The following is a 50,025-nucleotide window of genomic DNA, read 5'->3' as shown; positions in this document are numbered from 1 at the left end:
CCCCGCCCGCGACAACCACCCCACCACCGGCCACATCGACCTCCTCGCCGTCCACCCCCACCACCGCAACCGCGGCATCGGCCGCGCCCTCCTCGCCGAAGCCGAGCGCCGCCTCATAGCCGCCGGCGCCACCCGCCTCCGCATCCGCGGCAACCCGCCGAACCACGCCTGGCCCGGCATCGACATCCGCTACACCCCGGCCCTCTGCCTGGCCACGTCGGCCGGCTACGAACGCCTGCTCGACAGCAACAACATGCTCGTCGACCTCGCCGCCGCCACCCGCGAGAACCTCCTCGCCACCGACGCCGACGAGCGCCGCCTGGCCTCCCTCTCCCCCGCCATCGACATCCGCCGCGCCGACTCCGCCGACGAAGAAGCCCTCCGCACCTGGATCAAGCACGAGTTCGGCGGCTCCTGGGCCGACGAGTGCTCCATGGCCCTGCGCAACGACCCTCCGACGCTGCACGTCGCCGTCCGCGACGGCGCCTTCCTCGGCTTCGCCGCCCACAGCGTCCAGCGCGTCCCCGTCTTCGGCCCCATGGGCACCGACGAAGCAGCGCGCGGCCTGGGTATCGGCGCGGTCTTGCTGCGCCGCTGCCTCGCCGACCAGCGCGACGCCGGCGTGACGACCGCCGAGATCGGCTGGGTGGGACCGGTGCGGTTCTACTCGCGCGCGGTCGGAGCGCGGCTGGGCCGCGTCTTCTGGACGTTCGAGAAGACGGTCGCCCCGTGACCCGCTCCGGCCTCGAACGGTTGATCAACGCATCATCCCCCACCCCCACCCCCTTCGCCGGCGAGCGCCTCGGCCTCCTGACCCACCCAGCCGCCATCACCTCCGACGGCCGCCACGCCGCCCACGCACTCCTCGACGCCAAAGCCGACCTCCAGGCCCTGTTCGGCCCAGAACACGGCGTACTCGGCACAGCTCAAGCCGGCTCCTCCGAAGCCGCCCGCACCGACTCAAGCAGCGCCGACTCAAGCGCCGCCTCAAACACCGACTCAAGCACCGGCCTCCCCGTCTACGACACCTATCAGCACACCGTCGACCACCTCTCCGGAATGCTGGCCGAATCACGGATCGACGTCCTGGCCGTCGACCTCCAGAACACCGGCGCACGCTTCTTCACCTACGAGTCCAGCCTCCACGACGCCCTCGCCGCCGCGGCACTGGTCGGCGTCCGAGTCTGCGTCCTCGACCGCCCGAACCCGATCGGCGGCCAGGTCATATCAGGACCCATACTCGACGAGACCTTCGCCTCCTTCGTGGGCCGGGCCCCGATCCCGGTCCGCCACGGCATGACGATGGGCGAACTCGCCGGCTTCTTCGCCGCGCGCCTCGGCGTCCCGGCGCCCGAGGTCATACCGCTGGCAGGCTGGGACCCCGCGCGCATGTTCGACGCGACCGGCCTGCCCTGGGTACCTCCGTCGCCGAACCTGCCGACCGCCGCCTCCACCCTGCTCTATCCGGGCACCTGCTTCCTGGAAGGCACCAACGTCTCCGTCGGACGCGGCACGACGACCCCCTTCGAGCTGATCGGCGCGCCGTGGCTGGACCGGTCCTTCGCCGAGCGGCTCCGCGCGGCGAACCTGCCCGGCGTCGTGGTCCGCGAGGCCTACGCGACGCCCGCCTTCGACCTCTACGCCGGCGAACAGATCTGCGGCGCGCAGGTGCACGTCACCGACCCGGACGCGCATGATCCGCTCGCTCTCGGGGCAACGGTGTTGTGCGCCTTGAGGGACGGGTGGCCGGAGCGGCTCGCGTTCCGTGAGCGCCACTTCGACCTCTTGTCCGGTACCGACCGGTTCCGAACGGACCTGCTCCGGGGTGCGACGGCGCGGGAGATTCTCGCCGGATGGCAGAGGCCGGCCCGCCGGTTCGCCGCCGAACGAGCGCCGTTTCTGCTGTATCCGCGCGATGGAGGGGTCTGATGAGGGGTCCGATGAGGGGTCCGATGTCCGAGCTCGATGTCCTGATCGCCCAGGTGCTCCAGCCCGGTTTCCCGGGCACCGAGGCCCCCGACTGGATCCGGCGGCGCCTGGCCGCGGGGCTCGGCTCGGTGATCCTGTTCGCGCCGAACATCGGGACCCCGGACCAGGTCCGGGCGCTGACCGACGCGCTGCGGGCGGAGAACCCGGACGTGTGCGTGGCGATCGACGAGGAGGCCGGCGACGTCACGCGGCTGGACCACGCCACCGGATCGACCTTTCCGGGGAACCTCGCGCTGGGGACGCTCGACGACGTGGAGCTCACCGAAGCCGTGGCCTGCGCGATCGGAGCCCGCGTACGGGCGGTCGGCATCGACCTGAACTACGCACCGGTGGCCGACGTCAACAACGAGCCGCGCAACCCGGTAATCGGCGCCCGCTCGTTCGGCGCGGACCCGGCGCTGGTGGCGCGGCACGTCGCGGCATCCGTGCGCGGTCTGCACGCAGCCGGCGTAGCAGCCTGCGCGAAGCACTTCCCCGGCCACGGCGACACGATCATCGACTCCCACCACGGCCTGCCCACGGTCAACGCCTCCCGCACAGACCTGGACCGCATCATGCTGCCACCCTTCCGCGCCGCCATCGACGCGGGCGCGCGAGCCATGATGATCGCCCACATCCTGCTGCCCACGCTGGACGCCGAGCACCCGGCATCGGTGAGCCCGGCAGTGATCGACGGCCTGCTGCGCAACGAACTCGGCTTCGACGGCCTCGCGGTCAGCGACGGCATCGCGATGGCCGCGGTCAAGGCCCGCTACGGCCTGGCGGGCGCGACGGTCCGGGCCCTGGCGGCGGGCATCGACCTGGTGTGTGTCGACAAAGACAGCACCGACGACGACATGGCGGAGCTGACGTCCGCGATCACGGCCGCGCTGCGGGACGGGACGTTGCCGGAGGCGCGGTTGGTGGAGGCTGCGGGGCGGGTGGCGGAGTTCGCGGCTTGGCTCAAGACAGGACTGACATGCACCAGCTCCAACAACTCCAGCAAGCCAACCAGCTCCACCAGCCCAACAAGCATTAACTCCAACAGCTTCAACAGGCCGACCAGCTCGGACAGCTCCGCCAAGCCGACCAGCTTCACCAGCTCGGGCAGTCCGAACAGCTCGACCGGCTCGGGCAGCTCTGCAAGTCCAGGCAGCTCAGGCAGCTCAGGCAGCTCAGGCAGCTCAGGCAGCTCAGGCAGCTCCGAAACAGGTGCCTCAACAGACGAGGCACAAACCTCCAGCGCAATAGCCAGCGCAAAGTCAGTCAGCATCCCCACCCCCATCAACGGCCTGGCCGTCGCCCGCCGCGCGATCAGCGTCCTGCGAGCCGAGCCCACCGCGCTCCCCCTCACCCAGCCGCCGCATGTCGTCGAGGCCGACCTCCCTCGCAGTTTCGCGGACCGACTCGGGGAGCTGTTGCCGGGCACCACTCGGGCGTCGTTGACTGAGGTCGCGGTGGCGGCGGATGTGCCGGCGGGGCGGCCGTTGGTGGTTGTGGTGCGGGGGATCCAGCGGCGGCCGGAGGATGTCGAGCAGGTGGTGGCGCTGGTCAAGGAGCGGCCGGACGCGGTTGTCGTCGAGCTCGGGGTGCCGAGTGTGGATCCGGGTGGTGCGGCGTGGGTCGTGTCGCACGGGGCGTCGCTGGTCTGTGTCAAGGCTGCTGCCGAGGTGATCGCCGGGAAGAAGTTCCCCAGCTGACACAGCGCGCCACAACCACCACACCCGCGCTCCCGCCCGCACCCGCCCGCACTCCCGCCCCGCCCCAACTCCCGCCCCGCACCCACACCCCCCCGCCCCCGCCCCCGCCGAACCCATCGCCGGGGGCACAATCATGCCCCCACCAGCAATCACAATAACTCTTTGCAAACACTCCTTGCGCAAGATATCTTGCGAAGCATGGTCGAGAAACAGTCCGGCGCCCGCACCGACCCCAAAGCGCTCCGCGCCCTCGCCCACCCACTCCGCTGGAAGCTGATCGACATCATCGGCCGCGAGGAGACCGCCACCGCCACGCGCTGCGCCGAGCTGACCGGCGAGAGCGTCGCGAACTGCTCCTATCACCTCAACACCCTGGCGAAGTACGGCTACATCGAAGCCGTCGAGGGCGGCGCGGGCCGGGAACGGCCGTGGCGTATGACCAGCTACGACCAGACGCTCTCCGGCGACAGCCACGGCCTGGCCGGCCAGCTCGCCGCCGAGGCCGCGACCGACGTGTTCCTCGACCACGAGCTGGAGCGGGCCAAGGAGTGGACGCGGCGGCGCAGCCGCGAACCCGAGCAGTGGCGGCAGGGCGCCACCATCAAGGGCACCACGTTCGCCGCGACGGCTGAGGAGTTCGCCGAGCTCACGCGCGAACTCAGCGAGGTCGCTGACCGCTTCCGAAGCCGGGTCACCGACCGCGGCAGCATCCCCGACGGCGCGCGCGAAGTCCGCGTCTTCATCGCCGCCACCGTCACGCCAGAACAGCCGCCGAAACAACCCCCAGAACGCAAGCAGCAGGAGGCATCACCATGAGCACGATCAACGTCCTCGAATTCCTGCACACCCTGAACCGCGCCGAGACCGCGTCGGCCGCCAAGAACTGGACCGAGGCCGCGCGGCTCTGGGAACAGGTAATCGCCCAAAACCCCCTCAGCGGCCGCCACTGGGACGCCCTCGCGCAAGCCAGAACCGGCTCCGGCGACCACCGCGGCGCCCTCGACGCCCACACCCGATCCGCCGAACTGGGCGTCTGGACCGACAACGACGCCGTCCACCCCGCCGAGATCGCCTATCAGATCGCCCTCTGCCACGTCCGCCTCGGCGAACACCCCGAAGCACTGACAGCCCTCGCCCGAGCGAAGGACCTCGGACTGCGCGACCGCTCGCGGATCCGCGACAACGAGGACCTGGCACCGCTCCGCAACGACCCCGCCTTTCAGAAAATATGCGGCACCGTTGAGCCGCCCCCCGCCCCCGCCGACCGCGACAAAAACTGGTGCGCCGACCTGCGATTCCTCCTCGAAGAAGCCACCCGCCACAGCCCCATCTGGCACAAGTGCGCCGAACCGTTCACCACCGCCATCGACAACCTGGCCCACGCCGTCAGCACCCTGACCGACGTCCAAATCGTCGCCGGCATCCAACGCGCCCTCGCCCTGCTCAAGGACGGCCACGCCCGGATCGACCTCACCACCGGCCCGGAGCCGGGCGACCGCACCCTCCCGATCGCCTTCGCCGACTTCCCCGAAGGCTTCGTCGTCACCGCCGCCGCGCCAGGCCACGAACACCTGCTCGGCGCCCGCGTCACCGCGTTCGACGGCCGTCCGATCGCAGAGCTCGCCGACGCGATCGAGCCGCTCGTCTGCCGCGACAACGACTACTTCCTCAAGGCCGACGTGCCGCGCTGGCTGCGGCGGATCCCGATCCTGCACGCGATCGGCCTCGTCGACCGCCCCGACGCCGTCACGCTCACTGTCGAGCTTTTCGACAAGACGACCACCAGCACCAGCACTACAACCACCACAACCACCGACCTCGACCTCGACATCGACCTCGACATCGACCTCGACATCGACCTGAAGACCCTCCCCAGCCCCTCCCCCCGACCGCACGCCTGGCCCTCGCACCCCGAGGGCTGGACCTCGCTGCCCGAGGCCCTCGACGCACCCCTCCCGCTCTCCTACCGCGACTTCAAGCGCTTCTACTGGTTCGAACACCTCCCCGAACACCGCATGATCTACCTCCAGTTCAACTCGATCCAGGATGCCGAAGCCCCGGGCGAGAGCATCGCCGAGTTCAGCGAGCGCCTGGTCGCCGCCATCGCCGCGCACGACGCCGACCGCCTGGTCGTCGACCTGCGCTGGAACGGCGGCGGCGACACGTTCCTGACCGAGCGGCTGGTGCAGCGGATCATCGGCTGCGACCGGGTCAACCGCCCGGGTCACCTGTTCGTCATCACCGGCCGCGACACGTTCTCCGCCGCGCAGAACACCGCGACGCTGCTCGGCCGGCACGCCGACACGGTGTTCGTCGGCGAGCCGTCGGGCTCCCGGCCGAACTTCGTCGGCGAGACGATCCCGTTCCGGCTGCCGCACAGCGGGCTGCGGGTCAACATCTCGGACCTGGCGTGGCAGACCTCGTACCCCTTCGACCACCGGATCTGGATCCCGCCGCTGCTCCCCACGCCGCCGACGCTCGCGGACTACCGCGCCAACCGGGATCCGGCGCTGGAAGCGGTGCTGGCGTGGACGGACGAGATGGACGCTCTGGCCGGCAAGCTGCGCTGAGCCCCGGACCGCCCACAGCACCACGCCGACCGTTCGTCGCAGCACATCAACCGATGGTCCAGTCCGCGCCGCATCGCCGTGTCCACTTCTCGGCGTGCTTCCTACGTTGGACGGGACGCGTCCGGTAAGGACCGGCCGCGTCCGTCACCAAGGGAAGGGACGCACCCACCATGAGTGAGACCCCGAACATCACTCCGGCCCCGGCTCCGGCTCCCGCTCCGGCTCCGCTCTCGGGCGGCATCGCCGACCCCGCCCCGCTGGGACTGGCGGGCTTCGCCATGACCACCTTCATCCTCAGCTTCTTCAACGCGAACCTCATCGCGGAGAAGGGCAGCGGGGACGTCATCCTCGGCCTGGCCCTCTTCTACGGCGGCATCGCGCAGTTCCTGGCCGGTATGTGGGAGTACCGGCGCGGCAACACCTTCGGCGCGACCGCCTTCAGCTCCTTCGGCGCCTTCTGGCTGAGCTACTGGGGCATCGTGCACTTCGGCGCCGGCGGCGACGCCCACAAGACGCTGGGTCTGTATCTGTTCGCCTGGTTCATCTTCACCGGCTACATGACCTTGGCCGCGCTGCGGACCAACGGCGCCGTGCTGGCCGTGTTCGTACTGCTGACCGTCACCTTCCTCTTCCTGGCCATCGGCGCGTGGCAGAACGCCGCCACACCGCCGGCCCTGTTCACTCGCCTCGCCGGATGGGTCGGCATCGCGACGGCGCTGGCCGCCTGGTACGCCTCGTTCGCCTCGGTGGTGAACGAGACCCACAAGAAGCAGTGGTTCCCGACCTGGCCGCGGTGAGGGCCCGGGACTGACGATGTCTGAGACCCACGGAACCGAGAACACTGACACGGACGACACCGACGCTCACAACATCGACGCCGACGCCGACGCCAACGCCAACGCCAACGCCAACGCCAACGCCAACGCCGAAACCGAAACCGACAACACCGAGACCCTCTCAAACCTGCTCCGCGAGAACCGCCGCTTCCCGCCACCGCCGGAGCTGGCCGACCAAGCCAACGTCACCGAATCGGCCTACGCCACGGCCGACGCCGACCGGGAGGCGTTCTGGGCCGCCCAAGCCGCACGCCTGCACTGGGACCAGCCCTGGACACAGATCCTGGACTGGTCGGACAAGCCCTTCGCGAGGTGGTTCGTCGGCGGCACGCTGAACGCCGCCCACAACTGCGTGGACCGGCACGTCGAGGCCGGCAACGGCGACCGCGTGGCGATCCACTTCGAGGGCGAGCCCGGCGATTCCCGCTCGCTGACCTACGCCGAGCTCAAGACCGAGGTATGCAAGGCCGCGAACGCCCTGACCTCGCTCGGGATCGCCGCCGGGGACCGGGTGGCGATCTACATGCCGATGATCCCGGAGACCGCGGTCGCGATGCTCGCCTGCGCACGCATCGGCGCGGTGCACTCGGTCTGCTTCGCCGCCTTCTCCCCCGAAGCGCTGCGCGGCCGCATCGAGGACGCCGGCGCGCGCCTGCTGATCACCGCCGACGGCTACCACCGCCGCGGGTCGGTGGTGAATCTGAAGGCCAACGCCGACGAGGCGGCCGGGGCGTCGCCGAGCATTGAGAAGGTGCTCGTGGTGCGGCGCACCGGGCACGAGGTGGCGTGGGACGACGCGCGCGACGTGTGGTGGCACGACCTGGTGGACTCCCAGTCCGGGGAGCACACGGCAGTCGGCCTCGACGCGGAGCATCCGCTGTTCATCCTCTACACCTCGGGCACCACCGGGAAGCCGAAGGGCATCCTGCACACCACCGGCGGCTATCTCACTCAGGCTTCTTACACCCACCACGCGGTGTTCGACCTGAAGCCGGAGACCGACGTCTACTGGTGCACCGCCGACGTCGGCTGGGTCACCGGCCACTCCTACATCGTCTACGGCCCGCTCTCCAACGGCGCCACCGAAGTCATGTACGAGGGCACCCCGGACACCCCGCACCAGGGCCGCTTCTGGGAGATCGTCCAGAAGTACAAGGTCACCCTCCTCTACACCGCTCCCACTGCCATTCGAACCTTTATGAAGTGGGGTTCGGCGCTCCCGGCGAAGTTCGACCTGTCCTCGCTGCGGCTGCTGGGGTCGGTCGGCGAGCCGATCAACCCCGAGGCGTGGATCTGGTACCGGGAGAACATCGGCGGGGGCCGGACGCCCGTCGTGGACACGTGGTGGCAGACCGAGACCGGCGCGATCATGATCTCGCCGCTGCCCGGCGTCACCGAGGCCAAGCCGGGGTCGGCGATGCGTCCGCTGCCGGGCATCTCGGCGACGGTCGTCGACAAGGGCGGGACGCCGGTGCCAAACGGCGGCGGCGGATATCTGGTGCTCGACAAGCCGTGGCCGTCGATGCTGCGGGGGATCTGGGGCGATCCGAAGCGGTTCGTCGACACCTACTGGTCCCGGTTCGCCGAACAGGGCTACTACTTCGCCGGCGACGGCGCCAAGAAGGACGAGGACGGCGACCTGTGGCTGCTCGGCCGCGTCGACGACATCATGCTCGTCTCCGGCCACAACATCTCCACCACCGAAGTCGAGTCCGCGCTGGTATCGCATCCGTCGGTCGCCGAGGCGGCGGTCGTCGGGGCGAAGGACGAGACCACCGGACAGCGGATCGTCGCGTTCGTCATCCTGCGCGGCGGGAACGAGGAGCACGCCGAGCTGGAGGAAACGCTGCGGGAGCACGTCACCAAGGCGATCGGGCCGATCGCGAAGCCGCGCCAGATCATCGTGGTGCCGGAGCTGCCGAAGACCCGGTCGGGCAAGATCATGCGACGGTTGCTGCGGGACGTCGCCGAGGACCGGGCGATCGGGGACACCACGACGCTGGCGGACTCGGCGGTGATGGAGCTGATCTCGGCGAAGTTGCCGCACGCCGAGGAGGAGTAGACGTAGTAGATGCAGTACATGCAGTACATGCAGTAGACGTAGTAGATGCAGTAGACGCGCGGCGGCTCAGCTCAGCCTTCTGCTGTGCGGCGGGCCGCCGACGTCGCCGCGTACTGCGCCGGCGGCAGACCGAAAGCGGCGGTGAAGTCGCGAGTCAGGTGGGCCTGATCGGCGTAACCGAGGTCGGCGGCGAGAACGGACCAGTCAACAGTCTCCTGGTGCGCGACTCGTTCGCCGGCCTCGTAAATGCGGTAGCGGCGCAGGAACCACTTCGGGCCGATGCCGATGTGCTCGGTGAACGCCCGTTGCAGCGTGCGCATACCGACTCCCGCGGCGAGCGCGAGATCCTCCACCCGGGTCAGCGTCCGGTCGCGCACGGCCAGCTCGGCCCACTCGGTCGTGGTCTCGCACGGCTGCCGCTCAGCCGGAATCCGCTCGGTCAGCGCGGCGTCGACGACGGCGGCGAGCCGCTCCCCGGACACGGCCGGGTCGGCGACCAGCGGCACCAGCAGCGGTTCGAGGTCGGCCAGCGCCGGCACCCGGGACAGGGGGACGTCCTGGTCGGTGAGCGCGGTGAGCGGGCCGTCCAGGAAGGGCGCGAAGGCGGCGGGGCGGAACATGACGCCCAGGGCGCGTCCGCTCCCCTTCATCTCGACGGCGAAGCGTCCGGTGTCGACGCCGGAGACGACGGCGCCGTGCGGCTCGAAGACGACGTTGACCACCGGATGGAGCAGCACTTGCTGTTCGTGGCGGACGCCGGGCGGCAGGTTCCAGGTGGACAGCCAGTAGCGATCGACGAAGCGGGCCACGGTGCTGGTGGCCGGATAGCGGTCGAGCTGGAAAACAGTGTGCGCGGCAGCCGGATACAGGATGCCGCGGCTGTCGTCCTGTACCGGTTTCACCTCGGAGGATGCGACGACCGGGGCGTTCGGGCCGACCTGCGACGCTGCCATGGGCCCCACACTAGTGCGGCGCACTGACGCGTTTCTTCAAGACCGGTTTCGGTGACCGTGGGTAGCGTCGTCGGCATGAACAAGATCCACGAACAGTTGACGTCGGCCGCCGACGAGGCCGCCCGGGTGGTGGCCGGCACGCGGCCGGAGCAGTTCGGCGACAAGACGCCGTGCACGCAATGGGACGTCAAGGAGTTGCTGAACCACCTGGTGCTGTGGACGTCGTACTCCTTCGAGCGCCGCGCCCGCAGCGAGCAGGTCGACGCGGACCTGATGGAGCGCGACTTCGCCTCCGAGCCGGACTACGCGGCCCGCTACCGCGACCAGCTGGACCGCGCGCTGGCCGCATGGGCCCCGGACGAGGTGTGGTCGAGCACGATCGACACCGGCTCCGGCCAGACCCCGGCCCCGCAGATCGCGGAGATGATCCTGATGGAGCTGGTACTCCACTCCTGGGACCTGGCCACCGCGACCGGCCAGGACTACACCTGCCGCGACGACGTCGCAGCAACGGTCGCCAAAGCAGTCGCCGACGCCGCCGAGATGTACCGCGAGTACGACGGCTTCGCGGCGGAGGTAGAGCTCGACGCCGACGCCTCGGCGTTCGACCGGGCGCTGGCCGTCTCGGGACGGCAGCCGGCGGGGCGGTAGGCGGCGGCAGCGGATTGGCCGGCCGGGGATCCGGTCGGCCGACGGCGTGTTGTTGGCCGGGAGGTCGGCGACACGGCTAGCGTCACACGAGCGCGCGTCACGCGGCCCCGCCACGCGACGGCCCGCCCCCGCAGGGGCTCACTTCACACAGCCACGAACATTCATTCGCCCCGCTACGCCCACCCCCTACCGCCGGATCCGCTCAGCCGCCCGCTCCAGCTCCGCCAGCACCGTGCGCACCGCGTGCCGCGCCGCCTGCTCCGGTCGGTAGAGCACGTCGATATGGCGGCGCGCGCGGACTCCCGCCAGCGGCCGCAGCACTACGTCCGGGTGCGGTCGTGTCGTCCAGCGTGGGAGCAGTGCGATGCCGCCGCCGGCGGCGACGATCTCGGCGACGACGGTGAACTCGTTGACTCGGTGTACCCGTTCGGGGCTGCGGCCGGCGGCGGTGGCGATGGCTTCGAACAGGGCGAAGACCGGGAAGCCGTCGTGGACGGTAACCCACGGTTCGCCCGCGACGTCGTCGGGTCGGAGCCGGGCCTTGGCGGTCAGGGGGTGGCCGGTCGGCAGCGCGATGTCCAGGGGCTCGTGCAGCAGTGGCGTGACCGCGACGGTGCGGGGCCACGGGGGCGCGTGGTCGAAGCGGTGTGCCAGGACGAGGTCGTAGGCGCGGGTCAGCTTCGGGAAGTGCTCCTGGGCGACGTCCTCGTCCGCGACCGACAGGCGGGGTGCACCGGGGCCGGTCAAGGCGCGCAGCAGCGCTGGGAAGAACATCAGGCCGGCGCTGTGGAACGCGGCCAGCGTCACCGTTCCCGTGGGCTCGGCCAGGAACTCCTCGACCGTCTGCCGGGCCCGGGCGAGCGCCGCCTCGACCTCGACCGCGGCGTCGGCGAGCGCCTGCCCGGCGGGGGTGAGCACGAGGCGGCGGCCCGAGCGCTCGGTCAGCGGCACCGCGGCCGCGCGTTGCAGGAGCCTGAGTTGCTGGGAAATCGCCGAGGGGGTGACCAGCAGCGCCTCGGCGACGGCCGACACGCTGCCCAGCTCGCCGAGTTCGCGCAGGATGCGCAGCTGGCGTTCGTCCATGGGCAACAGTGTAGGGATACTTCATGATTGGTTGAGAAGCTGGTGCTCGACTACATCATTGGTGACGGCCCACGATGGGCGCATGCCTGGATCAAACCGCCCCGACCGCCCCGACCGCCGCACCGACCTCGCGCTGCTCCTCGTCGCGTTCGTCTGGGGCTCCAGCTACCTCGCGGCGAAGTCGGCGGCCGTGGCGGTGACCGTGCTGGGCGTGCTGCTGGCCCGGTACGCGCTCTCCGCCCTGTCCGGGTCGGCGGTCCTGGCCGTGCGGCGGCAGCTCCGCCCGACACGGACCGAACTGCGCATCGGCGGCGTGCTCGGCGTGACCCAGGCCTCCGTCCTGATCATCGAGACCTACGGCGTCGCCCACACCTCGGCCGCCAACGCGGGCCTCATCATCAGCCTGACGATCGTCCTCACGCCGCTGCTCGACCGCGGCCGGGGGACGCTGCCGGCGCCCTACTTCGCGGCCTCCGGCGTATGCGTGCTCGCGGTCGGGCTGCTGATGAGCGGCAGCGGCGGGTTCCACGCGCCCAGCTCCGGCGACCTGCTGATGCTCGCGGCGGCTGTGGTCCGGACCGGGCACGTGGCCCTGGTCGGCCGGCTGACCACGACACGCGACATCAGGCCCCTGAATCTGACCGTCGTGCAGACGTACGTCGGGACCGCGCTGTTCGTGATCCCGGCGGCCTACGCGGTGCCGAAGCTGGCGCGCGCCGGCGGCACGGCGTGGGCCGAGCTGGCCTACCTGGCGCTGTTCTGCAGCGTGTTCGCGTTCCTGGCGCAGACGTGGGCCGTGCGGCGCAGCTCGACCAGCCGCGCCAGCCTGCTGCTGGGGACCGAGCCGGTGTGGGCGGTCGTGGCGGGCGTGGCGCTCGGCGGGGAGCGGTTGACCCTCGTCACGGTGTTCGGCGCGGTGCTGATGCTCGGCGGCACGTACTGGGGTCAGGCAATCGAGCGCGGCCACCGGGCACGCTACGACGCCCGGCAGCCGACTGTGGCCGAACCCGGCTATCGCATCGCCGCCAACGCGTCCGCGGGGATCTCCACGGGGTGATCCATGACCGGACTCAGGCACTCCTGCGGGCTGCACGCGGCGTAGCTCACGACCACTTGGGCGGGCCCGTGCTCGTCGAGGGCCACCGGCAGCACAGTGGTGACCGCGCCGTCCGGATACACCGGGAACTTCACGCCGGTGCCCCGCAGCGGCAGCATCCGCACCGGCGCCTCGGCGACCAGCGGGCCGCGGCTGCGCAGGGCGCCCGCGACCTCGACGCGGGTGGGGCTGCCCCGGCCGTCGATGCCGTGGGCGGGCAGGCCGACGCTGTAGAGGTGGAAGCCGGGACGCTGCGGGGTGAAGGTGGTCAGCAGGCGGCCGCCGTCCTCGGAGAGCCGCATCGCGACGTTGACGCCCTGGTCGGAGAACGTCACCGGCTGGGTGCGGTGGTGCATGGTGAGGGCCAGGCCCAGGGCGGTGAGCACGGGGATGCCGGACAGCGCGGCGATCGTCAGGACCGTCGAGGGCTTCATCGCGGGGCCCACTGCTTCAGCCAGGAGGACAGGCCGGCCTCGGTGAACGCGGGGCGGCCGGTGCGGGAGGAGTCGGCGCGGACCGTGCCGTCCGGGTTCAGCACGACCAGCGTCGGCATGCCGGAGCTGGCGGAGCCGCCCGAACCGCCGGAAAGACCCGAGAGCCCGTACTGGGAGGCAATCGCCCCTGCCCCGCCCGGGTCGATCCGGACCACGTGGTAGGACTGCGCGAGCACGGCCTGGGCCTTGGGCGAGTGCATGGCCTGGTCCAGCGCGCGGCAGTCGGCGCAACCGTCCCCGGCGATCTCCAGCAGCACCTCCTTGCCGTCCATGCGCGACGCGACCACGGCGTCCATGATCTGCGCGAGGGACGAGTCCGAGGAGCCGGAGCCGGTGTTCTGCGGCGGGGCCGGGGCGGGCGACGCCGGAGCCGGGGCGGCCTGTCCCTTGCCCGGCGAGCCGCGTCTCGGCAAGGCAGACCGGCCGCCTGCCTGGTGGTCGGGAAGCGAAGTGGTGCCGCTGGGGACCGCGGCGCCGGAGGCCGGAGCAACAGTCGTGCCGGTCAGACCGAGGCCCTCCAACCCGCCATCAGGATTGGGACGGGCGGCGGGAAGCTGCTTGCCGGCGGCAGTATCGGCGGCGGCGTCAGCGGCGCTGCCGGCCGCGGGATGGGCCCCCGGGACGTTGGCGGCGACGGCAAGCGGCGGGATCTGGTCGCCCCGTGCCGGCTGATTCTTCTTACCCTGCTTGCTGTTCTGGCCGTCCTGGCCCTGGCCGTTCTTGACGTTCTGACCGTTCTCGCCGGCCGCCGTGCCCAGCGGGTGGGCCGCCCCGGCGGGTTCCCGCGCCCGGTCCGGGCTCGAACACCCGGCGAGACCGACGGCGGTGGAGGCCACGGCGACCATTGACACGCACTTGCGCACTACTGCTCCCGGTTCGATAGCGGATGCCCGGAATCTAGCCAACGCCACGCGGGAAACCACTGAACCGCCCGTGTCGCGACGCCGAATTCACCCCCGGAGTGGGCGGCGCGCTAGCGTGGCGCGGACAGATCACTGAACGAGAGGGGTGGCTCGCATGGCTCAGGACGAGGAGCCCACGGCCGAGGCGCTGTTCCGCATGTTCGACGAGGACGGCGACGGCCAGATCACCGCCGCCGGGATCGGCGCGGCGCTCGGCGAGCTCGGCGAACAGGTCGACGAGGCCGAGGCGGCCGCGCGGATCCAGGGCGGCGACGCCGACGGCGACGGCCGCATCAGCCTGGACGAGTTCAAGCTGATGGTGCAGGGGCAGGGCTGACGCCGGAAGGCCGGGCCGACACCGGAAGGCCGGGCCGACACCGCAGAACCGCGCTGACGCCGGAGAGCCGTGCCGGCGCCGCAGAACCGCGCTGACGCAGGAGGGCCGGGCCGACGCCGTAGAACCGCGCTGACGTCGGAGGGCCGGGCCGACCGAGCCGGCCCCACGAGCGTCCGCCCCCCGAACAGGGCAGACTTGCTCCATGCCCGAACTGCCCGAAGTCGAAGCCCTCGCGGCCTTCCTCGACGGCCACCTGTCCGGCCACGCCGTCGCGGCGGCGACACCCGTGGCCGTCCAGGCCCTGAAGACCTACGACCCGCCGCTGTCGGCGCTGGTCGGCGCCGAGGTCACCGGGGTCGGGCGGCACGGCAAGTTCCTCGACTTCAGCGTCGGGGACGTGCACCTGGTCATCCACCTGGCGCGCGCCGGCTGGATCCGGTGGCGCGAGGAGCTGCCCGCCGAGCCGCCGCGGCCCGGCAAGGGGCCGCTGGCGCTGCGGGTGCGGATGGCGGAGCCGGAGGGGTCCGGGTTCGACGTCACCGAGGCCGGGACCAAGAAGGGGCTCGCGGTCTACGTCGTGCGGGATCCGGCGGAGGTGCCGGGGATCGCGCGGCTGGGCATCGACCCCTTCTCGGAGGAGTTCACCGTCGAGGAGCTGACGCGGCTGCTGGCGGGCGAGCGGCGGCAGATCAAGGGCGTGCTGCGCGATCAGAGCGTGCTGGCGGGCATCGGCAACGCCTACTCCGACGAGATCCTGCACGCCGCGCGGATGTCGCCGTTCAAGCTGGCGGCGAAGCTGACGCCGGCCGAGGTGGCGGCGCTGCACCAGGTCACGCTCGACACGTTGGGCGACGCGGTCGAGCGCTCGCGCGGGCTGCCGATGAAGGAGCTGAAGTCGGAGAAGAAGTCCGGGCTGCGGGTGCACGGCCGCACCGGGCAGGCGTGTCCGGTGTGCGGGGACACCGTCCGGGAGGTGTCGTTCGCCGACTCCTCGCTCCAGTACTGCCCGACCTGTCAGACCGGCGGCAAGCCGTTGGCCGACCGGCGGATGTCGAAGCTGCTGAAGTAAGGGCGGCTGAAGCAGGAGCTGCCGAAGCACGAGCGGCCGGTACGCGAGAACCGCCCGACGGCGCGCGGCCGCCAGGCGGTTCGGTTATTCCGTCAGTCCGTCATTCCGTCACCGCTCACCCCGCCGCGATCAGCTCCAGCGTGTCGATCACGCGGTTGGAGAAGCCCCACTCGTTGTCGTACCAGGCGACCACCTTGATGTGCCGTCCGTCGACGCGGGTCAGGGCCGAGTCGAAGATCGCCGAGGCGAGGTTGCCGACGATGTCGGACGACACCAGCGGGTCCTCGGAGTACTCCAGGACGCCGGCGAGCGGGCCCTCGGCGGCGGCCTGGTACGCGGCCAGCACGTCGTCGCGGGTCACGTCGCGGGCGACCGTGGTGTTGAGCTCGACGATCGAGCCGACCGGCACCGGCACCCGGATCGAGTCGCCGGACAGGCGGCCTTCGAGGTTCGGCAGCACCAGGCCGATCGCCTTGGCCGCGCCGGTGGTGGTCGGCACGACGTTGACCGCGGCGGCCCGGGCCCGGCGGGGGTCGCGGTGCGGGCCGTCCTGGAGGTTCTGCTCCTGGGTGTAGGCGTGCACCGTGGTCATGAAACCGTGCTCGATACCGGCCAGCCCGTCGAGCACCGAGGCGAGCGGGGCCAGCGCGTTGGTCGTGCACGAGGCGTTCGAGATGATCGTGTGCGCGGCCGGGTCGTACGCCGCGGTGTTGACGCCGTAGGCGATGGTGACGTCGGCGCCGTCCGAGGGCGCGCCGACCAGGACCTTCCGGGCCCCGGCGTCGAGGTGGGCGCTCGCGGCCTTGGCGGCGGTGAAGCGGCCGGTGGCCTCCAGCGCGATGTCGACGCCGAGCTCGGCCCACGGCAGCCGGGCCGGCTCCCGCTCGGCCAGCACCTTGATCCGGCGGCCGTCGACGACGAGCGTGTCGTCCTCGACGGCGACCGGGCGGCCGAGCCGGCCCGCGGTGGTGTCGTACGCGAGCAGCCGGGCCAGCGCGGCCGGCTCGGTGAGATCGTTGACCGCGACGATCTCGAGGTCGCTGTCCCGCTCCAGCAGGGCGCGCAGCACGTTGCGGCCGATGCGGCCGAATCCGTTGATGGCAATGCGAGTCATGTCCTGTGTCCCTTCGTCTCTCGTCTCCCCACTAGCGTCGCGTGCGGGAGCCGGACGCGGCCGTGGCACGAGCGCCATGGTTCGCAAGGATCCCGCCAATCGCGGGAGGCGGAAACCGGACGGACGCGCGGCCCGGGCGCTACTCGCCCTGGGTGAAGGTGCGGCGGTACTCGCTGGGGGTGGTGCCCAGGATGCGCTGGAAATGCGCCCGCAAATTCGAGCCGGTGCCCAGCCCGACGTCGTTCGCGATCTGCTCGATGCCCCGCTGGGACCGTTCCAGCAGCTCCCGGGCCAGGTCGATGCGGGCCCGCATGATCCACTGCATCGGCGTGTGCCCGGTCTCCGCGGCGAAGCCCCGGGAGAAGGTGCGCTCCGACACGGCCGCGTGCCGGGCCAGCGTCTCCAGGCTGAGCGGCTCGTGCAGGCGGTGCAGCGCCCACTCGCGGGTCGCGGCGAACCGCTCGCCGAGCGGCTCGGGCACGCTGCGCGGCACGTACTGGGCCTGGCCGCCGCTGCGGTAGGGGGCCGCGACCAGGCGCCGGGCGGCATGGTTGGACGCCGCCACGCCGAGGTCGCCGCGCAGGATGTGCAGACACAGGTCCAGGCCCGAGGCGGCGCCCGCCGATGTCAGCACCCTGCCTTCGTCGACGAACAGGACGTTCTCGTCGACCCGGATCCGCGGGAACTTCTGGGCCAGCGCGCGGGTGTAGTGCCAGTGCGTCGTGGCGCGCCTGCCGTCGAGCAGCCCGGTGGCGGCCAGGGCGAAGGCGCCGGTGGAGATCGCGGCGAGCCTGGCGTCCCGGCGATGCGCGGCGAGCAACGCCTCGACGACGGCCGCCGGCGGATCGTCGCGGTCGGGGAACCGGTAGCCGGGGATGAAGACGATGTCGGCCCACTCCAGCGCGCCGAGGCCGTCGGCGACGTGGTACGCGAGGCCGTCGCCGCCGGTCACCAGCCCGGCCGCCGCGCCGCACACCCGGACCTCGTAGGGCATGCTCGCCCGGGTGGTGAACACTTGAGCGGGGATCCCGACGTCAAGGGGCTTCGCGCCCTCCAGCACCAGCACGGCGACGCGACGCAGGCGCTCGGGCAGGCGACGGCGCGGGCCGCCAGGGGAAGTCATGGGCGCGCTTCCGGCACGCGCAGCCCCGCTTCCCGCTCCGAGGCCCACAGCACCGCCTCCAGCAGGCCCGGGAACGCCTCGTCGAACTCCTCGCGGCGCAGACTGTTCATGCGCGACGTGCCCGCGTAGTACTGCTGGATCAGCCCGGCCTCCCGCAGCACCCGGAAGTGGTGGGTCGCGGTGGACTTGCTGACCGCCAGGTCGAAGCCGCCGCACGCGATGTCCGACGGCCCCACCGACAGCTGCTCGACGATGCTGCGGCGCGCCGGCTCGATGAGCGCCTCCAGGACCTGCTGGAGCGGGACGTCTCGGGGGTCGGGATGCGCGGGGACGCGGTCGTTCGGGGCCATGCATCCATAGTACGACGGCCATCAAAGTTTGACCACGATCGTACTTCTGTGCTCCCCTGGAGGAGCAGAAGATCGCCGCGACTCGAAGGATACTGCGATGACCCGAACCGTGCTGTTCCACGAACTCGGCGGCCCCGAGGTGATGCGCCTGGCAGACCTCGAAGTCGGCGATCCCGGCCCCGGCGAGGTGCGGATCCGGGTGGACGCCATCGGCCTGAACCGCGCCGAGGTCCTGTTCCGCTCGGGCTTCTACATCTACCCGGTGCGCGCCTTCCCCGCGCGGCTGGGCAACGAGGCCTCGGGACTGGTCGAGGCGGTCGGGCCCGGTGTCAGCAGCCTGCGGGTCGGCCAGCCCATCAGCACTCTGCCGGCCTTCTCCCAGAACGACTACGGCGTCTATGCCGACCGCGCCATCGTCCCCGCCTCGGCCGTGGTCCCCCGGCCCGACAACCTGGACCCGGTACGCGGCTCGGCGGTGTGGATGCCGTATCTCACCGCCTACGGCGCACTCGTCGAAACCACGGGTCTGCGACCCGGCGACACCATCCTGCTGAACGCCGCCTCCAGCAGCAGCGGACTGGCCATCATCGATGTCGCCAACCGGATCGGCGCCATACCGATCGCGCTGACCCGCACCGCCGCCAAGCGCGACTTCCTGCTGAAGCACGGCGCCGCCGAGGTCGTGGTCACCGACACCGAGGACGTCGCGGCGCGCGTACTGGACGCCACCGACGGACGCGGCGTCGACCTGGTCATGGACGCCGTCGCCGGACCCGGCATCACCGCACTGTCCCGCCTGGTCGCACCCGGCGGCACGCTCGTCGTCTACGGCGGCCTGAGCGGCGAGCCGACCCCCTACCCGGGCCTCGACCTGGGCCTGCCGGCGCTGAACATCCGCTCCTACACGATGCTGGAGATCACCGGCGACCCCGAGCGTCTACGTCGCGCGGTCGCGTTCATCGGCTCCGGACTCCGGGCTGGCGCCTTCGAACCCGTGGTGGACCGGGTCTTCGCCCTGGAGGACATCGTCGCGGCGCACCGCCACCTGGAATCCAACGCGCAGGTCGGCAAGATCGTGGTCACGACCGGCGGCGCGCCGTGAGGTAGGCGGCGCGCAGGTGGATGGCCCGGTCGAGCTCGGCCAGCGTCCGGTCGAAGAACTCGCGCCGGTAGGCGGCGTCGGTGAGCGCCGTGATCGCGAAATACAGAGCACTGAGACCGGCCAGGAGCACCGCCGAGTGCAGCAGCTCGCTGCTGACGCCGGGCACGCGCACGCCCAGCAGGCGCGCGTCCGGCACCGGGTGCTTGAACCACTCCGTCAGCACCTCCGGACGGATCGCGATGGCGCCGAACACCACGTAGAAGAAGAAGACCATCCAACTCAGCAGACTGACTTGAATGGTCTGGCTCAGCAGCAGATACACGAACATGTTGCGGCGCTGGGCCGGCCCCAGCACCGGATCCGCGTCCAACTCGGCCCCGGTCAGCGCGAACTCCGCCAAGGGCGTCGCGGCACAGCTGGCCCGAATCCGCTCCGGCGCGCACGCCTTGGGCAACGTCCCGAACTCCTCAGGCAGCCGGGCAATGAGAAACGCCTGGATCAGCAGCACGAAGAAGGCCGCCGTCACCCACAGCCAGCCGGAGTCCAACGCGGCCGCCACCTGCCAGAAGTCGGCAGTGAAAAAGATGACCATGCCGAACAGCGCCAGCAACGGCAACGCCCGGACCGCCAGATGCCCCATCTCCCGCGCCTCGGCGATCACCCGGCGCACCGTCCAGAAACCGAGCATCAGCCCCAGCCGCGACAACTCCAGCACAGCGGCGAAGGGACGCAGCACCCGGGGCAGCCCGACGTCAAAGCGATCCTCGACGAAATGCGGCATACCGGCCCGAACGAACCACCGCTCGGTAGCGGCCAGCGCATCAGCCCGACCGGAATCATCACACCCTGAGAGAGACATCAGAACAAGACTATTGCGACGTACCGACATCCCCCCGGGAAAGCCCCCGGCCAGCACGGTTTGGAGCGCCCACCCCCGGAAAATTGAAGTCCATGGGGACCCACAACGCCGTGCCGCCGAAGCCCACCCGGGACTCCGCCACCCACCAGGCGGTCCGCCCATGACCGACCGGGTCAAGGTATGGGTGATCCGCACCGAGACCGCCACCACCACGGCGGAACGCTACCTGGACCTGCTCGACGACACCGAGCGCCTGCACGCCGCCGACTTCCTCCGCGAACGCGACCGCCTCCGCTACTTAGTGGCCCACGGCGCCCGCCGCCTGATCCTCGCCCACGAACTCACCACCACCCCCGAATCCCTCACCTTCACCGCCGACCCCAACGGCAAACCAGAACTCTCCGACGGCCCCCGCACCTCCCTGGCCCACGACGGCAACCTCGCCCTCCTGGCCATAACCCCCCGCCGCACCGTCGGCGTGGACGTCCGCCAACTGGCCGAAGGCCTGAACCCCGTCGACATGTCCGAAACCTACTTCCTCCCCTTCGAAGCCCGCTACGTAGCAGGCGGCCACGACCTCCTGGAACAAACCGACCGCTACGCCCGCCTCTGGACCCGCAAAGAAGCCGCCGCAAAAGTAGCCGGCGGCGTCGGCTGGGCCAACACCCGCGCCGCCGTCCTCCAACGCGACCTGGTCGCCTGCGTAGAACCAGCAGCCCCCCACCGCCACCGCGTAGCCCCAGTGGAAGTCCCAGCCGGCTACCGCGCAGCAGTAGCACTGTTCGGCGAGGCCCCCTTCAGAGTCGACGTGACAGACTTCGAGGACAGCTAGCCCAGGCCCAGATCAGGCGCACCCAGGCCCCTGATACCAACACCCGCACCCAAAACAGCCCGCCCCAAGGCCAAAGCCGCACACCCCGAACCACGCGCCCAAGCCCCGACCGGCCGCCGACAATACCGCCTGCCCAGAATCTCGACGCCTCGACCGACGGCCACACTCCCCACTCGGCCACCACAGAGACTCGCACCAGCGGACGCGCCCCCACCCAGCACCACCCGAGACCCACACCGGCAGCCGCACTCGACCATGCGACCATGCCCGAGACTCGAACCGGCGGCCGCACTCCACTCGACCACCATCGAGACGCGAACCGGCGCCCGGTCCACCCACCCGGCAACATCCGAGACTCGAACCGGCGGCGGCACCCCCAAACCGCCCATCCCAAACCATCGAGGCTCGAACCGGCGGCCGCACTCCCAAACCGGCCCTCCCGGAACCATCGAGATCCGAACCGGCGGCCGCACTCCCCCTCCCCCACCTTGGCCGCCGAGATTGTCAGTCCCCTGCCTGGGTTTTCGGTTCGTTCCCCTCGCTCACGTCGGCAGCCCTACGGGTACAGCGCCGCCGCCCGGGTGTCAAGTTCATGCACGCCTAACTGCAAAACATGGTCTCAAAGGTGAGGGCATGGACTTTACACCCGGGCGGCGGCGCTGTACCCGTAGGGCTGCCGACGTGAGCGAGGGGAACGAACCCCCACCTCACAAACCGCCAGCGCAGGGACTAGCAGCTACCCCCCTATGGAGCCGGCGCCAGTTCCCCGAGGGATCCGAGGCCCCCGCCGGAGGCGCCTGCTTTACCCAGCTTTTGACTGGCTTTTGACTTTCCCCCACCCCACCCCACCCCACCTAAAGGTTCCCTTGCAAGCAAACCTTTAGAAAGCTACCTTTAGAAACATGCCCACCTCAGCCCACGAACATGAAGACCCAGACGTCCTCCGCCTAACAGACCCCAAAGCAATCCGCGCCTACACCCACCACACCCGCATGGCCCTGGTCGGCCTCCTCCGCACCGAAGGCCCCCTCACCGCCACCCGCGCCGCCGAACTCACCGGCGAATCAGTAGCCAGTTGCAGCTACCACCTACGAATGCTCGCCAAGTACGGCATCGTCGAAGAAGTCCCAGGCCCAGGGCGTCAAAAGCCATGGCGAGCCACCACCCAATTCACCGACGTCCCTCGCGGACTGGAACCCGCGGCCGCCGCCGCCGCGACCGACCTGCGCGTGTATCTGGCAGGCCAATACTTCGAGCACCTGGCGCGTGCCCTACGCACCACAGACCGGCTGTCTCCCGAGTGGCAGGACGCCGAGCAGTTCGGCGACCTCCTCCTCTATCTGACCCCTGACGAACTCACCGGTCTCTACGACGCCTTCGACAAGCTGGTCCAGCCCTTCTACACACGCAACGTCGCGCCGGAGACCCGGCCTGAGGGCGCCGAACTGGTGCACTTGCTGCGGATCGCGTTCCGAAAGGACCACGCGGCCGAAGGGCTCACCGCCCCAGACTCGCCATCACCATCACCATCACCGACCCACCCCACCGAACCCCAACACGGCAGTGCCTCATGAGCGCCGCCACCACCTCCAAAACCACCAAAGCCACCAAAGACTCGGCCGAAAACCCCACAACCAGTCTTCCCGACCACCCTCACCACCCCAAAAAGCTCCACCACCCCAAAAAGCTCCACCGCAGCAAAAAACTCCACCTCCCCAAAAAATCCCACCTCCACATCCACATCCACATCCGCCTCCCCCACCCCCACCCCCCAACCCCCCAAAACCCCACCTTCCGCCGCTTCTGGCTAGGCCACACCATCTCCCTCACCGGCGACGAAATCCACCGCATAGCCCTCCCCCTGACCGCCATCCTCCTCTTCACCGCCACCCCCACCACCATGGCCTGGCTCACCGCCGCCCCGATGATCCCCGCCCTCCTCCTCTCCATCCCCATCGGCATCTGGACCGACCGCCGCCCCAGCCGCCGCAAAATCATGCTCATCGCGGACCTCGGCCGCTTCGCCGCCGTGGCCTCCATCCCCCTCGCCTACGCCCTCGGCGTCCTCACCCTCGCCCAGCTCCTCATCACCTCCCTCCTCATCGGCGTCCTCCAAGTCTTCTTCTCCGTCGCCGACAACACCCTCTTCGCCGCCATGGTCCCGCCCAAGGACCTCGTCGAAGCCTCGGCGTGGAACAACGGCAGCCGCGCCTTCGCTTATTGCAGCGGTCCCAGCCTCGGCGGGCTCCTGGTCCAGCTCTGCCGAGCCCCCTTCGCCCTCGTCGCCGACGCCCTCAGCTATCTGGCCTCGGCCCTCGCCCTCAGCCGCATCTCCCCCGTCGAGCCGGCCCCTGAACGACCTCAAAAAGGAGCCGCCGGCTATCTCAGTGGCCTCACCTGGGTCCTCCGCACCCCCGGCATCCGCGCGCTCCTCGGCGCGGTCGCGGTCCTCAACTTCTTCGACTTCATCTTCCAAGCCCTCTTCGTCCTCTACGCCGTCACCTACCTCCACATCTCTCCCGGCCTCCTCGGCCTCGTCCTCGGCGCCGGCGCCGTCGGCGGGCTGGTCGGCGCGACGCTGACCAGCCGCGTCGTCGCGCGGATCGGTATCGGCACCTCGATCGTCGTCGGCTGCGTAGCGTTCGCCGCGCCCCACGCGCTCGTCCCGCTCGCCGCCGGGCCCAAGGGCGTCATAGTGCTGATGCTGTTCGCCACCGAGTTCCTCACCGGCATGGCGATCATGGTCCTCGACACCTCGGCCGGCGCCTACGTCACCGCCGTCATGCCCGACACGCTCCGCTCGCGCATCTCCGGCGTCCTCCAGACCGTCAACTACGGCATCCGACCGATCGGCGCGCTCACCGGCGGCTGGTTGGCCTCAGCCGTCTCAGTCCGCAGCTCCCTGTGGATCTCGACGATCGGCTCCACGCTCGCGGTCCTGTGCATACTCCCCTCGCCCATCCGCAAACTGCGAGAGCTACCGACCTGACGACCCCGACCGCCCATCCGGGTCCTCAGCATCCGCGTTCTTCCTCGCAGCCCCCGCCCCATTCCCCAGCCCCGCCCCGTTCCCCACCCTCACCTGCGGCGGCCGCACCCCGAACCCGGCCCCCACCCGCGCATCCACAAAAGACTCGATCAACGCCGTATGCACCGGCCCGTTCGAAGCCACCAGATCCGCATCCCCCGGATGCCACTCCAACCCCGCATACGTCGTCGCCTTCCCCCCGGCCTCCCGCACGAACAACACCCCGGCCGCCCAATCCCACGGCCCGCACCGCTGCTCCCAATAGCAATCCAGCCGCCCGGCCGCGACCCACGCCAGATCGATCGCCGCGCTCCCGGTCCGCCGCACATCCCTCGACCGCCGCAGCACCGACGAGAACTCCGCCAAGTTGTCGTCCGGATCGAACGCCCTGGTCGGCGGGAACCCCGTCGCCAGCACCGCCCGGTCCAGCCGCCGCACCGGCGAGGCGCGCAGCCGCCGGTGCCCCTCGTACGCGCCGCGCCCGGCCTCGGCCCAGTAGATCCGCCGACGCGCCACGTCCGCCACCACCCCCAGCGCCAGCCGCTGACCGTCCCAGAAGGCCAGCGAACAGGCGCAGTGCGGGATCCCGCGCACGAAGTTGGTCGCGCCGTCCACCGGATCGATGAACCACGTAGGCCGCGACAGGTCCATCTCCTCCAGGCCGCCGTCCTCCTCCCCCACCACCGCGTGGTCGGAGTGGGTGGCCTTGAGCCAGGAGCGCACCAGCTGCTCCACCCGCGGATCGATACCGGCCACCAAATCGGCACCGGCAGCCGACCTCGCACCCGGACCAGCCCCCACACCCGCCCCCTCGCCCGAATCCGCTCCCGCCCCCGAATCAGAACCCAAATCAGAATCCGAATCAGCCGCGAACGGCCGAAGCCGCAGCCGACGAGGTTGCGCAGAGCGCCGAATCAACGTGGCGGCCTCCCGAGCGACGCGGATCGCGCCAAGGGTCATCGGCCGAGGCAATGGCAGGGGCATGACAGGTCCTTCGATCAGCTGTGTTCGTCGAGCGCTTCAGCCGGCGGTGGCGGATCGGTCCCGGGTCCATCGAGCGGTCCGTCGAGCGGTCCCTCAAGCGATCCGCCAAGCGATCCGCCAAACGATCCATCGAGCGATCCATCAAAAGGCCGGCGCGCCGCCCGCACCTCCGACGCGGATTCGTCAGCGGCATCGGGAGTCTCCCGTGCGGACCGCTCCGGCGCGGTCGCTTCCGGGTCGGGTTCCGCTTCGAGTCCTGCCTTCTGCCCGGACGCCACGCGGTCAACCGTCGCAGACCCCGGATTCCTCACCTCCCCCTCCCCCACGTCGATCCCCGGCACCCGCTCCAACTCGTGCCCGAGCGCCTCCAGCTCCGCCCCGCCGGACATCAACCGCACCAACTCCTCCCGCGTGACCTCCTCCTTCGCGTAGTCCCCCAACAGCCGCCCCCGGTGCAGCACCACGAACCGGTCCCCGACCGGATACGCGTGATGCGGGTTGTGAGTGATGAACACCACCCCCAACCCCCGCTCCCGCGCCTGCGCCACCCGCCGCAGCACCACCCCGGCCTGCTTCACGCCCAGTGCCGACGTCGGCTCGTCGAGAATCAGCACCCTGGCTCCGAAGTGCACCGCCCGGGCGATCGCCACCGACTGCCGCTCCCCGCCGGAGAGCGTGCCGACCGGCTGGTCCGGGTCGCGTATCGCGATGCCCATCGCGGCCAGCCCGGCCCGCGTCCGCTCCCGCGCCTCGGCCACGTCGAAGCGCCGCCACGGCCCCCAGCCCCGGGTCGGCTCCGACCCCAGGAAGAAGTTCCGCCAGACCGCCATCAGCGGCACCATCGCCAGGTCCTGGAACACCGTGGCGATTCCGGCGGCGCGGGCCTCGCGCGGGCTGTGGAACCGCACCTGCGCACCGTCCACCCGTACCTGTCCGGCGTCCGGTGGGAACACGCCGGACAGGATCTTGATGAGCGTGGACTTGCCGGCGCCGTTGTCCCCGAGCACGCACGTCACCTGCCCGGCGCGCACCGACAAGGAGACGCCGTGCAGCGCCTGCACGCTCCCGAAATACTTCCCGACCGACTCCGCCTCCAAAAGCGGCGCCCGCTCATTCATCCGCGCGCCCTCATCGCTCGCCGGTAAGTCAGAGTATTGACGGCCACCGCCAGGAACAGGATCACGCCGAGGAACGTGAAGTTCCACGAACTGTCCCAGCCGGAATAGATCACGCCCTGGAACGCCATCCCGATGATGCAGGCCCCCAGCGCCGCCCCGAGCACCGAACCGTGCCCGCCGGTCAGCAGGCAGCCGCCGACCACCGCGGCGATGATGTAGTAGAACTCGTATCCGACGCCCTGCTCCGAGACGGCCGTGCGAGTCTGCGAGAAGGAGATCACGCCGACCAGCGCCGCGGCCGTCGACGTCCCCATGAACAGCAGGATCTTCGTCCGCGCCACCGGCACACCGATCTTGCGCGCCGCGTCGGCATCGCCGCCGACCGCGAACACCCAGTTGCCGAAGCGGGTCCGGGCCAGCAGCCACCCGCCCGCCACCGTCACGCCGACGAACCACAAGATCGCGGTCTGATACCCCTGCCGCAACGCATCGCTGTGCGCGAACGAGCCGCCGAACACGTCCCGGGCGCTGTCCAGCCCGGGATGGCTGGTGCCGCTGAGCCCGATCGAGGTGCTGCCGTGGTTCACCTTCAGCACACCGCCGACGCTCAGCCCGCGGAACACGAAGTACGTGGCCAGCGTGACGATGAAGCTCGGCAGCCCCGACCGCGTCACCACCAGCCCGTTGACCAGCCCGACGAGCGCCCCGAAGACGAACGTCGCCACGACCGCGGCCCACGCGTTCCAGTGCTCGGTGCCGACCAGCAGCGCCATGATGATGGCCGAGAAACCCGTCATCCCGCCGGTCGACAGGTCGAACTCGCCGCCGATCATCAGCAGCCCGACCGGAACCGCCATGATGCCGAAGAACGCGGCCTGCTGGGCCCAGGCCTGGAACCCGGTCTGGGTCAGCCACAGGTGGTTCGGGGTGCTGTCGGTGACGGTGAAGACCACGAACACCGCGACCGCCCCGACCAGCGCGCCCAGCGCCGGCCGTCGCAGAGCCCTGACCAGCCAGGCCGCGGCGCCGGTGGGCGCCCGGTCCGCCGGATCCGCCCGGTCCTCCAGGTCCGCCCGGTCCGCCCGGTCCGTCAAGTCAGTCAGCTCCGCCATCAGTCATCCCCGGCGGCGATCGCCGCCGCCACCGACTTGACGTTGCCGCTGTCCACCAGCTTCGGCCCGCTGGCCACGGTCGTGCCGCCACCGACCGCGTTGCCCTCGTGCTTGTTGTAGACGTAGAGGAACTGCACCGGCAGGTAGCCCTGGAGGTACTGCTGCTGGTCCACCGCGAAGTCCATCGTCGGCGGCGAGGCCTGGAGGTCGTTCTGCACGTCCTGCGACAGGTCAAAGGTGGCGATCTTCACGGTCGCCGGCTTGGTCACCACCAGCGCCTGCCCGATCGCGTTGTTCAGCGTCATCACGGCGTTGACCCCGGGATGCGACTGGAGGTAGGCGCTCACCTGCCCGATCGCCTGCTGCGGGTTGGACGCGGCGTTCGGGGTGGACAGGATCAGCTCGGTGCACGCCGGACCGGCCGCCGGGGCGTCGCCGGTGCCGCACTTGGCGCCGACGCCCAGGCCCTGGGCGATGCCGTCGCAGCGGTCGAGCAGGTTCTGGCCGGCCTGGTGGACCACGCACAGCACGTTCGACGCGTTCTCCTTGGCGAACCGCGCCCCGGCCTGCTTACCGGCCAGCTGTTCGGGCTGCCCGACGCAGGTGATGGCCTTGGCGGCGGCGATGTCGGCGTCGTCGCACCCGGCGTTCACCAGCACCACCGGGATCCCGGCGTCGGCGGCCGCGGCCAGCGTCGCGTTCATCACCGACGGCGCGTGGTCGGAGACGATGATGCCGTTCACCTTGGCGTTGATCGCGTCCTGGATCTGCGCGTTCTCCGCGCTGTCGTCCGGCTCGGCCTGGCCCTGCTGCTGCGAGCCGTAGGTCTCGGAGAGCTTGCAGCCGGTGTCCTTCGCGGCGTCCTTGGCGCCTTTGTAGACGACGCTCCAGAAGTTGCCGTTGTCGCCATGGGTGATCAGGGCGAAGGTGTAGGGGCAGGAACCCCCGGCCGAGTCCTTGGGATGCGAGCCCGACGACGAGCAGCCGGCCAGCAGGAGCGCCACCGCCAGCAGCGCCGTGAGCAGCCGGTCCGCTGAATAGCGCGATCTCCGCGCCATACGTTCTATACGTTCCATACGTGCCTCCTCCACATCCGTAACCGTTGTGGTGTTACAAGTACGGGCGTTGAACCTTCTTCGCGTCTTCATACGCGGCTCGCGCAGCGTTCGTTGATTCGAGCCCTGATATCTTCGCGACCGGCACGTCCCACCACGCGCCGCCATCGGGCGCACCGGCCAGCGGATCGGTCTCGACGTGCACGACGGTGATCCGGTCGGCGGCCTTGGCCCGGGCCAGGGCGTCTTCGAGTTCTTCGACGTCCCGGGCGCGCTCCACCCGCGCGCCCAGGCTCGCGGCGTTCGCAGCGAGGTCCACCGGGAGCGGACCGCCGGTCAGCCGGCCGGCGGGCGTCCGATACCGGTAGGCGGTGCCGAAGCGCTGCGAGCCGAGCGACTCCGACAGCCGACCGATCGAGGCGAAGCCGCCATTGTCGACGAGCACCACGATCAGCTTCACATGCTCGGCGACCGCGGTCACGATCTCCTGCGCCAGCATCAGATACGAGCCGTCGCCGACCAGGACGTAGACCTCGCGCTCGGGCGCGGCCAGCTTCACGCCGAGGCCGCCGGCGATCTCGTAGCCCATGCAGGAGTAGCCGTATTCGACGTGGTAGGTCTTCGGGTCCCCGCTGGAACGCCAAAGCCGATGCAGATCGCCGGGCATCGACCCGGCGGCGCAGACCACGACGTCGGCCGGCCCGGCGGCATCGTTCACCGCCGCTATCACCTCGATCTGCGAGGGCAGCGGGGCGTTGCCGAAGCGGTAGGCCTCCGCGACGCGGCGCCGCCAGCCGTCGCGGGCGGCGGCGACCTCGGCGCGGTGGTCGTCCTTCGCGGACCAGCCGGACAGCGCGGAAGTGAGCTCCTCCAACGCCGTCCGGGCGTCGGCGACCACTGATATACCCGCGTGCTTCACGGCGTCGAAGGCCGCGATGTTGATGTTGACGAACCGGACGTCCGGATCGGCGAAGACAGTGTGCGAGGCGGTTGTGAAGTCGGTCCAACGAGTGCCGACGCCGATGACGACGTCGGCCCGCGCGGCGATGCTATTCGCCGCCGAGGTGCCAGTGGCGCCGATCGCACCCAGGGACAGAGGGTGGTCGTGGGGCAGAACGCCTTTACCGGCCTGGGTCTCGGCGACCGGGACACCAGTGGCCTCCGCGAAGTCCCGCAAGGCATCAGTGGCCTGCGAATAGACGACTCCGCCGCCAGCGACGATCAGCGGCCGCTCGGCCTGCCCGATCGCCGCAACGGCGCGCATCAGGGCACTGCTGTCGGCGCGGGGCCGGGGAACGTGCCAGACCCGGTGCTGGAACAAGGCTTCCGGCCAGTCCCACGCCTCGGCCTGCACGTCCTGCGGCAGTGCGAGCGTCACCGCACCCGTGTCGGCGGGATCGGTCAGGACGCGCATGGCGGCCAGCAGCGCCGCCGGCAGCTGCTCGGGACGGTTCACCCGGTCGAAGTAGCGGCTGACCGGGCGCAGGGTGTCGTTGACGGAGACGTCGTGGCTGCGCGGATCTTCGAGCTCTTGCAGGACCGGGTTCGCGGGCCGGGTGGCGAAGACGTCGCCGGGCAGCAGCAGCACCGGGAGGCGGTTCACGGTCGCCAGCGCGGCGCCGGTGACGAGGTTGGTGGCGCCGGGGCCGACGGAGGTGGTGCAGGCGTAGGTGGACAGGCGGTCGCGCATGCGGGCGAACCCGGCCGCGGTGTGGACCATCGCCTGCTCGTTGCGGGCCTGGCGGTAGGGCAGCAGCGCCGGGTCGTCGAGTTCGAGGCCGAGCAGCGCCTCGCCGATCCCGGCGACGTTGCCGTGGCCGAAGATGCCGAGGACGCCCTCGACGAGGCGGTGTTCGACGCCGTCGCGCTCGGTGTGCTGCACGGCGAGGAAGCGGACGAGCGCCTGGGCGACAGTGAGGCGGCGGGTGGCGCCGAAGGTTCCGACTCCGGAGGCTTTGGCAGCACCCGGGGTTCCGGCTTCGGAGGCTCCGGCTTCGGAGGCTCCGGCTCCGGCAGCGCCCGGGGTTCCGCCAGTCGCGGTCATACGCCGCCCCCGGGCTTGACCAGCGCGGTGGCGATGTCGACGGCGGCGGCCACGTCACCGTCCGGCGGGTAAAGCAGGGCCCTGCCGACGACCAGCCCGTAGACGCCCTCCAGCGCGAGCGCCTTCTCCCAGGCCGCGAACGTCTCCTCCGGCGCGCCGTCGGGGTCGCCGCCGAGCAGCAGCACCGGAAGGGTGGTGGCGGTCAGCACGCGTTCCATGTCCTCCACCACCGGGAGCTTGAGCCAGGTGTACGCACTGGTGGTGCCCAGGCCGGCGGCTATCGCGCAGGCGCGGATCACCGCCGGCGGCGACAGGTCGTTGCGCAGACGGCCGTTGACGCGGTGGGCCATGAAGGGTTCGATCATCGCCACGCGCCGGTGCGCGGCGAGTTCGGTGACCGCGCGGCCGCACGCCTCCAGCGTCGCGACGGTGTCGGCGTCGTCGAGGTCGATGCGCAGCAGCATCTTGCCGCCGTCCAGGCCGAAGCGGGCGATGCCGGCGGCGTCGTAGGAGGTGAAGCGGTCGTCGAGTTCGGAGACCGAGCCGGCCAGGCCGCCGCGGTTCATCGAGCCGAGGACCACCTTGCCCTCCAGGGCGCCGAGCACCAGCAGGTCCTCGACGATGTCCGGGGTGGCGAGCACGCCGTCCACGCCGGGGCGGGCCAGCGCCACCACCAGCCGGTCGAGCAGTTCGCCGCGGTCGGCCATGGCCAGCGGGTCGTCGCGCACGGCGAGCGCGCCGCGCGCCGGGTGGTCGGCGGCGAGCAGCATGAGCCGGTCCCCGGCCGCGAGCAGGGGCCGGCGGGCGCGGTGGGCGGCGGCGGAGGCGATCGCCTCGGGTTGGTGGGCTCTGGTGCGACGGACCTTTCTCAGAGCCGCGACATCAGGCATGGACGACCTCCGGGATCGGGAGCGACGATCGATGCGCGAGTGAGTCCGGACACTGCGAAGGCCGCCGGTATGGCCGGCCCGACGCCACACCGCCGGGCCGGCTGCTCAAGGTGCCTGTCATACCTGGCGTGCCTGTCGTGCCTGGCGGGTCTGTCGCGCGTGACTTGCTTGTCGCATTCAGCTTGCCTGCGGTGCCTGGCGAATCCGCGGTACCCGAGCGACGCGACCTCACGCATCGCCGTCCTCCAACGCCGCGAGAACCTCCGCGGTGGTCGGCATCGCGGTGGAGCACTCGATCCGGGCGGCCACGAGCGCCCCGGCGGCGCTGGAGAAGCGCAGCGCGCGTTCCAACGGCCAGCCTTCTAACAGAGAGTGACACAAAGCGCCGCCGAATGCGTCGCCCGCGCCGAGGCCGTTGAGCACCTTCACCGGCAGCGTCGGCACCTCCACCGTCGTGTCGGCGGTACGCGCCAGCACCCCGTCCGCGCCGAGCTTCACCACCGCCAGGTCCGGTCCCAGTCCGAGCAGCGCCTCGGCGGCGCGGTGCGGGTCGCGCTCCCCGACCGCGGTGTGGCATTCCTCAAGGTTGCCGACGGCCACCGTGACGTGCGGCAGGGCCACGCGCGCGGCCCGGCCGGCGGCGGCCGGCGAGTCCCAGAACTGGGGCCGGTAGTCCAGGTCGAGCACGGTCGCCGGGCGGCGGGCCCGGGCCTGCCAGGCAGCGTGGTGCGCCGAGCGGCTCGGCTCGGCGGACAGGCCGGTGACGGTGGCCCAGAAGACTCCGGCCCCGGCGATGGCGTCCAGGTCCAGCTCGTCCGGGGCGATCATCAGGTCCGGGGCCTTGGGCCAGCGGTAGAAGTAGATCGGGAAGTCGTCCGGGGGGAACATCTCGCAGAAGGTGACGGGGGTCGGCAGCCCCGCGACCTCCGCCAGGAACGCGTCGTCGACGCCGAATCCGCGCAGCGCGCGCCGGACGAAGCGGCCGAAGGGGTCGTCGCCGACCCGGGTGACGACCGCCGTGCGGCGGCCGTGCCGGGCGGCGGCCACGGCGACGTTGGTCGCGCTGCCGCCGAGGAACTTGCCGAAGGTCTCGACGTCCTCCAGGCCGACGCCGACCTGGAGCGGGTAGACGTCCACGCCGACGCGGCCCATGGTGACGACGTCATAGGTCATGGCAGGCTCTCCAAATAGGCGACGCCGGCGCGCACGGCGTCCGGCGGGCCGGTCCCGTCGTCGGGCTCGGAGTCCAGGACGGTGTCCTGCTCCAGCACATACCAGCCCTGATATCCGTTCCCTTCCAGGGCGGCCACGACGCCTGCGATGTCGGCGTCGCCGTCGCCGAGCCGGGTGTAGAGGCCGGCGCGCACAGCGTCGTGGTAGGTCAGCGTGCCGTCGCGGACCTGGACGGCGAGGGCGGCGTCGACGTCCTTGAGGTGGGTGTGCAGGATCCGGTCGGGGGCTTCGCGGGCGAGCCGGGCCGGATCGCCGCCGCCGATGAGCAGGTGGCCGGTGTCCAGGCAGAGCGGGGTGGCTGAGCGCTCCAGCAGCCGGACCACGTCCCGGCCGGTCTCGATCATGGTGCCGACGTGCGGGTGCAGGCAGGCCCGTACGCCCAGTTCGGCGGCGCGTTCGCGGACCCGGTCCAGGTTCCAGAACAGTCGGCGCCAGCCGGAGTCGTCCAGGTCCGGCCGGGAGTCGTAGCCGTCCCGGCCGGTGACGGCCGCCAGCACGAGCAGGTCGGCGCCGCCGGTGAAGGCTGTGTAAAGAGCCTGTTTCACCGCGGGCCAGGGGTCGTGGCCGGGTTCGTGCAGCACCGCCGGGACGAAGCCGCCGATCGCGGTGAGGCGGTGTTTTTCCAGCAGCGCGCGCCGTTTCGCGCGGTCGGCGGGAAGGAAGCCGTCGGGGCCGAACTCGGTGGCGGCCAGGCCGGCGTCGTGCATCTCGGCGAGCACGCGGTCGGCGGAGAGCTGGTGGCCCCAGCCGGGCACTTCGCAGACGCCCCAGGAGATCGGGGCTCCGGCGATGCGGGCCTTGAGCGGCTCAGGGCTCTGGGTCGTGGGGTCCGAGGTCGTGGGGTCCGGGGTCGTGGGGTCCGAGTTCGTGGGGTCCGGGCTCATCGGGTCCGGAGCCGGGTCGTGCTGGGCGGTCATCGCCGCACCTCCGCCAGGGTGACCGGCCGGTTCTCGGCGCGGGAGAGGTCGCAGGCCTCGGCGACGTAGAGGGCCTCCAGGGCGTCGCCGACGGTGCAGGGGTTGTCGATCCGGCCCTCGGCGAAGTCGACGAAGGCTTGCAGCTCCCTGACATACGCTTCGTGGAAGCGGCTCATGAAGCTGGTCTGCGCCGGTCCCCGGGGCCAGGTCCCGTCGGCGTCGCCGACCGGGCGCAGCGGCAGCCGGTCGTCGAAGCCAGCGCCGACGGTGCCCCCGGTGCCCTGGACCTCCAGGGTGACGGCGTAGCCGGCGCCGTGGTAGCGGGTGGCGGTGACGGTGGCCAGGGCGTCGTCGTCCAGGCGGAGCAGGGCGGCGGCGGTGTCGGCGTCGCCGGAGGCGGCGAAGAACGGCTCGCCGCCCTGCGAGCCGGCGGCGAACACCGAGAGCACCTCGCGGCCGGTGACCCAGCGGATGGCGTCGAAGTCGTGGACGCTGCAGTCCTTGAAGATGCCGCCGGAGGTGGCGATGTAGGCGGCCGGGGGCGGGGCCGGGTCGCAGGTCTGGCCGCGCAGGGTGTGCACGCGGCCCAGCGCGCCGCGGCCGACCTCGGCGCGGACGGCGGCGTAGCCGGCGTCGAAGCGGCGCTGGAAGCCGATCTGCACGCGGCCGCCGTGCTTGTCCACGCTCTTGACGATCTCCAGGCTGCGGGCGCCGGTGTCGGCGACCGGCTTCTCGCAGAACACCGGGGTGCCGTTGGCGACGCCGCGGTCGATGAGTTCGGCGTGGCTGCCGGTCGGGGTGGCGATCACCAGTCCGGCGATCCCCTCGCGCAGCAGCGCGCCGACGTCGGGGGCCCAGCGCGCGCCGAGCGACCCGGCGAGCGCCTCGGCCCGGCCGGCCTGGGCGTCGGCGACCACCACCTCGACGTCGGGCAGCGCGTGCAGGGTGGCGGCGTGGAAGGCTCCGATGCGTCCGACGCCGACCAGGCCCATCAGTGTCATGCCAGCCTCCGTCGTCGCGGGTGAGGGTGGTGACCACTGTTCGGAGCTTCCTCCCCGGGGAACGGCCGGTCAACAGAATGTTATGACATTTTAACTTCCGGATGTCCTGTCATGCGGGGTTTGAGTTCCGCGTCGGGCGGCCGGATCAGGGGGTTTATCCGCCCGGGTCGATACGCGTCACGCCGGGTCGATACGCGTCACGCGGACCGGCAGCGCGGTCAGGCCGCGGAACAGCCGGCTGGGGATCCAGCTCAGCTTCTCCACCGGTTCGGCCAGCGCCAGCTCGGGACATGCGCGCAGCAGTTCCTCGAAGGCCACGCGGGCCTCCAGCCGGGCCAGCGGGGCGCCGAGGCAGTAGTGCAGGCCGTGGCCGAAGGTGAGGTGGGAGGCGGCGGCGCGGCCGGGACGGTAGGTGTCGGCGTCGTCGAAGTGGCGCGGATCGCGGCTGACGGCGCTGAAGTGCACCATGACCGGCTCCCCGGCGCCGATCCGGACGCCGCCGACTTCGACGTCCTCCAGCGGGTAGCGCAGGAACACGGCCTTGACCGGCGGGTCCAGGCGCAGGATCTCCTCCAGGACGGCGGGCAGCGTGTCGGGATCGGCGCGCAGGGCCTGGAGCCGTGCGGGTTCGGAGAGCAGGGTGAGCGAGGCGTTGCCGATCAGGTTCAGCGTGGTGTCGTAGCCGGCGCCGAGCAGCAGGAAGCACAGGGAGAGCAGCTCGCGCTCGTCGAGGCGGTCGTCCTGGTCGCGGGCGCGGATCAGGCCGTCGGTGAGGGTGCCCTCGTGCTCGACGTCCAGCGGCGCGTCGCCGAGCTCGGTGCGCCGCCGGGCCAGCAGCCCGCCGAGCAGGGCGCCGACCTTGCGCCCGGCCTCGGCCATCACCTCTTCCTGCGTCTCGTCGGAGTGCATGTAGGTGTCGGCCCACCGCCGGAAGTCCGCCCGCTCCTCCGGCGCGATGCCGAGCAGCTCGCTGATCACGGTGATGGGCAGCGGCGCGGCGAAGGCGGCGATGAGGTCGACCTCGCCGGAGGCGGGAAAGGCGGCGATAAGGTCGCGGGTGATCCGGCGGATCCACGGCTCCAGCGCCGCGACCCGCCGCGGGGTGAAGGCCTGCTGGACCAGGCGGCGCAGCCGGGTGTGGTCCGGCGGATCCAGGCGGCCCATGTGGGATTGCAGGCCACGCTGCGCGGCGCCGGACCAGAACACGGCGCGCGCCTCGGGCCCGGCGTTGCGGATGCCGTCGTTGCTGACCCGCGGCGAGGACATCACCTGCACCGCTTCCTCGTGGCCGACGACGAGCCAGACCGGCAGGCCGTCCAGGACGACGCGGACTACTGGACCCTGTTCGCGTAATGGGGCTAGGAACGCATAAGGGTCGCGGGTGTAGTCGGGGTCTGATGTGTTCAGGACTGGGAGTTCCGATGCCGACATACTCAGGATTCTTACTCGCCGGGGCCCGCTAGTCACGGTGGCGCGCGCTACCTGGGGCGCGGCGGGCCGAGCGAAGATCGGCCGGTTAGAGTCACCCCATGCGCTTCAGCCGCGAGGAGCTGGCGTCGGCGAACGGCCGCACGCTCGCCGACGTCATCGCCCCCGACCTGGCAGTCCTCTTCTGCGGCATCAACCCCGGCCTGCTCTCAGCCGCCTCCGGCTTCCACTTCGCCCGCCCCGGCAACCGCTTCTGGCCCGCCCTCCACCGCGCCGGCTTCACCCCGCGGCAGCTGGCGCCGTCGGACCAAGAAGAACTCCTCGACCTGGGCTTCGGCATCACGAACGTGGTGGACCGAGCCACGGCCGGCGCCGCCGAGCTGCGCGCCGAGGAGTACCGGACCGGCGGGCAGGCCCTGCGGGCGAAGGTGCGGGAGTACCGCCCCCGGTGGCTGGCGGTGGTCGGGATCGGGGCGTACCGGGTGGCGTTCGACGCGCCGAAGGCGGTGATGGGGCGGCAGGAGGCGGTGCTCGGGGAGACGGGGGTGTGGGTGTTGCCGAATCCGAGCGGCCTCAATGCGCTGTGGACTACACCCAGACTGATTGACGCGTTCCGCGCGTTTCGGCTGGTCACAGGGGTGCCGGACGCCTCATGTGCACCCCTGTCAGACAACGATGCTAGTTGAATCGGCCCGACGCCGCACCCCACCAGTGACGCACCCCTCTTCGTCTCGAACGGCAGGTCGAGGGGTTCTTCATGCTCTTGATATCGCCCTACGTCGGCCGCTACCACGGTGTCATTGACGAGTGCGCTCTACACCAACGACTATGACCGGGAACGGTTCGCCAAATTTCGAGCAAGGAGGCACGATGCGTGCTCGGTTCCTCGGCAAAGATCCCAACTCGCAGGAAGGGCAGTCGCCCACCCTGTTCGCGACCGACCGCACCGACCGCGTGACCTACATCGCCCAGGGGTGGAAGGTGACCGACGCCCAGGCGCTCGCGGACATCGGTGAAGTGCCCGACCACGAAACCCTGATCGAGATCCCAGAAGACGTGCTCAAGATGTACGCCCGCCGCTACCTGGAACAGGGAGAAGAGCACTGAGCCTGATCATCGGCCCCGAGTTCAGCCAGCTCTTCCGCGACTTCGAGCACACGGCCTTTCGCCTTGAAACGCGCGACCACTACAAGTCCGCCAACGAGTCGGAAGCGCTGCGTCAGTTCGTCGCGGGCGAGCCGGTTGACCTCGGCTGGTTCCAGAACTGGCTAACCATGATTCGCCAGGCCACGCTTGAAGGCCGTCGCTTCATGCGCGTACGGGTCGTGACGATGCCGCTCACCGACTACAGCCGCTTCGGCGTGTTCTGCTCGGAACACACCAACGCGGCCGGTGAAGACATCCGGTACCTCGCCAGGTCTGATGCGGCCGGCCTCCCGGATTACGACTACTGGTTGTTCGACTCGTCCAAGCTGGTGCGGATGCACTTCGATGACGATGAGAACTTCCTGGGAGGCGAAATTATCGAAGACCCCACCGTGATTGTGGAGCACAACTACTGGCGAGATGCTGCCTGGCATCGCGCCACCAGGCGGGATGACTTTGCCACCGAGTAGAACAACCGGCGTCACCAACGTGCATGAGGCACGTGATGCGCTGGGCAAACGACTCCGCGAGCTTCGCTCTGCCGCTGGACTCAGCGGCCGACAGCTCGCGGAGTCGTTGTCATGGCCTGCGTCTAAGGTCAGCAAGCTAGAGAACGGCCGTCAAACACCCACGGATGACGACATTCGTAGTTGGACGAGCGCGACGGGCAGCGAGGGTGAAGCCGAAGCGCTCCTCGCGTCACTGCACACCCTCGAAGTCCAACACGCCGAGTGGCAACGGCAGCTAAGGGGTGGGCTGAAACCCCACCAACAAGAGATCGCCGAACTCGATGCGCGTACGCGACTCTTCCGGGCGTTCGAGTCCACCTTTATTCCTGGGCTTCTTCAAACGGCCGAGTACGCGCGGTACCGCTTCGGCCAGAGCATCAGCGTATTCAAGGTAAGAAACGACATCAACGAGGCCGTTGCCACCCGCGTGCAGCGTCAAGCCGTCTTGTACCGCCCTGACAAGCGATTCCACTTCGTGCTGACTGAGGCGGCGCTCCGCTACCGACTGTGCCCTCCCGACGTGATGATCGGACAGCTTGACCGGCTTGTCTCCCTGACGTCGCTGCCGAACGTGAAGCTCGGGATCATCGGGTTTGAGGCCCCGTATGTGGTCGCCCCGGCTCACGGCTTCTGGATTCTGGATAGCGACCGCGTGATGGTCGAGACCTTCTCCGCCGAGCTGAACCTTGCCCAGCCGCAAGAGATTGCCCTGTACGGCGGCATTTTCGAGTCGCTGGCGGGGGCTGCCAGCTACGGTCGGAGCGCACGGGCGATCATCAACCGAGTGATCGAAGATCTGGCCCCTGAAGCTCCCGAAGACGTCTCCTGATTTCTCTCCGCCTCACTCGTTAGTGGCACTTCGAGAAATCCCGAGAAACTTTCTGGTCATACCCTCCGGTTCCTCCCTACGCTCCTGAGACGGACGGTGAAATTGTGTCCGTCCACCAGCGCGACATGGGAGTTTGCAGGTGGACGAGCGCGACGAGCTGATCTTCGTACAGATCAACGTCATTGCGGCAACCACGGGTCGGTTTGTGGTCGGCGTCCTCCGAGGCGACATCAGCCGCGAGGAACAACTCAGGTTCGCGGATCACCTCCTTGATTGTGCGGCAACGATCCGTGATCGAGCGCGCCAGAACCCAGGGCCGAATGCGGAAGGCGGCACCCCTAATGACTGCGATGATCGAACGCCCGTCAGCGGGCAGCATGAACAACGCGACCAAGCCGCAGCCGGCCATGGGTAGCCCGCGGCCGAGCATGACGAGCTCGATCAACCTTGCGGCCGTCGCAACGGCAGTCGGTTGTTCCAGGCTGTTCGTCGCCTCCACCTTGAAGCAGTGGCGTCTTGATCGCCTGATCGACGACGCTGAACTCATCGCGTCTGAGCTGGTGACGAACGCCGTGAAGCAGACCGGCATCACCAGGCCATCACCGCGCTTCACGGAGCTGACAGACCTCGCCATGCTCCAAGTGAGATTGGCCGTCCTGCGTCACGGCCTGGTCGTGGAGGTGTGGGATCGGGATACCACCGCGCCTAGCGTCAGCAACTTCGAAGACCTCGATGAGAGCGGCCGAGGGCTGTTCATCGTGCAAACGCTTGCGAAGCGGTGGAGCTTCTACCGTCCCGAGGGCGGCGGCAAGTGGGTGTGGGCAGAGTTGGAGATTCCGAGGCTTCCCGGGCCGCTCCCTCAGCGTCGGAAGACCAAAGGTTCAAGTGTGACGCCGGTCAAGGTTGAAACCGACATCGCCCTGATCACGCGCGTGCGTGATGGCCTCAGGAGCCTCTGATGATTGAACGCTTCGATAAGGGCGACGTGGTGCGCGTTCGTGATGAGCCGAGTTCAAGCGTCGTGGTGCTGCCCTCGTACTGCAAACCCAACCCTGAAGACCTCCCCGACAACATGCCCCCGATCGACGTGTGCTGTGTCCCCATCGCGCTCGTCAGCACCACGACCGAGGCTCAAGGCGAGGTGCTTCGGTGGGTTGAACTCAGCGACCTTCAGTGTGTCGTTGCTGGGGATACGATGGCTGATCAGCACTAACCACGATCTACGAGAGCGGATGGGTACCAATGTCCGTCACTTCAGCTACGTGCCCCGAGTGCGGCAAAACCGGAACCGTCACCGGTGAGTGGGAGCGACCAGGCGTCGCCAGCGGGCAGATCATGACGGGGCTCGACCCCGACAACTGCGATGGGTGCGTGAAGACCCTCAACAAGCATGGGTTCGCTGTCGTGAAGATCGCCCAGAACAACGACGGCACCGCGACGGTTCAAACGGCGGAGTAGGCGCGCGAGGCCCAGAAAGCGAAGAACACCCCGCAACCGCACAGCGGACACGGGGTGTTCTTCGCTGTGTAGAGCAGGGTGGTATGTAGGAAGGGTCAGCCGTTGTCGCGCATGGTCTGGATGTACGCGTTGTCAAAGACGCCGTCAGGCTCACCGTAGAAGTAGACGCGTACCTTCTCGCCGATCTGGTCATCAGGGGCCGAGTTCTCACCCTCGATGTACCAGTCCGGAAGGAGCTCCGTATCCGGGTCATCGAACTCGCCCAAAGGCGTGAAGATGGGACGGGCCATCGTGATGGTGAGCGAGAACTTGTTGCCTTCGCCGGTAGTGACAGGCAGCTTCACGACCGTTTCGCGCGTCGTGTTGAACAGTGCGTCCTTGAGGTCGGCCACCTTGCAGCAGGCGGGCTGGCCGCAGTAGTAGACAGGCACGGCGGACACGAAACCCGCGTCGGTCAGTATGCTGTGGACTCTGGCTTCTTCCAACATGAAGTGGTGCCTCTCGATCGATTCGGATTGGACACACCACCCGCTACACAAGTAGGCGGAGTGTCCAATCCGAAGACCAGCTAGGCACGGGTGCTTGCCGTTTAAGACAATGTTCCCATTTATAACATATCAAGATCATTTAGTCAATGATCTAATGATGCTCGTCCCTGTTAGAAGACACTGATCTAACTAAGCATCAGAGTCGCATTACTCCCGCTACGCCAAGGATGAGCGCAGCCATCACAAGGACAGCGACACTCACCACCGCTACACGTAGCATGTACTGCCGTTCCGTGGCTGGGAGTGGCTTCTTCCGTCCCTTCGTCAAGAACATGCCATGAAGCGTTTGGAGCCAGGTCAGGTTCTCCGGATTGTCAGCCGGAGGTGGTAGCTCGTAGCGACTCAAGGCACCGCGGAGGTCACGGAAGAAGGCGTGTGTCTTGTCGGCGAGGCCGGCGGGCACTTGGTTGCCGGGTTCTATCAATCCCTTGGTGTCGTCCTGGTTGAGCGGGTCTTCGGTGTTTGCGACGGGAGCAATGAGGGATGGATTGGCGAGCTGTTGCCGCGTCGCCTCCAGGAAGGCGGGGTTTTCAGCGCGGGAAATGATCAGACGAGCGAGTGCCCTGAACCCATAGGCTTCATAGCGGGTGTGCGTCTTCGGGCCACCTGCTTGGAAGAAGAGATCTTGTTTGGTTCTCTCACCAGCGACCAGGGATGCCCAGTCTCGACGGTCGTCGAGCTGACCATGGTCACGTAGGGGTTGGCCTTGTTGGTCATCTCCTACGGCGAGGGCAACCCGAACGGATCGGGGGATCTCTGACCGCTGCACTCTCGTACCGACGTGATCCAGCGTCCAAGCGAACTGCGGCTTGGATAGGTCATCTATGAGCTGGTCGAGCACTTGAAGCCCGACATCTCCGCTACCCGTGGGGGTGAGGAGGTCGAGGAGCTTCCGGCCCTCGAACTGCTCCAGCTTCTTTGCCGTGAGTCCGTCACCGACGCGCAGGGCCTCGAACGTCGCCACCAGCTCGTCAACGTCGCTCACGTAGCACTCTCCGGAAGGTCGCATCGGTGCTGGTTAGTGCATCCGACGGCACCGGACAGCAGGTGACAGTTTAAAGTGTCGGCCCTGCTGTCCTGTACTGTCCGCCGCCCTGTGGCCGAGCCTCCTCATAACGCGAGGCACCGAGCCCCGCGTCTGGGAAGAACGAGGAGACCAGGGCCATGGGCAGCGAACTTGAACTGTTCGGCGGAGGGATGCAGCAGGCCAGGCGACGCGGTGAAGTCGCCAGGCCGAGCCGTCGCCAGAAGCGCGCCGTAGAACAGGCCGACATCGAGCTGTTCCAGCTCGTGAGCGCCGGTAAGCAAGAAGAGGTCAAGGCCATCGTGCGCAAGCGCTTGACCGAGTCCGGCATGGAGGACGTGACCGACATTGCGCAGCTCGCCCGTGAACTGGCGGGCGAAGACGCCTACGTCGCCTCTCTGTTGATCCCCATCGTTCAGGAATTTGCGCGCACCACGGCTCGGGACATCCGGGACTTCGGCCGTGGCCGGGGGCGATGGTGAGCGCTAGCGACCTGCTCGGGGCGCTGGCTCTGGGTGCTGTCGTCCTGGCGTGGCCGGTCGGCAGCGTGGTCATCGGGTTCTTCCTGGACGGGCGCAAGCGGCGAGGCCGGAGCGGACAACGCCCACTCGGGTTCTGGGATGAGATCGAGGCCACCCAGCTCCAGCGCCACCGGAAGCGCCAGGCCGTGAAGCAGCTCCGGGCGACTGCCCGGAGGGCGCGGCGTGAGTCGTCCCGCTAAGTCGGATGGGGCGGGGTCAGTGAAACGCCCCCTCCTTGTTCCCCGCCGGCGACTGGTCTAGGTCGCCGGAATCACGCGACCACCGCGGAGCGCGGTTGGTCACGGACATCTAAGGAGTGAGTGTCATGGCGTGGTTGGGCTTTCTGGAACTGCTCGTCATCTTCGGGACGCCGGTCAGCGTCGCGGCGTACGTGTTCTACCGGCGCGGTGGTGCCGGTGGCGCGGAGCACCGACGCCGAGCGCGGCTGATCGAGACGTACACCCGCAACAGCGTTCACGACAACGAGGTCATGAACGAAGTGCTTGGGCGGATGGCAGTAGAGCGGCAGAACTACCGGCGTCGCTGAACGCGCTTGGTCACGACGTCCAGAGGTCGCCGCCGGCCGAGCCGGAGAAGCGGGAGTTCTACGGACTCCCGCAGTCGGCGAAGAACCGTCGAGGAATGCAGCCGTACACAGGGCCGAAGTCACCTCGGCCTACCTGGAAGGGGACGCCGGGAAGTGCGTCCCCTTCCAACTCGCAGCCGGCGCCTGGTCGAGGTTGTCGGCTCCTAGCGACCAGTCCATGCGCGGCTGGTCAGCCGGAACAAGTATGGAGGTGATCGTCATGAGGAAGGCACGATCCATTCTCGCAACCCTGCTGCTTGCAGCCGTGACGATTCATGTGCTGTGGATCGCCGTTGCGCCCTTGGTGCCGTATCTCGTCAGCTCGTTCGTCGTGGTGCTGGTGCTCGGGTTCATCTACCACCGCATGACGCGGTGGTAAAAACTACACACCTCATACTCATGTTCATATGAGAAAATAGAATGAGCATGAGTCCAACGTTTTACCTCGCCAGCTTTGTTGCTATGGCGCTGCTCTCCAGCGCTGGCTTGATGGGACTCAAGAACATGGCTACTTCACCCGGTGATCGGCTCACCTTTCGCCTGACCTTCCCTAGCAACCTCGACCCTGACCATGTGCTGACGTGGCTCCGCGCGATAAGCGGCACAAGGCGCAGCGGCGCTAGCCATTTGTTCAACCTGCCTTCGATGGCGTTCGAGGTCTGGGCGACGGATCGCGGCATCATGCACCGGCTCCACATCCCGCGTGCTCACGTTGACTTCGTGGTTCCACAACTACGTTCGCTCATCCCCGGTCTAACGGTGACACCCGAGACCGAAGAACTGCCCCACCAGTGGACGGCCGCGGTGGAGCTTGGTCACACCAACCCAAGTCGTACCTTGAGCATCCCGAGTGCTAGCTCTCTTTCTACGAGCCTCCTCACGAGTATGCAGGGGCTCGGGCCGAATGAAGCGCTCCTTCTTCAGTGGGTTGTGGCGCCTGCCGTCAAGGAGCATCTACCCACCACGAGCAAGCCGGTTAGAAGCGACCGTTTCAGTGTGATCGGGGGGCTCATCGGCTCGGGCTTGGAGGCCGGTAAGGACGAGGTGGCCGACCGCCGCGCCAAGCTCGGTGAACCAAACTTCCTCGGGGTACTACGAGTGGCAGCACAAGCCACCAGCTCCAGGCGCGCGGATACGCTCCTTGCCAGGCTCCGTCACAGCCTCGCAAGCAGTGCCGGTTCTCATAACGGCTTCAAGCGACGGCTCACACCTGAGAAGCGTTTGATGGAGCGCATCAAGCAGGCAAGCCCACTGGCGGTGTATCCCGCCAAGCTGTCGGCATCTGAGTTGATGGCCCTGATTTCTTGGCCACTCGGTGCGCCGTACATCGCTGGCCTTCCCCGTAGCAGGACGCGCCACTTGGCCGCGACCGGAGCGATTCCGAGGACGGGTCGAGTAATCGCGCGGTCTAACTTCCCCGGCGACGAACGGTTGCTTGCCCTCGATCCAGTGGAGTCGGCGAAGCACCTTCAAGTGGTCGGGCCAACGGGGTCGGGTAAGACGGCGCTACTGAGCAACTTGATTACTCAGGACATGGAGGCCGGCCGCGGGGTCATCCTCATCGAAGGTAAGGGCGATCTGTTCAAAGCCGCACTCGACCGAGTGCCTGAACGCCGCCTTCAAGACGTCGTACTGCTGGATGTGACCGATACGGACTACCCGGTCGGCTTCAACATCTTGCAGGGCAACCCCTACATGGTCGCTGCGGATATTCAACGGCTCTTCGACCACCTGTATCCGCAGGACGCCCGAGGGGTGCGTGTACGTCAGGGGTTCTACCACCTGATTCTGACGCTCCTCATGAGCGAGGGTGCCGACCGGCCCATGACGTTCGCCGACATCGGGCCGCTTAGCGTGCCGAGGGCCGACCAAGAGGATTTTGCCGACCGTCTGATCCGAGGCGTTTCACACATCGAGGAGCTTGCCGGTTGGTGGCAGGAAATCACCAACCTTCCCAGGGCGCAGCGTGACCTCTACTTCAAGCCGATCTCTGACCGCATTTGGCAGCTCAACAACCGTCGCTCGATACGGAACATCATCGGGCAGAGCAACAGCACGGTGAACCTCCGCGACATCATCCAGGGTCGGAAGATTCTGCTCGTCAACACTGGGCGCGAGACGGAGGGAAAGGATACGGCTGGGCTATTTAGCAGCCTGGTTCTTAACTCTGTCTGGAGCGCCGTGCAGGCCGGTGCGGCCGATCCGCAGAACCCAACCATGAGCTACGTCGATGAGTTCCAGGACGTTATCAACCTACCGATTGCGCCGGAAGAACTGTTCGCTCAGGCACGGAGCAAGGGCCTCGCTATGACAGTGGCACATCAGCACCGCAGCCAGCTTTCTCGGGAACTCCAGGACGCCACGGCAAGCAACGCACGTTCGACAGTGGTCTTCCAAACCTCGGTCGAGGACGCCCGGGACTTCGCGAGGCAGTTCGGTAAGAGCGTGACAGAAGAGGACTTCATGAACCAGCGACAGTTTGAAGTCATCATGCGTCTTGCCACGAGCGAGGGTGTCAGTTCACCAGTAACAGGGGTGACGTTGCCGCCACGTGAACCAACCGGATTCACCGACAAGGTACGGCAACTTTCAAGAAGTCACTACGCGAGGCCGGTTGCCGAAGTTGAACGCGAAATCGCCGAGCGACGCGGCACCCGAGTGCAGCCGACCAAGCCCAAGAAGAACCGTCCATTCGGCGGGAAGGTCTGGGATGCCTGATGCGAAGCATTCAAGGGCTCCTCGCCGAGTTGGCCTACTTGCAACGGAGCTGCACGTATCTGACCGACGCGCTTCGGGACATCGAGCGCAGCGCTGGAAGCTTTAGTGACCTCGATCCGATGCAAGAAGCGATGATCGAGGCCACCACGCAACAAGAGGCGTCGTTCATAAAGCATCATCTCGATAGCGCTGCCCGCTCGGCTGAAGACTGGCGGGCTCGCATCGAGGCCGCTGCCGGGTAACCAACCCCGTTGCACAGCCGCTGTTCAGCCGTTGCCGTACGACCACCCCGGCAGGCCAGCTGACCTGCGGCGACGCCTGCACCTATCAGCACGTATCACACGAGGGGGACACGACATGGAACTATCGCATAGAGATTTGGATGTTTTGAAGCTGACATATAGCTTCACACAGCTCGCCTCGACGCACCTCGCCGAGCTGCTTTTTGCTGACGTCTCGCGCACTGTGACGAACAAGGTTCTAGGGCGCCTGACGCGTGACAGCTACCTCTATCGTGTCGGCAGGCGCACGGCCGGTGAAAGCGGGGGGAACTCACCCTACGTCTACAAGCTCGGCAGGTTGGGCCGAACGCTCCTCGGCGTCGAGGGCAGGCAATCGACCGCAGTAAATGACCACGCCCTCATGATTGCCGACACCTACCTTGAGCTACGCCGCGCCGAAAAGACGGGCGTTCTCACGGTGCGCAAGTGGGAGGTAGAACGTTCCCTGCCACCTATACGAGCTGACCTACTGGCAGCCGTGGACTATCCGGCGCAGAGGCGCAGTAGTAGCTACTTCCTAGAGATTGACCTTGGCACTGAAGCGCCTATACGCCTCCGCGAGAAAGTCGCGGGATACTGGCGTGTCTACCATCGTAGTGAAGAGGACTTCTTTCCGTTCGTGGTGTTTGTCGTGAAGCGCGAGGCTCGTAAGCGAGAGATCGAGCGGATCATCCGGGCACTGCCCGAGGAGCAACGAGAGATGGTACGAGTGTTTCTCCTGGGCGAACTGATCCCGCAACTGATGCAGCTTTGAACATGGCCGCCGATTGACCTATTGGAGCCAGCGTGTATAAATAGAGCCATCATGAAGATAGAGGAAATTGTCAGCGAGGTTGAGAGAATCAAACGTAAGTTTGACGAACTCAATGATGCCGACCCTGAAGACTATCTACCGCCTCTACTAAATGAGCTAAGGAAGTACATCTTTCAAATTCACGCAAGTTACGAGCGAAGCTTGGAACTGTTGCTGCTGATCGACTTCTTCAATGGCTATATCGAATACGAGTCAGGCGCTACTGTTCTTGACGAACTCTCGTTCTTCAGTAAACTGAAGCTTGTTCACAAGGCGCATCCGAAATTCCCTCACAGGCTTGCTGAAAAACTCAACAAACTACGCAACGATTTTGCGCATAAAAAGGGTTCTACGCTCCGAGCTGGCTGGAACGATGATCAGAAGCGCATGGAAGAGTTTCAGTTCTTAGAGAAGGCCCACGATGAACTCGAATCCTTCTGGAAGGAGTATGTGAAACTGAAGAAGGCTGATCAAGGCGTGGTCGCGGAGCACATTGAACAGACCTGACCTACAGGACGTGGCCGGCGGCGAGTTGATCGGCCGGTTCATGCCCCACCGCGGTGGGTAGCAGGACTGCTCGATCTTTGCGGCGTTCAGGCGGCTTATAAGGGTGGGTTCCGGGTCGAGACGCATCCAAACGTCACACCGAGCGATTCAACGCCCCACAGTCGCTCTCATAAGCTCACAGGACACTACGCGGCGGAGGTGTCGGCTTGGCGCGGTATGGCGAGCTTGCAGAACAGTCCGAAGGGATGTCTCTTCCCTACTTCAGCTGCCGTCACGGCAAAGCGCACGGCTCCTTGCTGGTGGCGCCATGCAGCCTTGAACACGGCGTTCATGCTGTCGGCGGGCACCTTGATGCGGCTCCCAATCTCGTGGGCGATGCGGCGCACCTGGCGGAGCTTGGCCAAGAACTTAAGCGAGCGCTCCCAGTGGGTTGGTTTGCCTTCTTTCCCCGGTACTGGTGTCGTTCTGGTGGCGCGGGCGAACCAGTGGCTCGGCGTGTCCTTGCCCTGCGCAACCTCAGCTAGGTCGAGCAGGTCTCGAAGGTGGCCCTTGCGGATGAGCGCCTTGAACTTGTTGCGGAACATCTTGTTGTCGATGAGGACGTCAATCGCCTCCGGGATCTCCCCCACGGTGGCTACTGCCTTACCTGACTCCCCCCTATGGGCTGACGTTTCTTCTATAGAAGTACTGGAAGAGCTTTCGCTTGCCTTATTTCTATAGAAGGCTTCGCGGGCGGTAATGGCTGCTCCTATGGTTTGCATGTTGGTGTTTCCCCTCTCCCGCTTTCAGGCAGCACAAAGCTACCCCACCTCGCGGGGTTGAATAAGTTAGTTGTTCAGGCTCGGTTCAACCAGGATGCGAAGACAAAAGAAAAAGCCCCGCATGGGGGCTTAATCACTCGTTCTTCAAAGCTACTACCATAATAAACTAAGCCTACAGAAAGTGCAATACTTTTCTGTGGTTTTTGCTTTGGATCTGAACGATACCCCCATAACCGATGGCCACCACCCGTCCGATTGGCTTTGAAGAACGAGTAATGACGTACCTCTAGTATAGATTGGCGGCGTGGAATTTGCAACGACTTTAAGTGTTTACTCTAGTAAAAGGCAATACCTTAATTTATAATCAAGACTATGCAACACAACGCCTCTACTATCGATACGCTCACACCTCAGCAAAAGGCTGAGATTGATCGTGCTGTGAAGCGGACGGTTAAGCGGTATCGCAAGACACTCTTGCGCCTCGCTCTTACATGAAACAGGTCACTGTAGCTGAGGCTCGGTATGCAGCTCTAAGGCTCAAAGACCTCCTCGACTACGACGAACCCATGGACTTCGATGTGCGCACTCCTGGACGGCTTGAGAGCTGCCTAGACCAGCCCTTCACTCACTTCAATGGTCGCTACGTCTATTGGACGCTTGCTCACCGAGCTGCTGTCCTGTTCTACCTCGTAATTAAGAACCACCCGTTCGCCAACGGCAACAAGCGAATGGCACTGGTCTTATCTCAGCTCCTCGCCCAGAAGAACGGCCGGTGGCTCGATATGCACCCGGACGAGCTGTACGACCTGGCCTGCGATGTGGCCAATAGTGATCGGAAAAACAAAGAAGCCGTTGTCGCGTCCTTGAAGGACACGTTCAAACGGCATCTCGTTGATCTTTAGATTGCGGTGGCCGGCATCGGCTGCACTAGGCGGCTTTCTGTTCAAGCCTCTCGGTCTTGTACCAAAAGAGCTGCCATCTCGGATTCCTGGGTATTAAGTCGGTCGGTTATGCCATCGAGTGTCTGATAGATCTTGTCGACCTGTTCAGTGGTTGCCTTAGTCTCTAGCTCTGAGTCGATCTTATCGAAACGCTCCTGCATGTATTTAAATAGTCGCGTGAATTGGTCTTCGCTCATGCCGCTTCTATTATGCGCTCTTGGAGAAGATAATCAAGCGGCCTGTTGGCTTCGGCGGAAGGTGTCGAGAGCGAGCTGCATAACCTCGTAGTCCTTCATGTCGCGTTCTACAGCCTCACGCTTCACCCACTTGATCCACGCTGGTGGCAGATGGGTGGTGTACTTGACCACTAGCGGTTTAGTGGGTTTGCCCACTTCACTACTTGTGGTTTTGTGGTCATCGGTCAGTGTCGGTGTGTTCATCGCTTTCCCCTCCTCTTGTTAATCCTGCGCGTCTTCGGTGCAGGCGTGTTAAGTAGACGCTCGGCGAGACGTACCCATGTCGCCTCTGACGTCAGTTGGTGTTGCTCTGGCCTGATCCCTAGCCGCTCGGTCACGAAGACCTTAGAGAGCTGACTCACGAAATCTGGTGAGATAATTGCCGCGTTCTTTTCCATTCGCATTTCCTCTTACTCTCTTATTCTAATGCATTAGAGCGTGAGAATACAAGCATTTGCACGCACATTCTCATGCTCTAACGTTCTAACGCACTCACGCGTGAGAATAATGATTCAAGCATGAGTGAGCGCGTTGACTATTGCACGCTTAGGTTCGCGCGTGTTAATTTGAGTGCAGGAGAATAAATGAATAATGGCCAAAAAGATAGCAATCGCCATCCATAAAGGAGGGGTAGGGAAGACAACCACCGCTAAGAACCTTGCGGCAGCTCTGGCGCAGGCAGGGAAGACAACCCTCCTGGTTGACCTGGACGAGCAAGCCAACGCGACCAAGGGCTTAGGTGTCGATCCGGCACAGGTACCAGTGACCCTCAACGATCTGTTCGTCAGCACCGAGATTGCGCCCGCTTCGGCCGTCCTCACCACTGACGTTGACGGCCTACATCTGATTGCAGGGCATCCAGAGCTCTCGCGCACCGAAACCGGTATGGCGACGCTTCGAGGGGCCGACCCGACAGCGCCCGACCCAATCATGGCGCTCAAGGGTCTCTTGGCTGAGCTGGATGACCGCTATGACTTCATCATCATGGACACCCCGCCGAGCATGAACTACATGACTATCAACGCCCTAGCGGCGGCCGACGAGCTGGTGATCCCAGCAGCGGCGAGCGCGTACAGCGCTGACGGCCTGGCTCGCACCATCGAGGCGTACGAGCGCGCGGTAGGGAGCTACAACCCAGCCCTTCGGCTTCGGGGCATCTTGGTGACGCGTTTCAAGCGCACCAACGCGGCCGCAGCCGTCTTCGACGGGATAGGCGACGCGTACAGCGACCTCGTGATCCCTCAGCTCATCGTGGA

Annotated in this window: 53 protein-coding genes and 1 pseudogene (1 of these 54 only partly in view); 31 read left to right on the top strand and 23 right to left on the bottom strand. The window is 67.9% G+C overall.

All coding sequences use genetic code 11. From position 1 onward, the window contains the following. From ABD481_RS31325 to acs, 7 genes are all read left to right on the top strand, one after another. Nucleotides 1-733: GNAT family N-acetyltransferase (locus ABD481_RS31325; RefSeq protein WP_344669413.1), on the top strand; the 733-nt coding region annotated here is incomplete at its 5' end. Then, nucleotides 730-1,929 carry an exo-beta-N-acetylmuramidase NamZ family protein gene (locus ABD481_RS31320; RefSeq protein ID WP_344669412.1) on the top strand — a complete coding sequence of 400 codons (1,200 nt, stop codon included), beginning with the start codon at nt 730-732 and terminating at the stop codon, nt 1,927-1,929. The genes ABD481_RS31325 and ABD481_RS31320, both read left to right, overlap by 4 nt. A gap of 23 nt (nt 1,930-1,952) precedes the next feature. Next, nucleotides 1,953-3,668: a glycoside hydrolase family 3 protein gene (locus ABD481_RS31315; RefSeq protein ID WP_344669411.1), complete on the top strand. Its 1,716-nt coding sequence runs from the start codon at nt 1,953-1,955 to the stop codon at nt 3,666-3,668. A gap of 198 nt (nt 3,669-3,866) precedes the next feature. Continuing rightward, nucleotides 3,867-4,484, top strand: a complete 618-nt coding sequence (locus tag ABD481_RS31310; RefSeq protein WP_344669410.1) for a helix-turn-helix domain-containing protein — start codon at nt 3,867-3,869, stop codon at nt 4,482-4,484. Further along, on the top strand, nt 4,481-6,238 hold the full coding sequence (locus ABD481_RS31305; RefSeq protein ID WP_344669409.1) for a TPR end-of-group domain-containing protein: 1,758 nt from the start codon (nt 4,481-4,483) through the stop codon (nt 6,236-6,238). Before ABD481_RS31310 ends, ABD481_RS31305 begins: the two co-directional genes overlap by 4 nt. A 170-nt stretch (nt 6,239-6,408) precedes the next feature. Next, nucleotides 6,409-7,035: an acetate uptake transporter gene (locus ABD481_RS31300; protein WP_344669408.1), complete on the top strand. Its 627-nt coding sequence runs from the start codon at nt 6,409-6,411 to the stop codon at nt 7,033-7,035. Between the two features lie 16 nt (nt 7,036-7,051). Then, nucleotides 7,052-9,136 carry an acetate--CoA ligase gene (acs, locus tag ABD481_RS31295; RefSeq protein WP_344669407.1) on the top strand — a complete coding sequence of 695 codons (2,085 nt, stop codon included), beginning with the start codon at nt 7,052-7,054 and terminating at the stop codon, nt 9,134-9,136. A gap of 71 nt (nt 9,137-9,207) precedes the next feature. Here acs and ABD481_RS31290 read toward each other — a convergent pair whose 3' ends face one another. After that, nucleotides 9,208-10,089: a DUF6597 domain-containing transcriptional factor gene (locus ABD481_RS31290; RefSeq protein WP_344669406.1), complete on the bottom strand. Its 882-nt coding sequence runs from the start codon at nt 10,087-10,089 to the stop codon at nt 9,208-9,210. A 75-nt stretch (nt 10,090-10,164) separates the two neighbouring features. On the opposite strand from ABD481_RS31290, the gene ABD481_RS31285 reads away from it, so the two are divergent. Further along, the gene (locus ABD481_RS31285; RefSeq protein WP_344669405.1) at nt 10,165-10,740 is read left to right on the top strand and encodes a TIGR03086 family metal-binding protein; all 576 of its coding nucleotides are present in this window, start codon (nt 10,165-10,167) and stop codon (nt 10,738-10,740) included. Between the two features lie 186 nt (nt 10,741-10,926). Here the strand turns inward: ABD481_RS31285 and ABD481_RS31280 are convergent, their stop codons facing one another. Further along, entirely contained in the window at nt 10,927-11,823 is an 897-nt protein-coding gene (locus tag ABD481_RS31280) for a LysR family transcriptional regulator (RefSeq protein ID WP_344669404.1), read from the bottom strand. Nucleotides 11,824-11,905: 82 nt separating this feature from the next. On the opposite strand from ABD481_RS31280, the gene ABD481_RS31275 reads away from it, so the two are divergent. Then, complete coding sequence (locus ABD481_RS31275) at nt 11,906-12,880, top strand: DMT family transporter (protein ID WP_344669403.1); 975 nt, start codon at nt 11,906-11,908, stop codon at nt 12,878-12,880. Here ABD481_RS31275 and ABD481_RS31270 read toward each other — a convergent pair. Continuing rightward, complete coding sequence (locus tag ABD481_RS31270; RefSeq protein ID WP_344669402.1) at nt 12,835-13,353, bottom strand: hypothetical protein; 519 nt, start codon at nt 13,351-13,353, stop codon at nt 12,835-12,837. The two genes, ABD481_RS31275 and ABD481_RS31270, sit on opposite strands and share 46 nt — an antisense overlap. Next, nucleotides 13,350-14,249, bottom strand: a complete 900-nt coding sequence (locus tag ABD481_RS31265; protein ID WP_344669401.1) for a thioredoxin family protein — start codon at nt 14,247-14,249, stop codon at nt 13,350-13,352. The genes ABD481_RS31270 and ABD481_RS31265 overlap by 4 nt, the downstream gene beginning before the upstream one ends. 181 nt (nt 14,250-14,430) lie before the next feature. Here ABD481_RS31265 and ABD481_RS31260 point away from each other — a divergent pair, with 181 nt between their 5' ends. Both ABD481_RS31260 and ABD481_RS31255 read left to right on the top strand, forming a co-directional pair. Then, nucleotides 14,431-14,652: an EF-hand domain-containing protein gene (locus tag ABD481_RS31260; protein WP_344669400.1), complete on the top strand. Its 222-nt coding sequence runs from the start codon at nt 14,431-14,433 to the stop codon at nt 14,650-14,652. 202 nt (nt 14,653-14,854) lie between these two features. After that, nucleotides 14,855-15,721, top strand: a complete 867-nt coding sequence (locus tag ABD481_RS31255; protein WP_344669399.1) for an Fpg/Nei family DNA glycosylase — start codon at nt 14,855-14,857, stop codon at nt 15,719-15,721. A 115-nt stretch (nt 15,722-15,836) separates the two neighbouring features. Here ABD481_RS31255 and gap read toward each other — a convergent pair whose 3' ends face one another. The 3 genes from gap to ABD481_RS31240 all read right to left on the bottom strand — a co-directional run bounded on the left by gap (nt 15,837) and on the right by ABD481_RS31240 (nt 18,308). Next, nucleotides 15,837-16,835, bottom strand: a complete 999-nt coding sequence (gene gap / locus ABD481_RS31250; RefSeq protein ID WP_344669398.1) for a type I glyceraldehyde-3-phosphate dehydrogenase — start codon at nt 16,833-16,835, stop codon at nt 15,837-15,839. Between the two features lie 139 nt (nt 16,836-16,974). After that, nucleotides 16,975-17,958, bottom strand: coding sequence for a GlxA family transcriptional regulator (locus ABD481_RS31245; RefSeq protein WP_344669397.1), 984 nt, complete (start codon nt 17,956-17,958; stop codon nt 16,975-16,977). Continuing rightward, nucleotides 17,955-18,308 (bottom strand): ArsR/SmtB family transcription factor, encoded by a 354-nt coding sequence (locus ABD481_RS31240; RefSeq protein ID WP_344669396.1) that lies wholly within the window; start codon nt 18,306-18,308, stop codon nt 17,955-17,957. Before ABD481_RS31240 ends, ABD481_RS31245 begins: the two co-directional genes overlap by 4 nt. Before the next feature lie 97 nt (nt 18,309-18,405). On the opposite strand from ABD481_RS31240, the gene ABD481_RS31235 reads away from it, so the two are divergent. Next, nucleotides 18,406-19,410, top strand: a complete 1,005-nt coding sequence (locus tag ABD481_RS31235; RefSeq protein WP_344669395.1) for a zinc-dependent alcohol dehydrogenase family protein — start codon at nt 18,406-18,408, stop codon at nt 19,408-19,410. On the opposite strand, the gene ABD481_RS31230 is transcribed toward ABD481_RS31235, so the two are convergent. Continuing rightward, nucleotides 19,388-20,269 (bottom strand): hypothetical protein, encoded by an 882-nt coding sequence (locus tag ABD481_RS31230; protein WP_344669394.1) that lies wholly within the window; start codon nt 20,267-20,269, stop codon nt 19,388-19,390. The two genes, ABD481_RS31235 and ABD481_RS31230, sit on opposite strands and share 23 nt — an antisense overlap. A 160-nt stretch (nt 20,270-20,429) precedes the next feature. Here ABD481_RS31230 and ABD481_RS31225 point away from each other — a divergent pair, with 160 nt between their 5' ends. From ABD481_RS31225 to ABD481_RS31215, 3 genes are all read left to right on the top strand, one after another. Continuing rightward, a complete protein-coding gene (locus tag ABD481_RS31225) occupies nt 20,430-21,101 on the top strand; it encodes a 4'-phosphopantetheinyl transferase family protein (RefSeq protein ID WP_344669393.1) in 672 nt (223 codons plus the stop codon). A 992-nt stretch (nt 21,102-22,093) separates the two neighbouring features. Beyond that, nucleotides 22,094-22,675, top strand: a complete 582-nt coding sequence (locus tag ABD481_RS31220; RefSeq protein WP_344669392.1) for a helix-turn-helix domain-containing protein — start codon at nt 22,094-22,096, stop codon at nt 22,673-22,675. Then, the gene (locus tag ABD481_RS31215; RefSeq protein WP_425559335.1) at nt 22,672-24,090 is read left to right on the top strand and encodes an MFS transporter; all 1,419 of its coding nucleotides are present in this window, start codon (nt 22,672-22,674) and stop codon (nt 24,088-24,090) included. Before ABD481_RS31220 ends, ABD481_RS31215 begins: the two co-directional genes overlap by 4 nt. Here ABD481_RS31215 and ABD481_RS31210 read toward each other — a convergent pair. The 10 genes and pseudogenes from ABD481_RS31210 to ABD481_RS31165 all read right to left on the bottom strand — a co-directional run bounded on the left by ABD481_RS31210 (nt 24,079) and on the right by ABD481_RS31165 (nt 35,914). Further along, the gene (locus tag ABD481_RS31210) at nt 24,079-25,089 is read right to left on the bottom strand and encodes an inositol monophosphatase family protein (protein ID WP_344669391.1); all 1,011 of its coding nucleotides are present in this window, start codon (nt 25,087-25,089) and stop codon (nt 24,079-24,081) included. The two genes, ABD481_RS31215 and ABD481_RS31210, sit on opposite strands and share 12 nt — an antisense overlap. 356 nt (nt 25,090-25,445) lie before the next feature. Beyond that, nucleotides 25,446-26,231: pseudogene (locus ABD481_RS31205) on the bottom strand (ATP-binding cassette domain-containing protein); the annotation flags it as partial. Next, nucleotides 26,228-27,343, bottom strand: coding sequence for an ABC transporter permease (locus ABD481_RS31200; RefSeq protein ID WP_344669390.1), 1,116 nt, complete (start codon nt 27,341-27,343; stop codon nt 26,228-26,230). The pseudogene ABD481_RS31205 and the gene ABD481_RS31200, both read right to left, overlap by 4 nt. Further along, nucleotides 27,343-28,419, bottom strand: a complete 1,077-nt coding sequence (locus tag ABD481_RS31195; RefSeq protein WP_344669389.1) for a substrate-binding domain-containing protein — start codon at nt 28,417-28,419, stop codon at nt 27,343-27,345. The genes ABD481_RS31200 and ABD481_RS31195 overlap by 1 nt, the downstream gene beginning before the upstream one ends. Nucleotides 28,420-28,453: 34 nt before the next feature. Next, complete coding sequence (iolD, locus tag ABD481_RS31190; protein ID WP_344669388.1) at nt 28,454-30,442, bottom strand: 3D-(3,5/4)-trihydroxycyclohexane-1,2-dione acylhydrolase (decyclizing); 1,989 nt, start codon at nt 30,440-30,442, stop codon at nt 28,454-28,456. Next, nucleotides 30,439-31,332 carry a Cgl0159 family (beta/alpha)8-fold protein gene (locus ABD481_RS31185; protein WP_344669387.1) on the bottom strand — a complete coding sequence of 298 codons (894 nt, stop codon included), beginning with the start codon at nt 31,330-31,332 and terminating at the stop codon, nt 30,439-30,441. Before ABD481_RS31185 ends, iolD begins: the two co-directional genes overlap by 4 nt. 228 nt (nt 31,333-31,560) lie before the next feature. Then, a complete protein-coding gene (gene iolC / locus ABD481_RS31180) occupies nt 31,561-32,505 on the bottom strand; it encodes a 5-dehydro-2-deoxygluconokinase (protein ID WP_344669386.1) in 945 nt (314 codons plus the stop codon). After that, the gene (locus ABD481_RS31175; protein ID WP_344669385.1) at nt 32,502-33,482 is read right to left on the bottom strand and encodes a TIM barrel protein; all 981 of its coding nucleotides are present in this window, start codon (nt 33,480-33,482) and stop codon (nt 32,502-32,504) included. Before ABD481_RS31175 ends, iolC begins: the two co-directional genes overlap by 4 nt. Further along, nucleotides 33,479-34,483, bottom strand: a complete 1,005-nt coding sequence (locus ABD481_RS31170) for a Gfo/Idh/MocA family protein (RefSeq protein ID WP_344669384.1) — start codon at nt 34,481-34,483, stop codon at nt 33,479-33,481. Before ABD481_RS31170 ends, ABD481_RS31175 begins: the two co-directional genes overlap by 4 nt. A 177-nt stretch (nt 34,484-34,660) precedes the next feature. Beyond that, nucleotides 34,661-35,914, bottom strand: a complete 1,254-nt coding sequence (locus ABD481_RS31165; protein WP_344669383.1) for a cytochrome P450 family protein — start codon at nt 35,912-35,914, stop codon at nt 34,661-34,663. Nucleotides 35,915-36,012: 98 nt separating this feature from the next. On the opposite strand from ABD481_RS31165, the gene mug reads away from it, so the two are divergent. The 4 genes from mug (at nt 36,013) to ABD481_RS31145 (ending at nt 38,395) form a co-directional block, all read left to right on the top strand. Next, nucleotides 36,013-36,597, top strand: coding sequence for a G/U mismatch-specific DNA glycosylase (mug, locus tag ABD481_RS31160; RefSeq protein ID WP_344669382.1), 585 nt, complete (start codon nt 36,013-36,015; stop codon nt 36,595-36,597). Between the two features lie 184 nt (nt 36,598-36,781). Further along, nucleotides 36,782-37,018 (top strand): hypothetical protein, encoded by a 237-nt coding sequence (locus tag ABD481_RS31155; RefSeq protein WP_344669381.1) that lies wholly within the window; start codon nt 36,782-36,784, stop codon nt 37,016-37,018. Further along, a complete protein-coding gene (locus tag ABD481_RS31150) occupies nt 37,015-37,527 on the top strand; it encodes a DUF6879 family protein (RefSeq protein ID WP_344669418.1) in 513 nt (170 codons plus the stop codon). The genes ABD481_RS31155 and ABD481_RS31150 overlap by 4 nt, the downstream gene beginning before the upstream one ends. A 19-nt stretch (nt 37,528-37,546) precedes the next feature. Next, nucleotides 37,547-38,395 carry a helix-turn-helix domain-containing protein gene (locus tag ABD481_RS31145; protein ID WP_344669380.1) on the top strand — a complete coding sequence of 283 codons (849 nt, stop codon included), beginning with the start codon at nt 37,547-37,549 and terminating at the stop codon, nt 38,393-38,395. A gap of 76 nt (nt 38,396-38,471) precedes the next feature. Here ABD481_RS31145 and ABD481_RS31140 read toward each other — a convergent pair whose 3' ends face one another. Further along, entirely contained in the window at nt 38,472-38,660 is a 189-nt protein-coding gene (locus tag ABD481_RS31140) for a hypothetical protein (protein ID WP_344669379.1), read from the bottom strand. A 76-nt stretch (nt 38,661-38,736) separates the two neighbouring features. Here ABD481_RS31140 and ABD481_RS31135 point away from each other — a divergent pair, with 76 nt between their 5' ends. Genes ABD481_RS31135 through ABD481_RS31125 form a run of 3 tightly spaced genes read left to right on the top strand, consistent with a single transcriptional unit; the run spans nt 38,737 to nt 39,853 of the window. Next, nucleotides 38,737-39,354: an ATP-binding protein gene (locus ABD481_RS31135; RefSeq protein WP_344669378.1), complete on the top strand. Its 618-nt coding sequence runs from the start codon at nt 38,737-38,739 to the stop codon at nt 39,352-39,354. Continuing rightward, nucleotides 39,354-39,608 carry a hypothetical protein gene (locus ABD481_RS31130; protein WP_344669377.1) on the top strand — a complete coding sequence of 85 codons (255 nt, stop codon included), beginning with the start codon at nt 39,354-39,356 and terminating at the stop codon, nt 39,606-39,608. Before ABD481_RS31135 ends, ABD481_RS31130 begins: the two co-directional genes overlap by 1 nt. 29 nt (nt 39,609-39,637) lie before the next feature. Beyond that, nucleotides 39,638-39,853, top strand: coding sequence for a hypothetical protein (locus ABD481_RS31125; protein WP_344669376.1), 216 nt, complete (start codon nt 39,638-39,640; stop codon nt 39,851-39,853). 95 nt (nt 39,854-39,948) lie between these two features. Here ABD481_RS31125 and ABD481_RS31120 read toward each other — a convergent pair whose 3' ends face one another. Beyond that, nucleotides 39,949-40,341, bottom strand: a complete 393-nt coding sequence (locus tag ABD481_RS31120) for a hypothetical protein (RefSeq protein WP_344669375.1) — start codon at nt 40,339-40,341, stop codon at nt 39,949-39,951. A gap of 196 nt (nt 40,342-40,537) precedes the next feature. Next, nucleotides 40,538-41,386, bottom strand: coding sequence for a hypothetical protein (locus ABD481_RS31115; protein ID WP_344669374.1), 849 nt, complete (start codon nt 41,384-41,386; stop codon nt 40,538-40,540). A gap of 179 nt (nt 41,387-41,565) precedes the next feature. Between ABD481_RS31115 and ABD481_RS31110 the strand changes: the two genes are divergently transcribed. The 7 genes from ABD481_RS31110 (at nt 41,566) to ABD481_RS31080 (ending at nt 46,831) form a co-directional block, all read left to right on the top strand. Continuing rightward, entirely contained in the window at nt 41,566-41,907 is a 342-nt protein-coding gene (locus ABD481_RS31110) for a hypothetical protein (RefSeq protein WP_344669373.1), read from the top strand. A gap of 364 nt (nt 41,908-42,271) precedes the next feature. Continuing rightward, nucleotides 42,272-42,493, top strand: coding sequence for a hypothetical protein (locus ABD481_RS31105; protein WP_344669372.1), 222 nt, complete (start codon nt 42,272-42,274; stop codon nt 42,491-42,493). A gap of 244 nt (nt 42,494-42,737) precedes the next feature. Further along, nucleotides 42,738-42,911, top strand: a complete 174-nt coding sequence (locus ABD481_RS31100; protein ID WP_344669371.1) for a hypothetical protein — start codon at nt 42,738-42,740, stop codon at nt 42,909-42,911. Nucleotides 42,912-42,994: 83 nt separating this feature from the next. Further along, nucleotides 42,995-45,250: a type IV secretory system conjugative DNA transfer family protein gene (locus tag ABD481_RS31095; protein ID WP_344669370.1), complete on the top strand. Its 2,256-nt coding sequence runs from the start codon at nt 42,995-42,997 to the stop codon at nt 45,248-45,250. Then, nucleotides 45,250-45,492, top strand: a complete 243-nt coding sequence (locus tag ABD481_RS31090; protein WP_344669369.1) for a hypothetical protein — start codon at nt 45,250-45,252, stop codon at nt 45,490-45,492. The genes ABD481_RS31095 and ABD481_RS31090 overlap by 1 nt, the downstream gene beginning before the upstream one ends. Nucleotides 45,493-45,607: 115 nt before the next feature. Next, nucleotides 45,608-46,285, top strand: coding sequence for a replication-relaxation family protein (locus ABD481_RS31085; protein ID WP_344669368.1), 678 nt, complete (start codon nt 45,608-45,610; stop codon nt 46,283-46,285). 51 nt (nt 46,286-46,336) lie between these two features. Continuing rightward, nucleotides 46,337-46,831: a hypothetical protein gene (locus ABD481_RS31080; RefSeq protein WP_344669367.1), complete on the top strand. Its 495-nt coding sequence runs from the start codon at nt 46,337-46,339 to the stop codon at nt 46,829-46,831. Between the two features lie 185 nt (nt 46,832-47,016). On the opposite strand, the gene ABD481_RS31075 is transcribed toward ABD481_RS31080, so the two are convergent. Further along, nucleotides 47,017-47,460, bottom strand: a complete 444-nt coding sequence (locus ABD481_RS31075) for a hypothetical protein (protein ID WP_344669366.1) — start codon at nt 47,458-47,460, stop codon at nt 47,017-47,019. A gap of 623 nt (nt 47,461-48,083) precedes the next feature. Between ABD481_RS31075 and ABD481_RS31070 the strand changes: the two genes are divergently transcribed. Further along, nucleotides 48,084-48,494, top strand: a complete 411-nt coding sequence (locus tag ABD481_RS31070; RefSeq protein WP_344669365.1) for a type II toxin-antitoxin system death-on-curing family toxin — start codon at nt 48,084-48,086, stop codon at nt 48,492-48,494. Nucleotides 48,495-48,763: 269 nt separating this feature from the next. On the opposite strand, the gene ABD481_RS31065 is transcribed toward ABD481_RS31070, so the two are convergent. Further along, nucleotides 48,764-48,973, bottom strand: a complete 210-nt coding sequence (locus ABD481_RS31065) for a hypothetical protein (protein WP_344669364.1) — start codon at nt 48,971-48,973, stop codon at nt 48,764-48,766. Nucleotides 48,974-49,360: 387 nt separating this feature from the next. Between ABD481_RS31065 and ABD481_RS31060 the strand changes: the two genes are divergently transcribed. Further along, nucleotides 49,361-50,025 carry the 5' portion of a ParA family protein gene (locus ABD481_RS31060; protein WP_344669363.1) on the top strand. The gene runs 118 nt beyond the window's last position, so only the first 665 of its 783 coding nucleotides appear in the window; the start codon lies at nt 49,361-49,363; the stop codon falls past the right edge of the window.

The organism is Catenulispora yoronensis (assembly GCF_039531695.1).
Taxonomy (GTDB): Bacteria; Actinomycetota; Actinomycetes; order Streptomycetales; family Catenulisporaceae; genus Catenulispora; species Catenulispora yoronensis.
This window is presented reverse-complemented; position numbering and strand designations above follow the sequence as displayed.

Coding starts and splice junctions, on each gene's coding strand:
- ABD481_RS31175 (WP_344669385.1), bottom strand. CDS start 33,482: ATGACCGCCCAGCACGACCCGGCTCCGGACCCGATGAGCCCGGACCCC.
- ABD481_RS31220 (WP_344669392.1), top strand. CDS start 22,094: ATGGCCCTGGTCGGCCTCCTCCGCACCGAAGGCCCCCTCACCGCCACC.
- ABD481_RS31165 (WP_344669383.1), bottom strand. CDS start 35,914: ATGTCGGCATCGGAACTCCCAGTCCTGAACACATCAGACCCCGACTAC.
- ABD481_RS31065 (WP_344669364.1), bottom strand. CDS start 48,973: ATGAACACACCGACACTGACCGATGACCACAAAACCACAAGTAGTGAA.
- ABD481_RS31210 (WP_344669391.1), bottom strand. CDS start 25,089: ATGACCCTTGGCGCGATCCGCGTCGCTCGGGAGGCCGCCACGTTGATT.
- ABD481_RS31135 (WP_344669378.1), top strand. CDS start 38,737: ATGACTGCGATGATCGAACGCCCGTCAGCGGGCAGCATGAACAACGCG.
- ABD481_RS31125 (WP_344669376.1), top strand. CDS start 39,638: ATGTCCGTCACTTCAGCTACGTGCCCCGAGTGCGGCAAAACCGGAACC.
- ABD481_RS31270 (WP_344669402.1), bottom strand. CDS start 13,353: ATGAAGCCCTCGACGGTCCTGACGATCGCCGCGCTGTCCGGCATCCCC.
- ABD481_RS31230 (WP_344669394.1), bottom strand. CDS start 20,269: ATGTCTCTCTCAGGGTGTGATGATTCCGGTCGGGCTGATGCGCTGGCC.
- ABD481_RS31155 (WP_344669381.1), top strand. CDS start 36,782: ATGCGTGCTCGGTTCCTCGGCAAAGATCCCAACTCGCAGGAAGGGCAG.
- ABD481_RS31120 (WP_344669375.1), bottom strand. CDS start 40,341: ATGTTGGAAGAAGCCAGAGTCCACAGCATACTGACCGACGCGGGTTTC.
- ABD481_RS31235 (WP_344669395.1), top strand. CDS start 18,406: ATGACCCGAACCGTGCTGTTCCACGAACTCGGCGGCCCCGAGGTGATG.
- ABD481_RS31240 (WP_344669396.1), bottom strand. CDS start 18,308: ATGGCCCCGAACGACCGCGTCCCCGCGCATCCCGACCCCCGAGACGTC.
- ABD481_RS31130 (WP_344669377.1), top strand. CDS start 39,354: ATGATTGAACGCTTCGATAAGGGCGACGTGGTGCGCGTTCGTGATGAG.
- ABD481_RS31070 (WP_344669365.1), top strand. CDS start 48,084: ATGAAACAGGTCACTGTAGCTGAGGCTCGGTATGCAGCTCTAAGGCTC.
- ABD481_RS31310 (WP_344669410.1), top strand. CDS start 3,867: ATGGTCGAGAAACAGTCCGGCGCCCGCACCGACCCCAAAGCGCTCCGC.
- ABD481_RS31080 (WP_344669367.1), top strand. CDS start 46,337: ATGAAGATAGAGGAAATTGTCAGCGAGGTTGAGAGAATCAAACGTAAG.
- ABD481_RS31090 (WP_344669369.1), top strand. CDS start 45,250: ATGCGAAGCATTCAAGGGCTCCTCGCCGAGTTGGCCTACTTGCAACGG.
- ABD481_RS31100 (WP_344669371.1), top strand. CDS start 42,738: ATGGAGGTGATCGTCATGAGGAAGGCACGATCCATTCTCGCAACCCTG.
- ABD481_RS31185 (WP_344669387.1), bottom strand. CDS start 31,332: ATGCCTGATGTCGCGGCTCTGAGAAAGGTCCGTCGCACCAGAGCCCAC.
- ABD481_RS31280 (WP_344669404.1), bottom strand. CDS start 11,823: ATGGACGAACGCCAGCTGCGCATCCTGCGCGAACTCGGCGAGCTGGGC.
- iolD (WP_344669388.1), bottom strand. CDS start 30,442: ATGACCGCGACTGGCGGAACCCCGGGCGCTGCCGGAGCCGGAGCCTCC.
- ABD481_RS31315 (WP_344669411.1), top strand. CDS start 1,953: ATGTCCGAGCTCGATGTCCTGATCGCCCAGGTGCTCCAGCCCGGTTTC.
- gap (WP_344669398.1), bottom strand. CDS start 16,835: ATGACTCGCATTGCCATCAACGGATTCGGCCGCATCGGCCGCAACGTG.
- ABD481_RS31245 (WP_344669397.1), bottom strand. CDS start 17,958: ATGACTTCCCCTGGCGGCCCGCGCCGTCGCCTGCCCGAGCGCCTGCGT.
- ABD481_RS31285 (WP_344669405.1), top strand. CDS start 10,165: ATGAACAAGATCCACGAACAGTTGACGTCGGCCGCCGACGAGGCCGCC.
- ABD481_RS31225 (WP_344669393.1), top strand. CDS start 20,430: ATGACCGACCGGGTCAAGGTATGGGTGATCCGCACCGAGACCGCCACC.
- ABD481_RS31215 (WP_425559335.1), top strand. CDS start 22,672: ATGAGCGCCGCCACCACCTCCAAAACCACCAAAGCCACCAAAGACTCG.
- ABD481_RS31085 (WP_344669368.1), top strand. CDS start 45,608: ATGGAACTATCGCATAGAGATTTGGATGTTTTGAAGCTGACATATAGC.
- ABD481_RS31195 (WP_344669389.1), bottom strand. CDS start 28,419: ATGGAACGTATAGAACGTATGGCGCGGAGATCGCGCTATTCAGCGGAC.
- ABD481_RS31305 (WP_344669409.1), top strand. CDS start 4,481: ATGAGCACGATCAACGTCCTCGAATTCCTGCACACCCTGAACCGCGCC.
- ABD481_RS31200 (WP_344669390.1), bottom strand. CDS start 27,343: ATGGCGGAGCTGACTGACTTGACGGACCGGGCGGACCGGGCGGACCTG.
- ABD481_RS31110 (WP_344669373.1), top strand. CDS start 41,566: ATGGGCAGCGAACTTGAACTGTTCGGCGGAGGGATGCAGCAGGCCAGG.
- iolC (WP_344669386.1), bottom strand. CDS start 32,505: ATGACCTATGACGTCGTCACCATGGGCCGCGTCGGCGTGGACGTCTAC.
- ABD481_RS31290 (WP_344669406.1), bottom strand. CDS start 10,089: ATGGCAGCGTCGCAGGTCGGCCCGAACGCCCCGGTCGTCGCATCCTCC.
- ABD481_RS31095 (WP_344669370.1), top strand. CDS start 42,995: ATGGCGCTGCTCTCCAGCGCTGGCTTGATGGGACTCAAGAACATGGCT.
- ABD481_RS31300 (WP_344669408.1), top strand. CDS start 6,409: ATGAGTGAGACCCCGAACATCACTCCGGCCCCGGCTCCGGCTCCCGCT.
- ABD481_RS31105 (WP_344669372.1), top strand. CDS start 42,272: ATGGCGTGGTTGGGCTTTCTGGAACTGCTCGTCATCTTCGGGACGCCG.
- ABD481_RS31170 (WP_344669384.1), bottom strand. CDS start 34,483: ATGACACTGATGGGCCTGGTCGGCGTCGGACGCATCGGAGCCTTCCAC.
- ABD481_RS31275 (WP_344669403.1), top strand. CDS start 11,906: ATGCCTGGATCAAACCGCCCCGACCGCCCCGACCGCCGCACCGACCTC.
- acs (WP_344669407.1), top strand. CDS start 7,052: ATGTCTGAGACCCACGGAACCGAGAACACTGACACGGACGACACCGAC.
- ABD481_RS31260 (WP_344669400.1), top strand. CDS start 14,431: ATGGCTCAGGACGAGGAGCCCACGGCCGAGGCGCTGTTCCGCATGTTC.
- ABD481_RS31255 (WP_344669399.1), top strand. CDS start 14,855: ATGCCCGAACTGCCCGAAGTCGAAGCCCTCGCGGCCTTCCTCGACGGC.
- mug (WP_344669382.1), top strand. CDS start 36,013: ATGCGCTTCAGCCGCGAGGAGCTGGCGTCGGCGAACGGCCGCACGCTC.